Here is a 55,973-nt window from a genome sequence, read left to right on the forward strand (position 1 = left end):
TCGGTGGTCATAGCGTGAGGGAAACGCCCGGTAACATTCCGAACCCGGAAGCTAAGCCTTACAGCGCCGATGGTACTGCAGGGGGGACCCTGTGGGAGAGTAGGACACCGCCGAACAAATTTTAGAGAAAGCCCCCGCACTTCGGTGCGGGGGCTTTCTTGCGTTTAGGGTCGCGTTATGCGCTACGACCTCGTGATCTTCGACAATGACGGCGTCCTCGTGGACAGTGAGCCGATCTCCAACACCCTCCTGGCCGCATATCTCACCGAGCTCGGGCACCCGACCTCGTACGAGGACTCCCTGCGCGACTACATGGGCGCCGCCATGCACCGCGTGCACGACCTGGTCGAGGAGCGGACCGGGCAGCGTCTGCCGGTGGACTTCGACGATGTCTTTCACATGCGCGTATTCGCTGCCTTCGAGCGGGAGTTGGAGCCCGTGGGCGGAGCCGTCGACGTCCTGGAGAAGCTGGCCGCGGACGGGGTTCCGTACTGCGTGGCGTCCTCCGGGAGTCATGAGCGGATCCGGGTCGGGCATCTGAAGACCGGGCTCGACCGGTGGTTCGACGAGGAACGGATCTTCAGTTCGCAGGATGTGGGGCGAGGGAAGCCGGCGCCCGATCTGTTCCTGTATGCCGCCGGACGGATGGGCGTACCGCCGGAGAAGTGCCTCGTCGTCGAGGACAGTCCGCTCGGGGTGCGGGCGGCTGTCGCGGCCGGGATGGACGTGTACGGCTTCACGGCGATGACACCCGCGGACCGGCTGGCGGGGGCCGACCAGCTCTTCAGCGACATGAGTGAGCTGCTCGGGCTTCTGCAGTGCTGATCAGCTGGCCGACGGGGGCTGAGGGGCTGGAGCAACTGAAGGGCTGGGAGTCTCATCAAGTCGTCAGTTGATCTTGGTGTCTCAGGAGATGAATAAAATTCATCTCCTGAATTGTCTACCCACGAGTAAGCCGGAGCTCTACGCTCAGCCGCCATGACAGATGTGCTGCGGCGTGGCCGGGCCTCGTTGGCGTTCAGCTTCTTTGCTCAAGGTGTCGCCTTTGCGCTGCTGGTGACGCGCATCCCTGCGATCCAGGACCGGTACGGGATCTCGGACGGGCTGCTGCCCGCCTTCCTCGCGGCCGTGCCGATCCTCGCCGGGGTCGGCAGCGTCTGCACCGAGCAGCTGGTGAAGCGGGTGCCTCCCAGTCACGTACTGCGCTGGTCGCAGCCCGTCGTGCTGCTCGCGTTGCTCGGTGTCGGGGCCGGCGAGGGGCTGTGGGAGATCGGCTTCGCGCTCGGCGCCTTCGGGCTGGCCGTCGGGGCGCTCGACGCGTCCATGAACATGCTCGGGGTCAGCCTCCAGCACACGTACGGGCGCAGCATCATGCTCGGCTTCCATGCGGCGTACAGCCTGGGCGGGATTATTGGGGCCTCGCTCGCCTGGGTGGGGGCGCACTGGGACCTGGCGCTGTTCGTGTCGTATCTGCCAGTCATAGTCGTGTTGTTGCCTGCCGCGCTTGTGGGGAGTCGGTGGTACGTCGACGGTGGTGGCGACGGCGGTGACGGTGGTGTCTCCGGGGAGCAGAAGGGGCGGGGCGAGGCCGGGAGTGGGAGTGGCGGTGTCGGATTCAAGCTGCTTTTTCCGCTGTGCCTGGTCATGGCCGTCGCGTACATCGGGGATTCGACCGTCTCCAACTGGAGCGCCAAGTATCTGCAGGACGTGCTTGGCAGTTCGGAGCAGCTGGCGACCGTTCCGTACAACGTCTATATGGTCACCACGCTGATCGGGCGGGCCGTCGGGGACTTCGGGGTGCGGCGGTTCGGGGCGGTGGCTGTTGTGCGGGCGGGGGCGCTGGTCGCGGCGGTGGGGTTCGCGGTGGTGGCGGTGGCGCCGGGGGCGTGGGTCGGGATGCTCGGCTTTACGTTGCTCGGGTTCGGGTTGTGTGTGATCGTGCCGCAGACCTTCGCGGCGGCCGGGCGGCTCTTCCCTGGGGCTGCCGATGCGGCCATCGCGCGGCTCAATATCTTCAACTATGTGGGTTTCTTGATCGGTTCGCCCTTGGTGGGAGCTCTGGGTGATGCGTGGAGCTATCGGGGGGCGATGCTCGTGCCGATGGTGTTGGTGCTGGTGACTCTCGTGTATGCCCGGTCGTTCGCTCCCGGACCTTCCCGATACGGTGACGGGCATGAGCGGCCGCGCACAGCTGATGTGGGACGAGGCAGTAACGGGCTATGACTTCGGTCCGGAGCATCCGATGGATCCGGTCCGGTTGGCGTTGACCCGTCGGCTGGTCGATGCCTTCGGGCTCGACCGGGAGATGGATGTCGTCGCGGCCCAGGCCGCCGGAGAGTCGACGTTGCGGCTTGTGCACCGGGAGGACTACGTGGAGGCGGTCAAGGCCGCGTCCGTGGATCCCGGGGCGGCGGATGGGGCGTACGGGCTGGGGACCATGGACGATCCCGCCTTTGCCGGGATGCACGAGGCGTCCGCCTTGATCGCCGGGCAGTCGGTGGGGGCTGCCGAGGCTGTGTGGCGGGGGGAGGCGCTCCATGCGGTGAACTTCGCGGGTGGGCTGCATCATGCGATGCCGGGGGGCGCGTCCGGGTTCTGCATCTACAACGACGCCTCGCTGGCGATTGCCCGGTTGCTCGAGCTGGGGGCCGAGCGGGTCGCGTACGTGGATGTGGATGTGCATCACGGGGATGGGGTGCAAGCCGCGTTCTGGGAGGACCCGCGGGTTCTGACGGTCTCCTTGCATGAGCATCCGCGGACCTTGTTTCCGCAGACCGGGTGGCCTGAGGAGACCGGGGCCGACGGTGCGGAGGGGTCGGCCGTGAATGTGGCCCTGCCGGCCGGGACCGGGGATGCGGGGTGGCTGCGGGCCTTTCACTCCGTCGTGCCGGAGTTGGTCGCTGACTTTCGGCCGCAGGTGCTGGTGACTCAGCACGGGGCCGATACGCACTTCGAGGATCCGCTCGCACATCTTGCCGTTTCTCTGGATGCTCAGCGGGCCGTGCAGGTTGCCTGTCATGAGCTGGCGCATGAGTACGCCGAGGGGCGGTGGGTCGCTCTTGGTGGGGGTGGGTATGCCGTGGTGGACGTCGTGCCTCGGTCCTGGACGCATCTGGTCGCCATCGCGGCGGGGCGGGAGATTGCGCCGGAGACGGTGATTCCTGAGAGTTGGCGGCAGGAAGTCTTTGCTCGTACGCGTCAGTTGGCTCCTGCGCGGATGACTGATGGGCGTTGGCCTGTGGACTGGAAGGGCTGGGAGTCGGGGTACGACCCTGCCGATCGGTTGGACCAGGCGGTGTTGGCTGCGCGTAAGGCTGCGTTTCCGTTGCGGGGGTTGTTGGCGTAGGGGTGGGTGGGTGTGGGTTTTCTCGCCCCCGCCGCCCCTACCCGTCCCATCCTCTGGGGGCTGCGCCCCCAGACCCCCTTTCGGCCTGGACGGCCTCGTCCTCAAACGCCGGACGGGCTGTTGTGGCTGGACTGCGCTTAGAGGCTCAGCCGCCAGCCGCCAGCCGCCAGCCGCCGGGATCGCTGGCTAGCCTTATTACGCCAACTGTGGGGTGTTTTCCCTGTTTTGGGGTGACCCCCTAGGCGCGTGCGTCAGCATCGGGGCGTGTTGAGTACCGGAGCGTTGCGGGCGCATTTGCTGGCGGCGAGGTTGGCCGGGACCGTGGCCACCTCTCGGGAGGAGAGCCTCAGGAGTTACCGGCTGTTCGCGGCGCGGGATCCGCGGGTGATGATCGGGCTTGATCCTGAGTGGACGTGGGGACAGTCGGATTTGATCGCTTTGATGGCGGACAAGTGCGGGGTTTCTTCCGATCCGCGGCATACGTCGGGGCCTGACGTGATCGACCCCGAGCGGACGTTGGCGGCACTCGACGCCTTCGCGGAGCGGCTCGCGGAGGCCGTACGGAACCGTTCCCCGGTGCTTCTCGGCACGGGACATCCGCACCGACTGCTCGGTTTCTACGCCGCTCTCGCGGACGCTCTGTCGGCGGCGGGGTGTGCCGTTCTCACCCCTGCGCATGGTCACTCTGTCGACATAACGACCCGGTTCGGTCTACGCACCTACAACCTTGACTACGTACGAGGAGTCGCGTTGGCGCGGGAACCCGGGGTGCGGGCCGCCGGTCGTGAGACCGGTGCGCACACCCACTCGCCCCTCCCGGTTCGTACCGTTCTGGCGGCTGCGGCGGAGGCCGGCGGACCCCTCCCGGAGCTCGTGGTCGGGGACCACGGATGGGTCTGCGGGGCAGGTCAACTGGGGTTCGAGGTCATCGGGCTCGGTGACACCGACGATCCCGCGCTGTTCGTCGGAGAGGCAGAGGGGCGGGTGTCCGTCGTCGTTCCACTTGATGACGCTGTGCGGTCTGATTACTACCGACCGCTTACTCGCTATGTACTCAATCGAGCGTGTCTGTCACAGTAGGCCGCCGATGGCCCCTCCTCTTCCCCACTCGCATCACCCGCCCCTACTCTGGGGAGTGAGCACGCAACGACGAAGTGTCACCGGAAGGGGAAGCCGGTGACCGTCGAGTGCGGAAGGTTCAGGTGTGTCATGGCTGCTGGCGAGAGGCCTCTGAACGAGGTTCAGTTCCTTACCGTGGCGGAAGTCGCCTCGGTGATGCGAGTGTCGAAGATGACCGTGTACCGCTTGGTGCACAGCGGTCATCTGCCCGCGATCCGGGTGGGGAGGTCATTCCGCGTCCCGGAGCAAGCGGTTCACGAGTACCTTCGCGAGTCCTATGTGGGGGTGGAAACAGCCTGACGGTTGCCCCGGGTGAGGCCCGTGGCGGCCCTCGGGCCGTCACGGGAGTTCACCCGGGTCACCTCGATTACGAGCTCAGCGCTCGGGCGGGTAGGCTGGCCCCTCATAGGTCGTGTGGGCCCATGCAGCCCAGCACCGAGTTAAGAGAAGTGAGCGAGGGTAGTCGTGGGCTCTGTTATCAAGAAGCGGCGCAAGCGGATGGCGAAGAAGAAGCACCGCAAGCTGCTCAAGCGCACTCGCGTTCAGCGTCGCAACAAGAAGTAGTCGCGACAGCGGTAGACAGCGATAGTTGAGCTGTCGAGCAGTCGCGGTAAGCAGTGGGCGCGACGCTTCGACAGTGCGCTCTGTGGCCCCCCACCGAACCGGTGGGGGGCCACAGCTGTATGGCGTCGGGAGTGCTCGTTTCGTCCGGCGGGACGAACGCTGTGCGTATGTCTGTGCGTACGCCTGCGGGGCGAATGGCTTGGTCTGATCGTATGTCTGCGGGTGCCGTCACTTCGTGCATCGGGTGGTCATCACAGCGCAACATCGACCCGCTAACGTGGCGGTCACGGGGGACACGGCAGAGTACGAGCAAGATGACGTCGACGGCTGGAAGGAAGGCGCTGATCTTGGGGAATGTCGTGCTCGTGACCGGGGTGGCCCGACAGCTGGGGGGCCGGTTCGTACGACGGATCCAGCGTGACCCCGATGTGGACCGGGTGGTCGCAGTGGACGCGGTCCCGCCCGAACACCACTTGGGCGGAGCGGACTTCGTACGGGCGGACATAAGGCAGCCCACCATCGCCAGGGTGCTGGCCGAGCACTCCGTGGACACGGTCGTGCACATGGACGTGACGGGTACCCCGCTGGGCAGCGGCAGCCGGACGACGGTCAAGGAGACCAACGTCATCGGCACCATGCAGCTCCTTGGTGCCTGCCAGAAGTCCCCGACGGTCAAGCGGCTGGTCGTGAAGTCCAGTACGAACGTCTACGGGTCGGCGCCGCGCGATCCGGCTGTCTTCACCGAGACGACTCCGCCCAAGTCGCTGCCCAGCGGCGGCTTCGCGAAGGACACGGTGGAGGTCGAGGGATACGTACGCGGTTTCGCGCGGCGCAGGCCGGACGTCGCCGTGTGCGTGCTGCGGTTCGCGAACATCCTCGGGCCGAGCGCTGACTCGCCGCTCGCGTCGTACTTCTCGCTGCCGGTGCTGCCCACCGTGCTCGGCTACGATCCGCGGCTGCAGTTCGCGCACGAGGACGACGTGATCGAGGTTCTGCGGCTGGCCTCGCACGAGCCGAGCCGGGGCACGCTCAACAGCGGCACGTTCAACATCGCCGGCGACGGTGTCCTGCTGCTCTCGCAGTGCGCGCGGCGCCTGGGGCGGCCCACCGTCCCCGTGCTGATGCCCGCGGTGACCTGGTTGGGCTCGGCACTGCGTACGCTGGGTATGACGGACTTCTCGCCCGAGCAGCTGCGGCTGCTCACCCATGGGAGGGTTGTGGCGACGCACCAGATGCGCGAGACGCTGGGATACAAGCCGAAGTACACGACCGCGGAGACCTTCGCGGACTTCGCGCGCAGCCGCGGTCCCGGACTCCTGCCGCCGGAGGCCCTTGCGGGGGCCGTCGACCGGATCGCCGCACTGCCCGTCCTGGGCGGTGGCCACCCCCCGACGCAGAGCGCCAACTGAGGAGCGCATCAACGATGGCGGACGCCAAGGTCATTCCGTTCGACGACGACCGGTCTCGTGGGGGCGCCGTACAGCGGCAGCCGCGGCGCCGGGGTGTGGGGAGCAGGCGGAAGGGCGAGCCCGTTGTGGTTCGTGAGGTTCAGCCTCTGCCTGCGCGAACGATTCAGCAGGATGATGTTCCGGTGACGCATGAGGAGTCGGCATCCCCGTCCCAGCGGGAGCCGGAGCAGCAGGGCGGTGGCTTGGAGCGGCGTATCGCCGGCGGCCTGGCCTTTCTGCGGCGTCGGCTGACGGGGGAGTACGAGGTCGACGACTTCGGCTACGACGCCGACCTCACCGATCAGGTCCTGATGTCTCTGCTGCGGCCCTTCTACGAGAAGTACTTCCGTGTCGAGGTGAAGGGCATCGAGAACATTCCGTCCGAGGGCGGGGCGCTGATCGTCGCCAACCACTCCGGGACGCTGCCGCTGGACGGCCTGATGATGCAGGTCGCGGTGCACGACAACCACCCCGACGGCCGGCACCTCCGCCTCCTCGCGGCAGACCTGGTCTTCATGCTGCCGGTGGTCAACGAGCTGGCCCGCAAGGCTGGTCACACCCTCGCGTGCGCCGAGGACGCCGAGCGCCTCCTGGAGCGCGGCGAACTGGTCGGTGTGATGCCGGAGGGCTTCAAGGGCATCGGCAAGCCGTTCAGCGAGCGCTACAAGCTCCAGCGCTTCGGTCGCGGCGGCTTCGTCTCCACGGCCCTTCGCCAGGGCACCCCGATCATTCCCTGCTCGATCGTCGGAGCGGAGGAGATCTACCCGATGATCGGCAACGCCAAGACGCTCGCTCGTCTCCTGGGCATCCCGTACTTCCCGCTCACGCCCACCTTCCCGTGGCTGGGCCCGCTGGGCGCGGTCCCGCTCCCGACCAAGTGGACGATCCAGTTCGGCGAGCCGATCCCGACGGACGGCTATCCGCCGGAGGCGGCGGAGGACCCGATGCTGATGTTCAACCTGACGGACCAGGTGAGGGAGCAGATCCAGCACACGTTGTACAAATTGCTGGTGCAGCGGAGGTCGGTGTTCTTCTGACGCCCCGGGACGAGCATGACGGGTGCGCATGACGAGTGCTCATACGGCGATGGGGCGCCCCTTTCCAAAAGGGGCGCCCCATCGCCGTATGAGCAGAACCTAGTTCGCGTCCTCGCTGTCGATGCCCAGTTCCGGGAGCAGGCCCGGAAGGAGCGGCGGCAGGGTGACGTCCGGTTCGGTTGTCGGGATTTTCTTGTCGGAGCCGGGCGGTGTGGCGCTGGTGTCGTCCTTGGGTGGGTCCAGGAGGCCGCCTGTGCTGCCGCCGAGCAGGCCTTCGTCCTCGGTGTTCGAGGTGGACGGCTCGGGGTTGCCACTGCTGGAGCCGGTCCCGTCGGAGGAGCCGCCGGTGGAGCTGGGGGCGGCCGGGCGGTCCGTACCGGAGGAGCCGGTGGACTCGTCCGAGCCGGCGCCCCGGTGGCGGCCCGTGCCCTCCGGAGAGGGCGGCTGCGGCAGTAGCGACCGCAGCGGGTCGACCTCTTGGGCTATGGCGTCGAAGACCGAGTTGACCTGGCGGCTGACGTCGCCGAGCTGGACGGGCAACCGGTCGCGCAGGGCGCCCCAGGCACCGCGATGCGACTGGGAGAAGGAGGAGAGGGCCTGGATGGGGCCCAGGGAGTCGGGGTCCCGCTCGTACGCCTCGTGCAGCAAGCGGTGGCCCTCGGAGGCGTCGTGCTGCATACCCGACAGGGCACGTCGGATCTCGCCCAGGGACTCGTGGTCGAGGGGACCCGAGCGGCCGCGCTCCATCAGGCGGCGCGCCTCGCTCAGCCGGGTGGAGGCCTGGTCGAGGTAGAGCCGGCCTCGGTCGCTGCTGTCGTCGGCCAGGCCCAGCTTGAGGTCCTCCATGCCCCGCTTGAGCCCGTAGAGCGAGTCACCGGGCAGGGCGTCGGAGCTGGCAGCGGCGACGCCGCTGAAGGCTCCGGCGGCCACACCGACGGTGAGCCCGCCCGCGGCGAGCCCTTTCGACAGCCGGGACCGCGGGCGCAACTTCCCCAGCCCGGTCGCCCGGTGAGCGCCCCGGGCCCGGGAACTCTGCTCGGGCACCGAAGGGTTCGCCGCCTCGCCGCCCGCGGCCGTGCCCTCCAGCAGCATGGCCTCCATCGCGGCCACCAGCTGAGCCCGCTGGACGGCCTTGACCTCGGGGTCCAGCTTGGGTTTGGGCAGCTCACCGAGGCCGGTCGCCAGGGACAGCATCCGACCGTGCTCGGACTGGTCCGCGGCGGCCGGAGCGGGTCCTTCGGACTGCTCGGCCGCCGTACCCTGGTCGGACTGCTCCTCCAGGGCCTGGGCGAAGGCGTTCGCCCGCCGGTGCGCCGATACGTTCGCGATCACTGGCGGCACCTCCTCTCGTCATGACGGTCGACTCCCCAGGGGGTCCTGAGGGTTGCACTCCCTGATCAAATCCACACGATCGAGTGATCGGAGGCGGCCAGGGGGTGACCACAGGGAGCCTGTATCCCGCACAACGAGCGGCTCGGCACTTGGGTTACGGACGACGGATGATCGGACCGTGAAGTCAACGGTCTTTCACGGACGGTGAGTTGGGCATCGCTGAGAGTATGGGGTCATACGAAGCCGTACCGGGGTCGAGCGGTCGGGTACGGGGTCTCAGCGGGCGTCTTCCGGAAGGAGCCGGGCCAGGGTGCGCACCGCCCGGTACTGGAGGGTCTTGATCGCGCCCTCGTTCTTGCCCATGACGCGGGCGGTCTCGGCGACCGAGAGGCCCTGGAGGAAACGCAGGGTCACGCACTCCTGCTGCTGCGGGTTGAGGCGGCGTACGGCGTCCAGGAGCGCCGCGTTCGAGAGGGACTCCAGGACGGAGTCCTCGGGGGAGCGCTCGACCTCGTTGGCGTCGAGCATCTCGCCGGTGGTGACTTCTAGGCGGAAGCGGCTCGACTTGAAGTGGTCTGCCACGAGGTTGCGGGCGATCGTGACCAGCCAGGCGCCGAAGTCACGGCCCTGCCAGGTGAACGTGCCGATCCGTCGCAGGGCGCGCAGGAACGTCTCGCTTGTGAGGTCTTCCGCGGTCGCCTTTCCGCCGACGCGGTAGTAGATGTAGCGGTACACGGTGTCGCTGTACTGGTCGTAGAGCCGACCGAAGGCCTCGGCCTCACCGGCCTGTGCTCGCTCCACGAGGTCCATCATCCGGGCGCTGTCACTGTCTGCGGCCGGGCGGCGTGCGGTTGTGGTGGCCGACGCGCTCGAACGTCCTCGTCTGCCGACGTCCCGCCCGTCACCCGACCTCCGCCCCCCAACGACGGCGCTACGCGCCGGCCCCCGTTCAACGCCGTCCGCCAGTGCGTAGCACGGGCCGACGGGCGCGACGGAGACAGCGAGGGCGGGGACGGCGTACGCGGTGGGGACGAAGCCGCGCAAGCGGTCGAGGACCGTTGCGCGCAGCGTAGCCAGGCCCGAGGCGTCAACCCCGACGTGTGGGTACACGGGACTCCCAGAGGCAGAGCTTCCATCACGTGCAGTACCGGACCGTTCACCCGTCGTAGCGAAAGGTGGGGTCCGTCATGCGTCTGAGGAGAATAACGCTTCGTACAGGCAGTGCTACACCCAGTTGCTCAAATCATCGATTACGTCGCTTCTGTAACCGATTGACGCCTGATCAAGTGCCGGAGAGTGATCGGTTGTTGATCGGATTGGTCGCGTTCCGTCCGCGTCCGAGGCGTGTTGTGGCCGTGTGCCGTTAACGGGACTGGCGGGGGCGATGGGCGGGTAGGACAGCCCGATTGCCTAGCGGCGGCGGCGGTGCAGGGCGATCGCGGCGGCCGTGCCGCCCGCGACCGCGCCGACGCCGGCCGCCGCGGGGATGCCGACCTTCGCCGCCTTGCGGCCGGTGCGGTAGTCGCGCAGGCGCCAGTCGAGTGTGCGGGCGTGCTTGCGGAGCTTGGCGTCCGGGTTGATCGCGTACGGGTGCCCGACGAGCGAGAGCATCGGGATGTCGTTGTGGGAGTCGCTGTACGCGGCGCAGCGGCGGAGGTCCAGGCCCTCCGCCGCGGCCAGGGCACGTACCGCCTCCGCCTTGGCGGGACCGTGCAGGGGTTCGCCGACGAGCTTGCCGGTGTACACGCCGTCGACCGACTCGGCGACCGTGCCCAGTGCGCCGGTCAGGCCCAGGCGGCGGGCGATCACCGTGGCGATCTCGACGGGGGCGGCCGTGACGAGCCACACCTTCTGGCCGGCTTCGAGGTGGGCCTCGGCGAGCGCGCGCGTGCCGGGCCAGATGCGCTCGGCCATGTACTCGTCGTAGATCTCCTCGCCGATCGACATCAGCTCGGCGACGCGGTGGCCCTTGACGATGGACAGCGCGGAGTCGCGGGCGTCCTGCATGTGCTCGGGGTCCTCGAACCCGGCCAGCCGGAACCAGGCCTGCTGCCAGGCGAACCGGGCGAGGTCGCGTGTCTCGAAGAACTTCCGTTTGTAGAGGCCGCGGCCGAAGTGGAACAGCGCGGCGCCCTGCATGACGGTGTTGTCGAGGTCGAAGAACGCGGCGGCCTTGTCGTCGCCGACAACCGGGAACTCCGGCTCGGCGCCGACCTCGTCGGGGGCGCCTTCGTGGGCGAGTTCCTCCAGTTCCTGGGAGGACTTGCGAGCTGCCTCCGCCGAGGCCTCGCCTGCCAACACGCTCCGCGCGGTGGCGGAGCGCCTACGGGGGGTGAGCCATCCGAGAGCGGCCATGGCGTGAGCATAGCCAGTTTGTTCGGTGGTTCCGGAGTCGGGAGGTTTGGAGGCTGTGAACTCTCCGCGACCGTGTCGTTAAAGAACTCATCCCGGCGGCGTGTCGCGGGACCTGCGACGAGAGGTGGGGCGCGAAGGGCCGCGAGGGGTCCGCCGAGTCACCCGTGGGGCGAGAATGGCTGGTATGAGTTCCATCTTTCGGCGCACTGACCGCCGTACGGAGAACAGGGCGCCGCGGGAGCGGCTGGTCACGCTGATCGGCAAGCCCGACTGTCATCTGTGCGAAGAAGCGGAGGAGGTGGTGGAGAAAGTCTGCGCCGATCTCGGCGTGCCCTGGGAGAAGAAGGACATCACCCAGGACGAGGAACTGCACCGCGCGTACTGGGAGCAGATCCCGGTGGTGCTGGTGGACGGGGCGCAGCACACCTTCTGGCGCGTGAACGAGGAGCGGCTGCGCAGGGCGCTCGCCCCCTAGGGCCTGTGTGGGGTTGTGATCTGGGCTCGCGGGGCGTGGCACGCACGCTCGCCGCGTTGCCGAAATGCCCTGGTAGCTCCGCTGCGAGGGCCTTCCGGCGCCTTGCGATCGCACGCACCACGCCCCGCTCCCTGATCCAGATCACAACCCCACACAGGCCCTGGTCGAAGTGCTCTCGCCCCCTGGCCGAAGCGCTGAAGGGTCCGAGCAATCGGGGTGTGGCTCGACCGAGCAGTTCTGGGGGTCCGGAAAGTCACCTAGGATCGAGGGCGGTTGGGCCTCGGGGGGCGGGGATCGTAAAGGAGAGTGTGCGGCTTTGCCCCCAACAAGTGAGGGACGAAGGTGCCTGTGTGCCCGTTCCATACGCGTACGCGGGGAGTGCGTGACCCCGGTCACGTTGGCCGGGCAAATCGGACACCATCTTTGTGCACGCGTTCACAAAGACATAGCCTGCATTCGACGGGGCGGTCCAGGGACGTGTGACCGCCTGCAGCCCCGCGCTACCCGCAGGAGCACCGTGGCAACTGGCCGAACTCACCGACCGGCGACCCGCAGCCGAGGGATTCCCGAGGCCACCGTCGCCAGGCTTCCGCTGTACCTCCGAGCCCTCACCGCACTGTCGGAGCGCTCGGTACCCACGGTCTCCTCCGAGGAGCTCGCGGCCGCGGCGGGGGTCAACTCCGCGAAGCTGCGCAAGGACTTCTCCTACCTGGGCTCGTACGGCACGCGCGGTGTGGGCTACGACGTCGAGTACCTCGTCTACCAGATCTCCCGCGAGCTGGGGCTGACCCAGGACTGGCCGGTTGTGATCGTCGGTATCGGCAACCTCGGCGCGGCGCTGGCCAACTACGGCGGGTTCGCCTCGCGCGGGTTCCGGGTCGCGGCGCTGATAGACGCAGATCCCGCGATGGCCGGGAAGCCTGTCGCCGGGATCCCCGTGCAGCACACTGATGACCTGGAAAAGATCATCGACGACAACGGCGTGTCGATCGGCGTGATCGCGACCCCCGCGGGCGCCGCCCAGCAGGTCTGCGACCGGCTCGTCGCCGCCGGTGTCACCTCCATCCTGAACTTCGCGCCGACCGTGCTGACCGTCCCGGACGGCGTCGACGTACGCAAGGTAGATCTCTCCATCGAGCTGCAGATCCTCGCATTCCACGAGCAGCGCAAGGCCGGCGAGGAGGCCGCGAACGAGGCCGCGGCCGTCGTCGAGGCCGAGGCCGCGGCATCGAAGGAGACCCGGAAAGGGCCCGACGGGGATGTCCCCGCCGTGATGCCGGCATGAGTCTCCTCGTCGTCGGGCTGAGCCACCGCAGCGCTCCGGTCAGCGTCCTGGAGCGGGCCACGCTGTCCGCGGACGCCCAGATCAAGCTGCTCCAGGACACGGTCGCCGCCGAGCCGGCCGCCGAGGCCGCGGTGCTCGCCACCTGCAACCGGATCGAGCTCTACGCCGACGTGGACAAGTTCCACGCGGGTGTCGCCGAGCTCTCCACGCTGCTCGCGCAGCACAGCGGAGTCGGGCTCGACGAGCTCACTCCCTACCTGTACGTGCACTACGAGGACCGGGCCGTCCACCACCTCTTCTCCGTGGCCTGCGGGCTCGACTCGATGGTGATCGGCGAGGGCCAGATCCTCGGGCAGATCAAGGACGCCCTCGCCACCTCGCAGGAGCTGCACACCGCGGGCCGCCTGCTGAACGACCTGTTCCAGCAGGCGCTGCGGGTCGGCAAGCGCGCCCACTCCGAGACCGGCATCGACCGGGCCGGGCAGTCCCTCGTGACCTTCGGTCTGGAGCAGCTGTCGTCCGGTACCCCGGTCGACGCCTGGGCCCGCGGCAAGCGGGCGCTCGTGATCGGCGCGGGCTCGATGTCCTCCCTCGCCGCGGCGACGCTCGTGCGCGCCGGGGTGGCCGAAGTGGTCGTCGCCAACCGCACGTTGGACCGCGCGGAGCGCCTCGCCGCCCTGCTCGAAGAGCAGTACGGACAACGCCTCAACGCGCGGAACGAACCGAACGCACAGGGCGACACGGACGTGCTGGCCCGCGCGGTACCGATCGATGCGGTGTCGAGCGAGCTGACACGTGCCGATGTCGTCGTGTCGTGCACCGGTGCGACGGGGCTGGTCCTGACCGCGGAGTCGGTGGCCTCGGCGGTCGAGGGGCGGACGGCCACGCCGTTGGTTCCGGGCAGCGGGACCGTTCGTACGACGCCGGGCGGCTCCGGTCGTACGGCCGCGGCCGCCCCCGTACGCGACGACCTGCCGCCCACCAGCGTCGGCACCGACGAGAACTGCCCCCTCGACCTCTCCGCCGTGCAGCGCACCGCCGGGTTCTCCGTGCAGGGCGAGGCGGCCGTGGCCGGGATGGCCGCTTCCGAGCTGGAGCAGCACGCGGCCTGGGTCGACAAGGGCGTGGTGGCCACGGGCTCCGGATCCGGCACGGCGACCGAGACGCCCGCCGGTTACACCGCGGTGCTCGACCCGGCCGCCGACGCCGACGCCATCGTCGCCCTCGCCGCCGCGGCCGCGGCCGTCGGGCGTGTCCCCGAGCGGCGCAGGCCCGAGCCCGTCGTCGAGGCGCCCCGCCCCGCCCCCGCGCTCTCGCTGCTCGACCTCGCCATGCCCCGCGACATCGACGCGGCCGCGCACCGGCTGCTCGGAGTGCGGCTGGTGGACATCGAGTCCCTCGCCGAGGCTTCCGCGGACGCGCCCATGGCCTCCGACGTGGACCAGGTGCGGCGGATCGTTTCGGACGAGGTCGCCGCCTTCGGAGCCGCTCAGCGGGCCGCGCACATCACGCCGACCGTTGTGGCGCTGCGGACGATGGCCGCCGATGTCGTCGCGACCGAGATCGCCCGGCTCGACGGACGGCTCCCCGGGCTGGACGACAAGCAGCGCGGCGAGATCACCCAGACCGTGCGGCGCGTGGTGGACAAGCTCCTGCACGCGCCGACCGTACGGGTCAAGCAGCTGGCCGCGGAGCCCGGTGGCGCCGGGTACGCGGACGCGCTGCGGACCCTCTTCGACCTGGACCCCGAGACGGTCGCCTCCGTCCTGCGGGCCGATGACGACCAGCACACCGAGTCCACCGAGAACACCGAGAACGCCGAGAACCGAGGGCGAGCATGAGTGAGCCGCGTGAGCCGAAGGGGCACGCGCCCCCGGGGCGACCCAAGGAAAGAGGGCCACTGCGGCTCGGGACCAGGCGGAGCAGGCTTGCCAAGGCCCAGTCCGGGCAGGTGGCGGACGCCGTGCGCCGGGTGACCGGGCGGCCCGTCGAGCTCGTGGAGATCACGACCTACGGGGACACGTCCCGCGAGCACCTCGCGCAGATCGGCGGTACCGGCGTCTTCGTGACCGCCCTGCGCGACGCGGTGCTGAGCGGCGAGGTCGACTTCGCCGTGCACTCCCTCAAGGACCTGCCGACCGCCCAGCCCGACAACCTCACGCTGGCCGCCGTGCCGGTGCGCGAGGACCCGCGCGACGTGCTCGTCGCCCGCGACGGGCTCACCTTCGCGCAGCTGCCCCACGGGACGCGCGTGGGCACCGGTTCGCCGCGTCGCATGGCCCAGCTGAACGCGTACGCGCGCGACCACGGGCTGCTGATCGAGACGGTTCCGATCCGGGGCAACGTCGACACCCGGATCGGGTACGTGCGCAAGGGCGAACTCGACGCCGTCGTGCTCGCCGCCGCCGGACTCAACCGGATCGGCCGTAGTGACGAAGTGACGGACTTCCTGTCCGTCGACACCGTTTTGCCCGCCCCCGGCCAGGGGGCACTGGCGATCGAGTGTGCCGCGGACAACGCGGACCTCGCCGTCGCGCTCGCCGAGCTCGACGACCCGTACACCCGGGCCGCCGTGACCGCCGAGCGGTCCCTGCTCGCCGCCCTGGAGGCCGGCTGCAGCGCACCTGTGGGTGCGTTGGCCGACCTGCTGGCCGACGGGCAGATTGTCAAGGAAATGCGCCTGCGCGGCGTCGTCGGCACGATCGACGGCTCGACGCTGGTGCAGCTGTCCACCACCGGTCCCGTGCCCGAGACACATGACCAAGCAATGGCGCTCGGCCGTGAACTCGCTGCCGAGATGCTTGCCAAGGGCGCGGCCGGTCTGATGGGGGAGCGAGCACATTGAGCCCCACCAACCTTCCCGCCGGCCTCGAACACGGGCACGTCACCTTCCTTGGTGCCGGACCCGGGGATCCGGGACTACTGACTCTGCGCGCCGTGGAGGCGCTGTCCAACGCGGATGTCCTGGTCGCCGAACCCGAAGTGCTCGACGTCGTCCGCACGCACGCCAGACGAAACGTCACCGTGCTCGACACCGATACGGGCCCGAGCCCGGACACGCCTCAGCTAACGGTAGTTGACGGCTCGTCAACTCCTGTTGGCGTCCCCGCGTCGAAGGACGCGGCCAATATTGTCATGGAGGCCGCACGGGGCGGCAGGCGGGTCGTCCGTGCCGTCTCGGGTGACCCCGGGCTCGACGCGTACGCCGCCGAGGAGATGCTCGCCTGCGCCGCCGCGGGTGTGCCCTTCGAGGTGGTGCCCGGCGTCGCCGCGGCCGTCGGTGTGCCCGCGTACGCCGGTGTGCCGTTGCGTGACGCGCAGGGTGCCGACGTGCGGTTCGTGGACGCCCGTACGGCTTCCGGGCGCCTCTGGAACGAGGTCGGGGCGTCCGACGGGACCGTGGTCGTCTCGGCGACCCTGGAGTCCGTGGGGGCGGCCGCGGGGGAGCTCGTCGCCGCCGGTCGTAAGCCCGATACGCCGATGACGGTCACCGTCGCCGGTACGACGACGCGTCAGCGGACCTGGTGCGCGACGCTCGGCACCATCGCGCAGACGCTGAAGCAGGCCAAGGTGCTGCCCTCGCCCGATGGCGGGCGGCCGGTGATAGCCGTGGTCGGTGAGCGTTCCGCCGCCGCCCAGCGCGACCAGTTGTCGTGGTTCGAGTCCAAGCCGCTGTTCGGCTGGCGGGTTCTCGTACCGCGTACGAAGGAGCAGGCGGCTTCGCTCTCCGACCAGCTGCGGTCGTACGGGGCCGTGCCGCACGAGGTGCCGACGATCGCCGTCGAGCCGCCGCGGACACCCCAGCAGATGGAACGGGCCGTCAAGGGGCTCGTGACCGGCCGGTACGAGTGGATCGCCTTCACCTCGGTGAACGCGGTCAAGGCCGTACGGGAGAAGTTCGAGGAGTACGGGCTCGATGCCCGGGCCTTCGCCGGGATCAAGGTCGCGGCCGTGGGCGAGCAGACCGCCAAGGCGCTGATCGCCTTCGGCGTGAAGCCGGACCTGGTGCCCAGCGGTGAGCAGTCGGCTGCCGGGTTGCTGGAGGACTGGCCGCCGTACGATCCGGTCTTCGATCCGATCGACCGGGTTTTCCTGCCGCGTGCCGACATCGCCACGGAGACGCTGGTCGCCGGGCTGATCGAGCTCGGTTGGGAGGTCGACGACGTCACGGCCTATCGGACCGTGCGGGCGTCACCGCCGCCGGCGGAGACGCGTGAGGCGATCAAGGGGGGCGGTTTTGACGCTGTCCTGTTCACGTCGTCCTCCACCGTGCGGAACCTGGTGGGTATCGCGGGGAAGCCGCACAACGTGACGGTGATCGCGTGTATCGGTCCGGCGACGGCGAAGACCGCCGAGGAGCACGGCCTTCGGGTCGACGTCATGGCTCCGGAGCCGTCCGTGCACAAGCTGGCGGAGGCGCTCGCGGAGTTCGGGCTGCGACGGCGGGCTGCCGCGCTCGATGCCGGGGATCCGGTGACCCGGCCGAGCGAGCGGCGGCCGGGGGCCCGGCGGAGGCGCACGACGACGTAGTCGCCTGCCATGACCTCCTGTGACTCCCGTGGCTACGTGGCCGCGGGAGTCACGGCGTGACCGAAGCGCAGGAGGTCCGCCGGGTCGTAGGTGGACTTGGCGTGCTGGAGGCGGGTGTAGACCTCGGGGGTCCAGGCTCGGGCGCGGTCTGCCTCATCGCCCGGGCGGCCGTGGATGTTGACCATGGTCAGGCCGGTGCCGTACGGCGCCATCGCGGCGTGCAGCGCTGCCGTTGCCCGCTCGACCGGCTCGGCGTCCTGTGGGCCGGTCAGGACGGCGACCGTCTCCAGGAAGTACTCCGCGTCGCGGGCGCAGACCGCGTCCTCGACGGCGGCGGGCCGCGCCAGCGCGCCGCCCATGTGACGGAGTCCGGCGATCAGGAGCGGGCAGTCGGGGGCCGCCGGGCCGACCTGGTCCAGGAAAGTCCGTATGGCGTCGGGAGTCAGGTCACGCAGCAGGGCGCACGACTCTCGCCCGGCGAGCGGGTCCTCCGGCTCCGCGTAGATCGTGTCCACGGCGCTGTAGTCCATCTCCGCCACCGTGTCGACGACCACCGGCACCGCCGAGCGGATGGGCGCGATCAGGGCCTCGCCCTCCGCCGGGTCGCCGGTCCAGGCGAACGCCACCCGGGACCAGAAGCCGCCGCGCAGCGGTTCGGGGATCTGCGGGAGCGGTGGCAGGCGCAGGAGTGTGAACGCGGTGCACATCTGCGGTGGCACCGTGTGTGTCCAGTCGGCGTAGGCGCTCAGCAGGGGCTCCGCGTCCTCGCCCGCGCAGTAGATCGCGCCGCCGAGGACGCGGGACAGCGGCAGCAGCTCGCAGACCAGTGAGGTCACGACACCTACGTTGCCCTTGCCGCCGCGCAGCGCCCGGAACAACTCGGGTTCCTGGTTCGCGTCCGTCTCGCGCAGAGTGCCGTCGGAGGTGACGACCTGGAAGGAGCGGACGAGGTCGGATGCGTAGCCGTAGGCCCGGCCCAGGAGCGGAAGTCCGCCGCCCAGCGTGTAGCCGACCACGCCCGTGTCCGTCGACGTGCCGTTGAGCCCGGCGAGCCCGTGCGGTGCGGCCGCCTCCAGGACGTGCCGCCACTTCGCTCCGGCGGCCACCGTCGCGGTGCGCTCGTCCGGATCGATCCGTACGTCGGTCATGCGGGCGGTGCTGATCAGCAGGCCACTGTCGATGGGGAAGTTCGCGCCATGGCCGGTGGCCTGGACGGAGACGGGCGTGCCGGTGGCGGCCGCCCAGCGCATCGCGGTCACGACGTCGTCGGTGCCGGTCGCCCCGATGACCAGGTCGGGGGTGTGCGGCCAGGCCAGGTTGAAGCCGGTCACTTCCTCTGCGTAGCCGTCGTCGCCGGGGCGCAGGACCGGGCCGCGGATCTCGGAAAGGGCGAAGAGGTCGGGGAGGTGGTGGGTGGTGGTCATCGCATCCTCCTGGAGCGCGAGCGGGTTGCGCGACGGAGGGACGGCGGCGGTTCTGTTCGAAGAAAGGCCGTCGAGGTCCTTGTTCGGGGGTTGTTCCACCAGCTTGGACCCGTGGTCCTCGGGTCGCATGCGGGAGCCCCTCCGCGCCGACGCGGCGTCGGCAAAGGGGGGCCTGGGGCGGGCGTAGCGTAGGTGTCATGACGAAGTACGGATCCTTCCCCGGCACCCGGCCGCGGCGGTTGCGGACCACCCCCGCCATGCGGCGCATGGTCGCCGAGACCCGGTTGCACCCCGCGGACTTCATCCTCCCGGCCTTCGTACGCGAGGGCGTCAGTGAACCCGTGCCGATCGCGGCCATGCCGGGCGTCGTCCAGCACACCCGCGACAGCCTGAAGAAGGCGGCCGCGGAGGCGGTCGAGGCCGGGATCTCCGGGATCATGCTCTTCGGTGTGCCGGAGGACTCGAAGAAGGACGCGGTCGGTACGCCCGGGACGGATCCTGAGGGGATCCTGCAGGTCGCCATCCGTGATGTACGGGCCGAAGTCGGCGACGAGCTGCTCGTGATGTCCGATCTGTGTCTCGACGAGACCACCGATCACGGGCACTGCGGAGTCCTCGACGAACAGGGGCGCGTCGACAACGACGCGACGCTCGAGCGGTACGCCGAGATGGCTCAGGTGCAGGCCGATGCCGGGGCTCATGTGCTCGGGCCCAGCGGGATGATGGACGGTCAGATCGGGGTCGTTCGCGACGCGCTCGATCAGATCGGGCGGGAGGACGTCGCCGTCCTCGCGTACACCGCGAAGTACTCGTCCGCTTTCTACGGGCCGTTCCGGGAGGCCGTCGCCTCGTCGCTGAAGGGCGATCGGAAGACCTATCAGCAGGATCCGGCGAACTTCCGGGACGCCATGCGGGAGCTGGCTCTCGACCTGGAGGAAGGGGCCGACATGGTGATGGTCAAGCCCGCCGGACCCTACCTGGACGTCCTGGCCAGGGTCGCCGACACCGTTGACATCCCCGTGGCCGCCTACCAGATCTCCGGTGAGTACTCGATGGTCGAGGCGGCCGCCGAGAAGGGCTGGATCGATCGGGACAAGGCGATCCTGGAGACGCTGACCGGGATCAAGCGGGCCGGGGCACGGAACATCCTCACGTACTGGGCGACCGAGGTGGCGCGGAAGCTGCGCTGAGCGCTCCGCTGGAAGCGCGGTGATGCGGTGTCGATATGCGGCTCCGCCGCGGGCGCGGGCCGGTGGGGGCTGGTCGCGCAGTTCCCCGCGCCCCTTACGGGGCGCTGTACCGCACCGAACTCAGCCGAGGCCGCGTGGAAGCTGCGTCAGTTCGTCGGCGTCAGGCCCTGAGCAGCTCCACCAGGCGGGAGAGGCCGTCCGCCGAGTGGCCCTCGGCGATCGCCCGGTCCAGCAACTGTCGCATCGGGTCGAAGAGTTCGCCGCGTACGCCCTGGTCGGCGAAGGTGGCCAGGAGGTTCGGGAACGCCGCCTGGTTGACGGCCAGACTGGACACGTCGGTCAGGTGGCGGCCCGTGTCGACGGCCTCGGCCGTGCCGGGGACCAGGCCGCTCGTCATGGCCGTCAGCCAGTCGGAGAGCAGCGGGGCGAATTCCTGGGCGCTGATGTCCTGGGAACGGATCAGGGCGAACGACTGGGCCACCCCCATCACCATTCCGTACATGCCCGTCAGCAGGGACAGGTCGTACAGCGCCGCCAGGCCCGGGTCCGTGCCCGTCCAGCGGGTGCCGCCCAGGGCGGCGAGGGTCGGGCGATGCGTCTCGTACGCCTGCTGGTCGCCGCTGTAGAGGATGAAGGCGGCCGGGGTCGCGATCATCTGCGGTACGGCCATGATGCCGCCGTCGATGTAGGCGATGCCGTGTTCCTCCGCCCAGGCCGCGAACTTCCTTGCCTGGACCGGCGTTCCGTTGGTGACGTTCACCAGGGTGCGGCCCGCGAGGGCGGTGGTGTGCGGGTGGAGGAGTTCCGTCACGTCGTCGTATGTCGTGAGGCAGACGAGGGTGAGGGGGCTTGCTGCGATGGCTTCGGCCGGGGTGTCGGCGGGGGCCGCGCCTTGGGCCGCCAGCGGGCCCGTTTTCGACGTGGTGCGGTTCCAGATGGTGGTGGGGTGACCCGCCTTCAGGAGGGCGGTGGCCAGGGCCGTGCCCATGAGGCCCAGGCCGAGGACGGTTGCGGGCGCCTTCTCAGAGGTCGCTGTCAGGTCGTGTGCTGCCATGTCGACCATGCTTGTCGGGCGCCCAACTCGCCACAAGTACCGACTAATTGTTCAGCTGCTCACCTTTTGGTGAGTGAGCAGGTGGAGCAGTCGGCAGGTCATCAGGTGGATCACCAGGTGGGTCAGTAGGCGAGGGCGTCGGCCATGGACGCCTGCCAGTACGAGACGCTGACGCTGCTGTCGACGTACACGCCCTTCGCGGGGAGCGACGGGTGGGAGTTCGCGCCCTTGTCGAAGACGACCGCGAGGGACTTGGCCGTGTAGCCGTGGATACCGCTGCCGTCCGCCGAGGCCAGGAGCACGCTCGCGTAGCCGGACTCGCCCGGCGCCAGCGTGACCACCGCCTGCGGCTTGGAGTCCTCGAAGGCCGGCGGGACCGACTGGGCCTCGCCGAAGCGGACGGCGGGGTAGCCGGTGAGGTCGCAGTTCTTCGAGCCGGTGTTGGTGACGGTGAGGAGGAGGTGGTTCAGGGGACGGGTGACCTCTGTGGCGGTCGTTCGGGTGTTGGAGCCGGAGCAGGGGACGCGGGTGGCGGATGCGTTGTCCCCGGCCGTCGAGCCGGTCGAGCCGCCGGAGCCGGTCGATCCGGTCGAACCGCCCGAGCCGCCGGTGCCGCCGGTGCCGCCCGATCCTGTCGAGCCGTTCGAGGAGGAGCCCGCGGAGTCGGTCTGTCCGCCCGCGGCCGACCCTTCCCTCGGCTTGCCCGTGGGCGTCGTGGAATCGGCGGGGGAGGACGAGGCGGGGGAGGACGCGCCCTCGTCCCGGACGCCTTCTCCGCTGTTGCACGCCGACAGTGTCAGCGTGGCGATCGTGATCGCGGCGGCGGCGAGCACACGGGTGCGGGCGGTGCGAGTGGTACGTGCGGACATGGGTCATCCCCCTGGCTTGGAACGGGCGTTGAGGCAGACCGCTCGACCGGGTGCCGGGAGCGGCGTGCTTGGATGGCCCAAGCTTGTGCGGTGATCCGTCCCGACCGCCACAACTGCCGGGGCATCCGGGACGCTGGAATGCCCGCAACGGCTCTGACCTGGGGGAATGACCTCCCTCTGGAATGCGGGTCTGGGACGTGAGGAGAGGAGGAACGGTGGCGGCGGACGAGTTCCCGGAGCTGTTGGGGGAGTTGAAGCAGCGGTCCGGGCTCAGCTACGGGGTGCTGGGGAAGCGGCTCCACATGAGTGCGTCGACGCTTCACCGGTACGTCAACGGGGATGCCGTACCGACGGATTACGCCCCCGTGGAGCGGTTCGCCCGGGTGTGCAGGGCGACGCCCGAGGAGCTGGTGGAGCTGCATCGGCGGTGGGTGCTGGCGGACGCCCGGCGGGGGCAGAAGCCGGTTGAGGGCGAGGGCTCTGCTGGTGGGGCCCCTGCCGGGGAGGAGCCGGCGTCGACGGGCGGGAGTGAGCCGGATTCCGGGCCCCGGCCCGAGTCCGGGACTGCGTCCGGAGCCGTTCCCGAAGGCGGGCGTGGGTCCTCCCTGCCGAGGGCTCCGGCGGTGTCGGACGCTCCGGTGGCGCGGCGTCGGCGTACCGCCGTCCTCGCCGGTGTCGCCGTGGCCGCCGCTGTCGTGTCGGCCGCGCTCCTCGTGAACCTCGTGCCCGGCGGCGGCGAGGACGATCAGGGCAAGAAGCAGTCGGTGGGGGCCGCCGCCGAGTCCGCCGACAGCGGTTCCGGGGACGGTGATTCCGCCGACGGGGAGGGCGCGAAGGGGAAGAAGTCGGCTTCGCCCTCCGCCTCGCGCCGTGACAGTCCCGCGGCTTCCGCCTCCGCCTCCGCCTCGCGGAGTGGCGGGGCCGGGGCCGGGGCGGCTCAGGACGGCGGGGGCGGGGCCGAGAACGGTGCCGGTGCGCCCAGGGTCGCCGTCAATCCGTACGACTGGGAAGGGCCCTGCAGCCAGCACTACCTGGTCGACCGGGAGGCCGAGCAGGTGGTTCCGCCGCCGAGTGAGGCCGACGCGCGTGGGTGGGTGACCGCGCTCGGTGCGGTGGCCGGTGGGCAGCAGATGCTCGCGTTGACCGTGCAGGGCACGGGGAAGGCCACCGTCGTACTGGACGAGCTGCATGTGCGGGTGGTGGAGAAGAGCGCGCCGCTCGCCTGGAACGACTTCGCGATGGGCGTCGGGTGCGGAGGCGGCGTGGAGACGGCGTCGTTCGGCGTGAACCTCGATGCCGGGCGGCCCGAGACCTCGCCCAAGGCCGGGCAGCGGGACTTCCCCTACAAGGTGAGCGAGTCCGATCCCGAGGTCTTCTACATCTTCGCGGACGCGCGGGCGCACTACGTGAGCTGGTACCTGGAGCTGGACTGGTCCAGCGGCAGCGAGAGCGGCACGGTACGAGTCGACGACAGGGGCAAGCCCTTCCGGACGAGCGGGAACGTGGGGCGGCCCGCGTACCACTATCCGCTCGGTGACTCCGAATGGAGCCGGAACGAGCACGAGCCCGACATTCCCGGCTGATGCCGGGATGGCCGGATCTCTGGATCTCACCCTGAGGGCACCAACAAGTCGCCCTGAGAGTTAGGTTGTTGCCCGTTGAATCACGCGACTCTCCAGGGAGAGGCCTTATGCCCGGTGATGCTCTCAGCCAGGACCCCGCCGAGCTGAGAAGGAGGATCGACACCACCAAGGCGCACCCGGCCCGCGTCTACGACGTCTTCCTCGGGGGCAAGGACAACTACCCGACGGACCGCGCCGCGGCCGCCGCGGCGCTCGCGGCCAACCCGCGCGGCTACCTCGACGTCCGGCACAACCGTGACTTCATGCGCCGGGCCGTGACCCGGCTGGCGACGGAGCACGGCATCCGGCAGTTCCTCGACATCGGCACCGGGCTGCCGACCGCGGACAACGTCCACCAGATCGCCCAGCGGATCATCCCCGAGTCGCGGGTCGTGTACGTCGATCACGACCCGGTGGTGCTCGCGCACGCGCGCGCCCTGCTGACCAGCGGTCCCGAGGGCCGTACCGACTACATCGACGCCGACCTGCGCAACCCCGACCAGATCCTCGAACAGGCCAGGAAGACCCTCGACTTCGACGAGCCGATGGCGCTCGTCCTCGTGGCCCTCCTGCACTTCGTCGAGGACGAGGACGCCTACCCGATCGTGCGCGACCTGATGGACGCGCTGCCGTCCGGCAGCCACCTCGTGATCAGCCACATCACCGAGGACCTCAACGCCGAGAACATCCGCGCGGTCCAGCGGACGTACACCGAGCGCGGGTTCACCTTCGTACTGCGGTCCAAGGAGGAGGTGGAGCGGTTCTTCACGGAGACCCCCGGCACCGAGCTGGAGGAGCCCGGTGTCGTCCCCGTCCACCACTGGTTCCCGAGTCCGGCGCCCGCCCCCGAGGCCGTCGACGCGGCCTACTTCGAGACCCTCGACGACATCGAGAAGATTCGCTACCGGGACATCAACGACGTCACGGACGCCGACATCAACGTGTACGGGGCGGTCGGGCGCAAGGCCTGAGGACCGTGGCCCGAACCCCTGACTCAGTCCTACCGGATGACTCGCAGCCCGACCGGACGACTCAGTCCCACCGGAACGACCAGGTGCGTGCGCCGAGTACCTCGTGCTCGGCGTACGCCCGCAGGGAGTCGTGGCTGCCCTGGTCGATGTTGTCCGGGCAGAACGCGTAGTGCTCGGCGGCGATCGCCTCGGCCTCGGCCAGGGTCTCCGGCGGGGCGGCCGCCACGGAGACGACCAGCCGGTCGAAGGTGAGCGCCACGACCCGTATGCCGAAGCGGTCCTCCCATGAACGCAGGACCGCGCACAGGGCCGCCACGTCGTTCGCGTAGGTGACCGGACCGCACCAGCCGATGGCGGCCGGGATGTCCGCGCTGCGGCGGGCCGGGACGAGGGCGAGACGCGGCTCCTTCAGCCAACCCGAGCCGTCGACAAGGGAGTCGGCCGTCTCCGCCGCCCGCGCGTCCGGGTCGGCTTCGAGGGGGCCCGCCGTGGCGAGGCCGGGCCAGTCGGCGTCCTCCGCCTCCGCCGCGTACTCCTCCCAGAACTCCGCGAGTACCTCCTCGGCGTCGTGGTCGCCCGGATACGACGCGAGGTCCGGGTCCAACTCCCACTTGTCCGGGTGGGATTCGCCGCCCTCGCCCCCGCCCAGCAGGACCGGGTGCAGACCGGCCGCGCGGCGGGCCGACGCCAGGCGCAGCCAGTCGCCCGGGGCCGCCGGGGCGTCGGCACGCCACAGCAGCGGTTCGGGCCACGGGCCGTCGACCGTCGTGTAGAGCAGGGTCCCGGGCGGGAGATGGAGACCGAGCGAGCGGCCGGTCGGATCGGCCGCCAGCGTCGGCAGCTGGTTCGGAAGAGTCGCCATGCCCGTGACTTTAGGGCCCGCCACTGACAACGGCCCCGGAGGCCACCGGCGACGGCCGCAGCGCCACGCTCGACCGAACCGCGGCCAACGGCTCGCGTCAGTCCGGGCGGCGGCCCGCCAACTCGTACGGCGGCCCCTCAGCCCATGCCGAACCACGTCTCCGCGAGCGCGTCCAGCGTCGGCTCCGGCGGCTTGGGCATCGCCCGCATGTACCCGGGCAGGTTGCTGTAGACGTGCAGCAGCGTGTACGCCATGAGCTTGTGCGGGTCGAACGGCGGGCGCCCGTACGCCTCGTAGAACCGCTTCAGCAGCTGGGGCTGCCCGCAGGAGACGTACAGGCCCACGCCCACGAAGTCGTACGCCGGGTCGCCGATCATCGCCGGCTCGAAGTCGAACAGGCCCGTCAGACGCCAGCCGTCCGGGTCCACGGTCAGATGCTGGCGATGGAACTCGGTGTGCAGCAGAACGCGCCGCGGCGGCGCGGCCAGCGGCACCGACCCCAGGAACCACGGAATCTGCTCCAGCCACGGCTCCGGCAGCCCCGCCTCACGCTGCAGCGCCACCGCGTTCGCGCGCTGCATGTCGACGAACATGCCCCAGTCGGACGGGCCGAGCGAGGTCGCGAGCGGCGCCGGGTCCAACGAGTGCAGCTCCGCGAGGAGCTCGCCGGCCTCCGTGACGATACGGTCCTGCTCCGCGGCCGGAATCCGCGGCCACGCGCCCGCGAGGCTCTCGCCGGGCAGTCGGGACATGTGGACGAAGTACCAGCCGTTCTTGTACGCGCCCGCCGAGTACAACTGCGGTGTTGGAACCGGCAGTTTGCCGTACAGGTGGCTCAGCACCCGCTCCTCGCGCATGGCTTGCACCTTCTCGAAGGCGGGGAACAGCTTCACCACGTTCGAGGCGCCGACGGAGTACACCGGCAGTGAGCCTTCGTAGAAGCGCACCAACGGCTTCGGGTGCAGTCCGAGGCGCTCGCACAGGTCCGCGACGGCGGGCCTCAGCAAGGCCTCGTCGTGGACGACCTCCTCCAGCTCTTCGCCGGTCTCAACGAGTGGCAGCATGACTGGTCAACACCGTCCGGGTGACTGAGGTGACGGAGAAGGGCAGTGCGGTGCTCATTGCGCTCCCAGCGTGCGGTCCAACAGGGCTCTGATTTCCCTGGAGTTGGGGTGTGCGCCCCGCAGCATCGCACACTTCGGGGTGACGTCGGACACCTCGGCCCACGGCTCTCACGCTCGGTGTCCGCGCCTCCGGCGGGTCCGGCGGAAGAGGTGGCTCCGCCGGTCCCTGGGTGAGGTGCCGGACGTCGCGGGCGAGGAGGGGCAGGCGTATGCGACGGGCCCGGGTGCGGTGCCCGCCCCGCGGAATCCCAGGTCGGACGAGGGACCCATCACCTGTATCCCGAGAGCACCGCTGACGTGTACGCCTTCAACGCGGTTCACCCGAACGGTATAAAGGGGCGCTGGTTGTCATACCGGCGAACGGAACGGTCCTGGAACTCACCTGGGAACGAACGCGGAGATCAGAGGCGCTCGGGCGTCCTGATCCCCAGCAATGCCATGCCCTGGTGGAGCGTGCGGGCCGTGATGTCGCAGAGGAAGAGGCGGTTCTCGACCTGGGCCGGGGTGTCCGCCTTCAGGACCGGGCACTCGGCGTAGAACGTCGTGTAGAGCGAGGCCAGTTGGTAGAGGTACGCGGTCAGCTTGTGCGGCGCGTACTCCTCGGCCGCCTCCGCCACCGTCTCCGCGAACCGGTCCGCATGCAGGCCCAACTGCCGCTCAGCGGGGGCCAGTTCCAGCTCCGGGTGCGCGACCGGGCGTACGTCCCCGGCCTTGCGCAGGATCGACTGGATACGGGCGTACGCGTACTGGAGGTACACCGACGTGTCGCCGTTGAGCGACACCATCTGGTCCAGGTCGAACTTGTAGTCGCGGTTCGCCGACGTCGACAGGTCCGCGTACTTCACCGCGCCGATGCCGACCTGGGCACCCCGCTCGGCGATCTCCTCCTCCGAGAGGTCCTGCGCCTTCTCCCGCACGACGGCGGAGGCGCGGTCGACCGCCTCGTCGAGAAGGTCGACCAGCCGGACCGTCTCGCCCTCACGGGTCTTGAACGGCTTGCCGTCCTTGCCCAGCACGGTGCCGAAGGCCAACTGCTCCGCCTTCGTGTCGCCATTCAGCCAGCCCGCCCTGCGCGCCGTCTCGAAGACCATCTTGAAGTGCAGGGACTGGCGGGCGTCGACCACGTAAACGATCTTGCTCGCCTTCAGGTTGAAGACGCGGTCCCTGATCGCCGAGAGGTCCGTCGCCGCGTAGCCGTAGCCGCCGTCCGACTTCTTCACGATCAGCGGGACCAGGTTGCCGTCCGGACCCTTGATGTCGTCGAAGAACACGCAGAGGGCGCCCTCGGAGCGCACCGCGACCCCTGACTCCTCCAGGAGCCGGCACGTCTCGTCCAGCATGTCGTTGTAACCCGACTCGCCGACGATGTCCGGGTCCCGGATCTCCATGTCCAGCTTCTCGAAGACCGAGAAGAAGTAGATCTTCGACTCGTCCACGAACTTCTGCCACGCGGCGAGGGTCTTCGGGTCGCCCGCCTGAAGGTCGACCACCCGGCGCCGCGCCCGCGTCTTGAACTCCTCGTCGGAGTCGAAGTGCGCGCGTGCCGCCTTGTAGAGGCGGTCGAGGTTCGACATCGCCTCCTCGCCCGTCACCTGGGCGTCCTCGTGGTCCAGCTCGTGCGGGTGCTCGTCCAGATACTGGATGAGCATGCCGAACTGGGTGCCCCAGTCGCCGATGTGATGCCGCCTGACGACGGTTTCGCCGACGAACTCCAGCATCTGGACCACCGCGTCGCCGATCACCGCGGAGCGGAGGTGGCCTACGTGCATCTCCTTCGCCACGTTCGGCTGCGCGTAGTCGACGACCGTCGTGCCCGGCTGATCGGTGAACGGCACGCCCAGGCGGCCCGCCGGATCCGTGGCGCGGGACGCCAGGTTCTCCGTGATCGCCTTGTCCGTGATCGTGATGTTCAGGAACCCGGGTCCTGAGACCTCGATGTCCTTGATCACGTCACCCGTGACGATCCCGCCGACGACCTGCGTCGCCAGATCACGGGGGTTGGCCTTCGCCTTCTTCGCCAGGGCGAGGATCCCGTTGGCCTGGAAGTCCGCCCGGTCGCTGCGTCGCAGCAGCGGGTCCGCGTCCGCGGTCTCCGGCAGAGCTGCCGTGAGCGCGGCCGCTAGGCGCTGGTGGACGGTGGCGGTGAGGGACGTGACCGAGGCCATGGGGTGGGTGCCGTTCTCCTCGTGGGTACGGGTGAATGGCCAGTATCCCACGGTGGGTAAAGGGGTTTTTCGCCCCCGCCGCCCCTGCCCTTCCCATCTCTGGGAGCTACGCCCCAGAGACCCCTTCGGCCTGGACGGCCTCGCCCCCAAGCGCCGGACGGGCTGATTGGCGACGGCCCGGCCTCGAAAATCCAGCCCCGCCGGCGTTTGAAGAGCCAGATCCCGAGGGCGTTGAAAAGCCGTTTTCGTGGATGCGGGCGGAGCTGGGAGAATGGGGCGGTCAGCCGTGCGAACCGTACCGCCGGCTCATGACGAATCATTGAGAAAGAAGGACGTGCCGATCGTGGCTCAGAGCACCGAGACCACCGACTGGGTCTCCCGTTTCGCGGATGAGGTCATCGAGGAGTCGGAGCGCCGAGCCCCGGGCAAACCTGTCGTCGTCGCGTCCGGGCTGTCGCCCTCCGGGCCGATCCACCTCGGGAACCTGCGCGAGGTCATGACACCGCACCTCGTCGCCGACGAGATCCGGCGCCGTGGCCACCAGGTCAGGCACCTCATCTCCTGGGACGACTACGACAGGTACCGCAAGGTGCCGAACGGCGTCGCCGGAGTCGACGAGTCCTGGGCCGAGCACATCGGCAGGCCCCTGACCTCCGTCCCGGCCCCGAAGGGCTCCCCGCACCCGAACTGGGCCGAGCACTTCAAGGCCGCCATGATCGACGCGCTCGCCGAGCTGGGCGTCGAGTTCGACGGCATCAGCCAGACCGAGCAGTACACGAGCGGTGTGTACCGCGAGCAGGTCCTGCACGCCATGAAGCACCGCGGGGACATCGACGCGATCCTCGAGCAGTACCGGACCAAGAAGGCCCCGCCCAAGAAGCAGCAGGGGCAGAAGCCCGTCGACGAGGCCGAGCTGGAGGCCGCAGAAGGCTCGGGCGCGGCCGCCGAGGACGACGGCACCGGCACCGCCGGGTACTTCCCGTACAAGCCCTACTGCGGCGGCTGCGGCAAGGACCTCACCACCGTCACCGCGTACGACGACGACACCACCGAGCTCACGTACACCTGCGCCGCGTGCGGCTTCTCGGAGACCGTCCGGCTCAGCGAGTTCAACCGCGGCAAGCTGGTGTGGAAGGTCGACTGGCCGATGCGGTGGGCGTACGAGGGTGTCGTCTTCGAGCCGAGTGGGGTCGACCACTCGTCTCCCGGCTCCAGCTTCCAGGTCGGCGGACAGATCGTCGGGAGCGTCTTCGACGGCAAGCAGCCCATCGGTCCCATGTACGCCTTCGTGGGGATCTCCGGGATGGCGAAGATGTCGTCCTCCAGGGGTGGGGTGCCGACTCCGGGCGACGCGCTGAAGATCATGGAGCCGCAGCTCCTGCGTTGGCTCTACGCCCGCCGCCGGCCCAACCAGTCATTCAAGATCGCCTTCGACCAGGAGATCCAGCGGCTCTACGACGAGTGGGACAAGCTGGCCGCGAAGGTCACCGACGGGTCCGCCCTCCCCGGGGACGTCGCCGCCTACTCGCGCGCCGTCGGCACCGCCGCCGGTGAGCTGCCGAAGACCCCCCGCCCGATGGCGTACCGCACGCTCGCATCCGTCGCCGACATCACCGCCGGCGCCCAGGACCAGACCCTGCGCATCCTCAGCGAGCTCGACCCCGCCAACCCGCTCCCCTCGCTCGACGAGGTCCGCCCGCGGCTCGACAAGGCCGAGGCCTGGATCAACACCCAGGTCCCGGCCGACCAGCGCACCGTCGTCCGCGAGGAGGCCGACGTCGAGCTGCTCAAGTCCCTCGACGACCAGGGGCGCGAGTCGTTGCGGCTGCTGCTGGACGGGCTCGACTCGCACTGGTCCCTGGACGGGCTCACCCACCTCGTCTACGGCGTTCCCAAGGTCCAGGCCGGCTTCCCCGCCGACGCCACGCCCAAGGAACTGCCGGCGGAGATCAAGGTCGCCCAGCGCACGTTCTTCGCGCTGCTCTACCACCTGCTCGTCGGGCGCGACACCGGGCCCCGGCTGCCCACGCTGCTCCTCGCGGTGGGACAGGAGCGGGTGAGGAAACTCCTCGCCGTGTGAGTACGGCTCGTTGTACGAGGATGGGGCGCCCGGTGAGATCCGGGCGCCCCATCCTCGTACCGCATCCTCGTACCGCCGGGTGTTCCCGGGCCCTACGCGATGTGGTCCTCTTGCAGTTCCACGGTGTGGCGGTTGGTGAACCGGGTCACCAGGCGCTTGGTCTCCGGCTCCGGGAGGCTGATGCGGAACTCGGCCTCGACGTTGTCACCGAACTCACGCGGGGTCGGGTAATTGCCGTTTATCGACTGCTTGAAGACCTTGTAGTACGACTCCTCGTCCGGCTCCGGAGACGGGGCGCTCCCGCCCTCACCGAGCGGACGGGTGCGGTTGGGGCCGGACGGGATGGGGAACGTGCCCGTCTCCTCCGGGGACGGTTCCGGCTCCTCGTACGCCGGTGACGGTGCCTGAGCCGCGTAGACCTGCTGCTCCTCGTACACCTGCGGCTGCTCGGCCTCGTACACCTGCCGCTGCTCGGTCTCGTACTGGGCCTGCTGTGCCTCGTACTGGGCCCACATCTGGTCCGGAACGTACGAAGGGTCGTAGCCGCCCTCGTAGACGATCTCCTGCGGCGACTGCGGAGGCGCGAACCAGGGGCTCGAGTCGGGCTCCGGCTCCTGCGCGTACTCCAACTGCTCCGGGATCTCCTGGCTGGGGTCGCGGTCGGGCTCCTGGCGGCGCTGCTCGACGGGAGATGCTCCCGGGCCGACCTGTGCCGGGGCGGCCGCCGGTGCGTCGGCCCGCTCCAGCTCCGTCTGCTGCCGGGGCGCCGGAGGCAGCAGCGCCGGCTCGATGCCCGCCGCCGCCAGGCCCGAGGGGGCCGTCTCCGCCAGCGGCACCCCGTAGCGGGCCAGCCTCAGCGGCATCAGGGACTCCACCGGGGCCTTGCGGCGCCAGGCGCGGCCGAAGCGGGAGCGCAGGCGGGCCTGGTAGACGAGACGTTCCTGCTCCAGCTTGATGACCTGCTCGTAGGAGCGGAGCTCCCACAGCTTCATCCGGCGCCAGAGGAGGAACGTCGGCAGCGGAGAGAGCAGCCAGCGCGTGAGGCGTACGCCCTCCATGTGCTTGTCGGCCGTGATGTCCGCGATCCGGCCGATCGCGTGCCGGGCCGCTTCGACCGAGACGACGAACAGGATCGGGATGACGGCGTGCATGCCCACGCCCAGCGGATCCGGCCACGCGGCCGCGCCGTTGAACGCGATCGTCGCCGCCGTCAGCAGCCACGCCGTCTGGCGCAGGAGGGGGAAGGGGATCCTGATCCAGGTCAGGAGCAGGTCGAGCGCGAGCAGGACACAGATGCCCATGTCGATGCCGATCGGGAAGACGTAGCTGAACTTCCCGAAGCCCTTCTGCAGGGCGAGCTCGCGTACCGCCGCGTACGAACCGGCGAAGCCGATACCGGCGATGACGACAGCTCCGAAGACGACCACCCCGATGAGCATCCGGTGCGTCTTTGTGAGCTGCATTGGCGCGGTCACCCGTACTCCCCTCCCATAAAAGCCTGTTGCGCGCAACAGGGTGGCACATGTGTACGGGGTACGGGTGCGCAGTACGGCAGGAGCCCGGTCTCCGAGGGGGCCGGGCTCCCGCAAACGTCCTGGTCCGACTGCGAGTTCGGTGGCATCCGGATTGGACGCCTCAGTCCTGCCTCAGTCCGGTCTCAGCCCGGTTTCAGCTCTTCGTCGAGGACTTGCTCGGGCTCGCGGAGGGCTTGGCGGACTTGGCCGGGCCCTCGCTCGCGCCCTTGCCCGGGCTGCTGCTGGGGCTGTTGCTGGGGCTCTTGCTCGGGGAGGCGCCGGAGTCGGCCGCTCCGCCCGCCCCGTTCGCCGTCACCACCGCCTGTACGGCCTCCTTGGCGGCCTTCTGAGCCGCCTTCGACAGGTCCTCCACCTTCGGGGCCCTGTCGCCCGCCAGGCCCGCGCCGTTGTAGTCGAGCGTCACAACGACGTTCTCGACCCGGGTCACGACCGTCTGCTGCTTGAAGGCGCCTTCCTTCTTCTTCAGGTCGTACGTCACCAGCGTCGCCTCCTCGCCCGTACCGGTCACCGGCTGCGACTTGACGCTCTTCGCGCCGGTCACCGACCGCGCGTCCTCGACCTGCTCCGCGTAGTACTCCGCGGCGAGCTTGTCGCCCGCGCCGCGGGTCTCGCTCGACTCGAAACGCAGCAGGGACACATTCAGCCAGCGGAACTGCGAGCCCTTCACGCCGTTGTTGTCCAGACTGTTCCAGGAGCAGCTGCCACGCGTCCCCGTATCATCCGACTTGCCCTCCTTGTCGGACTTGGTGCCCTGCGGTACCAACTCCTTCAGAGTCTTCGACGAGAACACGTCGCAAGGCTGCGGAAGCTTCGCGTACGCCGCCTCCTTCACCACCGAACCCGCCGCCGTGGCGGACGAGCCGGAAGCGGACGCCTCGGCGCCGGAGTCCTTCTTCGCGTCACCGGAGTCGGAGCCGGAGTCCGAAGAACAACCGGAGACGACAAGCATCGCCGGGACGGCGGCCGCGCAGACAAGGATGCGGGTGAGTCGCTGACGCTGTCGCTGTGCGGGTCGGTGCATGGTTCCTTCACTCAAGACGCTCGGGTGTGCGTGCGAACGGCCGCGTCCTCGGCCGGCCGCACTCGGTCGGGTCCGAGGGGCCACGGTACGCCGTACGAGACAGGTGTGACTCTGGTTCCGCCGACCCCGAAACCCCCGACAACCGCCCCTACTCGTCGAACGTCTCCGCGAGCTGACCCGCCAGCTTCCGTGCCCTGTCCTGCATTTCCTCGCTGCTCGGGACGTCGGTCGTGGTCGCCGGCTGCTCGTCGTACTGGATCGTCACGATCACGTTGGACGTGCGGAACACCACAGTCACCGTGCGCTGCTGGGAACTGCCCAACGCGTCGTCCAGGAACGCCTGGTCGCCCAGATCGTCGAGAACGCGGGGCTGAAAGGCGGCGGGCGTGGACCCCGATGCCGAAGTGCCGTCCGCGCTGTCCGAGGGGCTCGTCGAAGGGGTGGCGGAAGCGCTGTCGTCGCTGTTCTCACCCGACGGCGTGCCGGACTCGCCCGAGGACGGGGTCGAGCCGGCCTCGCCTGACACCTCGTCCGAACCAGCCTCGTCCGAACCGGCCTCGTTCGAGGGGGACTCGTCGGAAGAGGACCCGGAGGGCTCCGGGAGGTCCGCCGCCGCCTCCTTCGTCGCGAAGATCTCCGTCGCGCGGTCGTCGTCGCTGACGGCGTTCTTGTACGACACCACACGCTCGAAGTCCACCCACAGGTGATCCGTGGCGTTCCTCGACTCCACCTTCCAGCGGCAGCCGACCGTCCGGTCCGTGTCGTACGTCTGCGTCGCCGTGCCCTCGTACGCCTTCTCGCGCTGCTCCTCGTCCGTGACCTGCTTGATGCCCGGCAGAAGAGAGTCCAGCGTGCCCTGGGACACGGCGGCGCACGGCTCCGGAAGCGTGCGGTACTTGCCGGGCTGCGCCTCGGCGGTCGTGGTGGCCGTGTCGCCCGGCTTCTGGTCCGTCGTCTCTTCGCCGTCCTCCGATCCACCGGTGCAGCCGACCAGCAGCACCGCGAGGAGCGCGGCGACGCCGGATACGTACGCCTTCCGCTGCACGGTGGGGCTCCTCTCGACGTTCCCGACGGGTCGTGACCCCGGGTGTCCTGTGGTTATTCGGTTGCCGCGCGGGGGCGGCCCCTGGAGACAATGTGTATCGCACGCACTGCCGTGAACGCCGGTCCGTTGTCCCATACGTTGACCTTGGCGCTGGTTTTGCGGTTTATGACTTCTGCTTGGCTTCGGGGGAATGAGGACGATATGTCGTACGTGGAAGTACCGGGCGCGAAGGTTCCGATCCGGATGTGGGCGGACCCGGGGGCGGTTGAGGACGTCGCGATGCAGCAGCTGCGCAACGTCTCGACGCTGCCCTGGATCAAGGGGCTGGCCGTGATGCCGGATGTGCATTACGGGAAGGGTGCGACGGTTGGGTCCGTCATCGCGATGCAGGGGGCGGTGTGTCCTGCGGCGGTGGGGGTGGACATCGGGTGCGGGATGTCCGCGGTCAAGACGTCTCTGACGGCCAATGATCTGCCGGGGGATCTTTCTCGGCTTCGGTCGAAGGTTGAGGAGGCTATTCCGGTGGGGCGGGGGATGCATGACGATGCCGTCCATCCCGGCCGACTGCACGGCTTCGCCACGGCCGGCTGGGACGACTTCTGGGGGCGGTTCGACGGGATCGCCGAAGCGGTCAAATTCCGTGAGGAACGTGCCACGAAGCAGATGGGTACGCTCGGATCGGGGAATCATATGATCGAATTGTGCACGGATTCGATCGGTTCGGTCTGGCTCATGCTTCACTCCGGGTCTCGGAACATCGGTAAGGAGCTGGCCGAATACCACATCGGTGTGGCCCAGAAACTTCCGCACAACCAGGGTCTGGTCGATCGGGACCTTGCGGTGTTCGTTTCGGACACCCCGCAGATGGCGGCCTACCGAAACGATCTGTACTGGGCTCAGGAGTACGCCAAATACAACCGCGCGATCATGATGGGACTTCTCAAGGACGTGGTCCGCAGGGAGTTCAAGAAGGCGAAGCCGACCTTCGAGCAGGAGATTTCCTGCCACCACAACTACGTCGCGGAGGAGCGGTACGAGGGAATGGATCTGCTGGTAACCCGCAAGGGCGCGATCCGCGCGGGCTCCGGCGAGTACGGGATCATCCCGGGCTCCATGGGTACCAGCTCGTACATCGTGAAGGGGCTCGGTAACGAGAAGGCCTTCAACTCGGCGTCGCACGGCGCGGGTCGGCGCATGAGCCGCAACGCGGCGAAGCGCCGTTTCACGATGAAGGATCTGGAAGAGCAGACGCGGGGTGTGGAGTGCCGTAAGGACTCCGGTGTGCTTGACGAGATTCCGGGGGCGTACAAGAACATCGACCAGGTGATGGAGCAGCAGCGCGATCTCGTCGAGGTCGTGGCGAAGCTGAAGCAGTTCGTGTGCGTGAAGGGCTGAACTGGCAGAGGGGCCCGAGCCGTTGCTGGCTCGGGCCCCTCTGTTCAGTCGATCGTTAATTGCCGCTGGGCATTGGCACTAGGCCGGTGCGCAGGCGCCAGAGGCGGATGTAGCAGCTCTTCTCGGTTCGGCCCAGTTCTTTGGCCGCTGCCGAATCGTTGTTCAGCCTCAGCAGTACTCGGTCCGGCGCCGACCGCTACTTCGCGTGTGTCACCGCGTAGATCATGACGAACGCCACGATGTGGATGCCGAAGAGGAAGTACGCGAGGTACCACCAGACGTAGCGTTCGTCCTTCTTCTCCTGGACCAGGCGGCGTTGCTCCTGTTCCCGGACGGACTGGTCGTGGACGGACTGGTCCTGGACGTGCTGGTCCCGGATGGGCTGGTCCTGCACGGCCTGCTGTTGGGTGGGCTCGTCCTGGGCCTGGGGCGGCTGCTTCTGGGCGGGTTCGGTGTCCGGCATTACAGCTCCCTGTGGACCTTCGTGTTGGAGGCCTGGGCCCGGGGGCGGACGACCAGGAGGTCGATGTTGACGTGGGAGGGGCGGGTGACCGCCCAGGTGATCGTGTCGGCGACGTCGTCCGCGGTCAGGGGGTTCGCGACGCCCGCGTAGACCTGCGCCGCCTTTTCCTCGTCGCCGCTGAAGCGGGTCAGGGCGAACTCGTCCGTCTTCACCATGCCGGGGGCGACCTCGATCACGCGGACCGGAGTGCCGACGATCTCCAGGCGGAGGGTCTCGGCGAGGACGTGTTCGGCGTGCTTGGCGGCCACGTAGCCCGCGCCGCCCTCGTACGTGCCGTGCCCCGCGGTCGAGGAGAGGACGACCACCGTGCCGTCGCCGCTCTCGGTCAGCGCGGGGAGCAGGGCCTGGGTGACGTTGAGGGTGCCGATGACGTTCGTCTCGTACATCTGGCGCCACTCCGCCGGGTCGCCGGTCGCCACCGGGTCCGCGCCCAGCGCGCCGCCCGCGTTGTTCACGAGCACGCCGATCGTCTTGAAAGCGGTGGCGAACTCGTCCACCGCGGCGCGGTCGGTGATGTCCAGTGCGTACGCCGTCGCCTGGCCGCCCGTCGCGTTGATCTCCTCCGCGAGCGCCTCGATACGGTCCTTGCGGCGGGCCGTGAGGACGACGCGGTAACCCTCGGCCGCCAGCTGCCGGGCCGTCGCGGCGCCGATTCCGCTGCTCGCGCCGGTGACGACGGCGATGCGGGAGGGGGCGGCGGGCGCGGTCATGGGCTGCTCCTCGGCGAGGGGTGCGGGCGGCGGCCCGGGGGCCGCTGCTCGCTCGTACGGGTGAGTGCTCGGGCGAATGCTCGGGCGGTTGGTTCGCCAGCCAGGATATGCGGGCAGGGCGTACGGCCGGTCGGTGACCTGATGCACGGGGTCGGGGACGGTGGGAAAATCGAGGTGGGTGATCCCCCGTGCAAGGAGGTGGATCATGGGACAGGCACGTGAGGTCATGGATCGGCTCACCGAGGCGGTCACCAACATTCCGGATCTCAAGGCACTCAGCGAGCTGTTCGCGACGGACGCGGTCGCCGTCACTCCCGACGGCGGGGAGATCCACGGGCGCGACCACATCGTCGAGTACTGGCGACAGATGACGGACGCGATCCCGGAGGGTACGTACGAGCCGGTGCACTCGTACGAGATCGGCAACACGGCCATCGACGAGGGCTTCTTCAGCGGCAAGAACACCGGGCCGATCCCGCTGCCCTCCGGTGAGTCACTGCCCGCGACCCAGAAGGAGATCAGGATCCGCGGGGTCGACTTCGCCACCATCGACGGGGAGGGTCGGATCGCCAGCTACCGGCTCTACTTCGATCAGCTGGACTTCCTGGTACAGCTGGGGCTGCTGCCGGAGAACCTGCCGGCCTGAGGCGTTCCTGCCTGCTTCACAGTCTCGCGGGTTCAGTCTCCCGGGTTTCAGTCTCCCGGGTTCAGCTTCGCGGCGCGTACATGATCACAGCCATGCCCGCGAGGCAGATCAGCGCGCCCGTCACGTCCCAGCGGTCGGGGCGGAAGCCGTCCGCGACCATGCCCCAGGCGAGGGAGCCGGCGACGAAGACCCCGCCGTACGCGGCGAGGATGCGGCCGAAGTTCGCGTCGGGCTGGAGCGTGGCGACGAAGCCGTACGCGCCGAGGGCCATGACGCCCCGCGCCGATCCACAGCCGGCCGCGGTGTTCGCGTACGCCCTGCCACACCAGCCACGCGCCGCCGATCTCGAAGAGCGCGGCGAGGACGAACAGGGTGACGGAGCGGAGGACGAGCATGCGGTCACCCTCGCATGCCCGCGTTCGGGGGTTCGTGGCGGCGGTTGGCGCCGGTTTCCTGCGTCTGACCCGCGCCTGACCTGAGCCTCACCCAGGCGGCCTTATCTCTGTCTCACCTGATGGGCGGCGCCTGCCGCACGGCCGAGGTGGCATACATCCGGTGACGTATGGACTGACACATGGGCTGGCATACGGACTGAGATCCGGGCCGACGCGGAGGACATGACACATGCGGATTCTTTGTGCGCTGGGTGCGGCCGTCGTGGTGGGTGGGGCCGCACCGGCAGTGACGGCGGCTCCGGCTGTGGCTTCGGCGGCGGCTCCCGAGGCAGATCTCGCCTATCACGGGTACGCGTCCATGGCGGGCGGGCGCGTGGCGTTGCGGATGACTCCGCGGAGCCACGGGCCGTCCGGCATCGCGGACGCGACGGTGCGGCTGCGGTGGTCGGTGCCGCTCGCGGACAGGCAGCGGCTGCCGGGCGGGTGCGCGCGTTCGGAGGCGCGGGCGGTGCTGTGCCGGACGGGTGCGTTGCCGGCGGACGGAGTGGGGAAGACGATCACCATGGCGGTAGGGCTGCGAGGGGCGCCGTCGGAGGTGAAGCTGGAAATCCACACGGTGTGGGGCGGAGGTGCTGTGGACCGCAATCACCGCAACGACCGGCAGAAGGTGCTGGTGCTGGACACCGGGGACACGTACGTCTTCTAGCCCGTCCTGGGCCCGTTCCGGTACGGCGACTTCTGCTGGTGCGGTTTCCGCGCGGCACAGGAGAAGAAGGGTGGACAGGTTCATGTCCGGGACAGCGCGTGAGCGGCTCCTTGACGAGCTGTCGGCGGTCTCGCGCCGCTACATGGCTTCGTACGCGCTCTTCAACCAGGCCGTCGCCGATCACCTGAAGCTGCATCCGACCGATCTGCAGTGCCTGAATCTGCTCAGCCTGGAGGACGGGCCCGTGACGACGGGGCGGATCGCCGAGCTGACGGGGCTGACGACCGGGTCGGCGACGCGTCTGGTGGACCGGCTGGAGAAGGCGGGTTACGTCGTGCGGGAGCGGGACGCGGCCGACCGGCGGCGGGTGCTCGTGGCGACGGTGCCGGAGCGGATCGCCGAGTTCGGCCGGTTGTGGGGTCGGCTGAGCGGCCGCTGGTACGAGCTGTTCGAGGGGCTGGAGGACCACGAGCTGGCTCTGCTCATCGGCCACATGGGTCGTACGGTCGAGTTCACGGCGGGCCAGATCACCCGCTTGAGGGAGGGCGCGCTCGACTCTCAGGCCGACGGCTCCTGAAGGCAACGGTTCTCAGGGACGGCGGTTTTCAGGGCAACGGTTCTCAGGGCAACGGTTCTCCGGGCAACAGCTCAGGATGATGACCCGTCGTAGTGCTCGCGCGCCTCGTTGACCTCCACGATGTGGACCTCCGCCCAGTCCTTCACGGCGGTGAGCAGACCGCTCAGGCCGGCGCCGAACGGAGTGCGCTCGTAGTCGACGCGCACCGGCACTGACGGGGTCACGGTCCGCGTCACGATGCCGTCGCGCTCCAGTGAACGCAGCGTCTGCGTCAGCATCTTGGGGCTGACGCCCGCGATCTTGCGGCCGAGGTCGCTGTAGCGCATCGGGCCGGCGGCGAGCGCGGAGACGATGAGGCTGACCCACTTGTCGCTGATCCGGTCGAGGAGTTGGTTGGTCGGGCAGCTCTTGAGGAACGCGTCGTACTCGACCCGTGCCTGCTCACACCGCTGAGCCGCGGTCCTGGTCGCCATCGTCCGCTCACCTCCGAGTGACGTACGCACCCGGTCGGCTGCTGTCTCCCGCGCGTGGCTGTCGCGTGGCTGTCGCGTGGTTATTACGAGGGATGCACCCCGCCCGCGTACGCCGTCGGCGGCACGCCCACCGTCGCCGTGAAGTCCCGTATCAGGTGGGCCTGGTCCGCGTAGCCGAGGTCGGCGGCGAGGGTGGCCCAGTCGACGGTCGGCGTGGACTTGGCGCGCTCGAGGGCCTCGTGGATGCGGTAGCGGAGGATGATCCACTTGGGGCCCACGCCGACGTACGCCGAGAAGAGGCGCTGCATCGCTCGCACCGTCATGCCCTCCGCGCGAGCGAAGTCGCCGACACGGCGGATCGTGCGGTCGGTGCGGATGCGGTCGACGAGGCCCATTGCCAGGTCGGCCTCGGGGTCGGGGGCCGGCGCGAGGCCGAGGAGGAACGCGTCGAGTGCGGCGACGCGGGCGTTCTCGTCGGCCGGGGTGAGGACTGCCGTGTCATTCCCTTGGCCGGCGGGGAGGACGTCGGCCAGGGGGAGGCGCTTGCCCGTCCAGTCCGACACCGGGTGCCCCGGCGCGAAGGGGCGGAAGCTGCCGGGCCGGAACTTGATGCCGCACACCCGTCCCCGCCCCTCCAGCTTCTGCGTGAAGAGGCCGAGCTGGATGCCCGCGACCTCGACGAAGGGGGCCTGGCCCTCGAACTGCTGGAAGACGATGTGGACGGCGGGGTGCGGGACCACGTGGGAGACGTACGGCTCGGGAAGGTCCCAGTCGATCAGCCAGTAGTGCTCTACGTGGCGGCGGAGGGGTTCGGCGGGCTCGGGGCGGCGGAAGTCCACGCGCGCGAAGAGCTCCGCGGCGCCGACGATGCCTCGGGTGTCGCGGCGTGGGGCGGCCATGTGGGGATCGTAGGGCGAGGCACTGACATTGATGCTGATACGCGGATTTCGGTGGTCAACGTTGGTGTGCCCACACCTGTGGGCCCACGCGCATGTGCCGACACCCGGAGGCCCGCACGCGTCTGCCAACGCCGGTGGGCCAACGTTCGTGGGCCAACGCCCGTAGGTCAACGCCTGAAGGTCAACCCCCGTATGCCCACACCCATAGCTCAACGCTGGGAAGCCAACACTCCCGGCCGGCGCCCCCACTGCCGCACCCGCTGCCATGTCCTACGCCTCCGCTCGCGGGCCCAGACCGTCGCACGGACGCGGGCTCGGGTCCATGCTCGGCGGCCCCGGGTCGCCTTGAGTTCCGCGAACAACGCCTCGTAGCGGTTCATGATCGGCTCGGGGTCGTAGCGGTGGGAGCTCTTCAGCGCCGCCTCGCCCATCGCGCGGCGCAGGGGCTCGTCCACGATCAGGTCGAGCATCGCCTCGGCGAGGGCGCGGGCGTCGCCCACGGGGACCAGGAGGCCGTCGACGCCCTCCGTGATGATCTCGGCGGGGCCCAGCGGGCAGTTCGTGCTGATGACCGGGACTCCGCAGCGCATCGCCTCGACCAGCGTCATCCCGAACGACTCCGCGTCCGAGGCCGAGACGACCAGCGCCGACTTCGCGAACTCGCGCTCGATGGGCGTCTGCGGTCCCATGAGGCGTATGTGTCCGGCCAGGCCCAGGCCGTCGATCAGGTACTGGAGTTGTTCCCGTTCGGGGCCGCCGCCGTAGATCCGCAGGCTCCAGTCCGGTTCCTTCGAGGCGACCGCCGAGAAGGCTTCGATCAGCAGGTCGAAGCGTTTGCCGGGGACCAACCGCCCGGCCGCGGCCACCACCTTCCCGTTCCCGTTCCCGTTCCCGCTCCCGCTCGCGTCGCGGGTCGCGTCGCCTGTTGGATCCCCCGGCGCCGGCACGATGTTCGGCACCGCCGCGACCCGTACCCCCGGCAACGGCATCCGTCGCCGGTACACCCGCGCGTCCGCCTCCGTCGTCGTCACCACCGCGTCGAGCACGCGGTAGTGGTGGGCCAGTGCACTCCGCAGCCGTTTGCTGTGGGCGTCGTGGCGCAGGTGTTCCTGGGCGATGCGCAGGGCCCGGCGCGGTGCGAAGCGGGAGATGTAGACGTTGATGCCGGGCCGTGTGCCGATCACCACGTCGGCGTCGCAGTGGGAGAGGTAGTCACGTACGCGTACATCGGTGAGCCGGGTGTACTGCCCGAACCGCTTGTCGGAGGCGGGGAAGTCGACGGCCGGCAGCGCGTGCGCGGGGTCCGCGAGGTCAGGGCTGCCGTCCCGTACGTCCACCAGCGGGACCACCGTGATCCGCGGATCGATGTCGAAGCGCGGCACGTCGCGGTGCCGCCTCATCGACACGATCTCCACCTCGTGCCGCTCGGCGAGCGCCGTCGCGAGGTTGAGCGTGGTGCGGACGGTGCCCCCGATGGCGTACGCGTTGTGGAGCAGAAACACGATCTTCGTGCGGTCCGAATCGCTTCTGCGACTCACGCGGCGCGTACCGCTCATGCGACTCATGCGACTTGTGCGGGTCAAGCGGGTCAAGGGGGTCAAGCGGGTCATGCGCTTCGCGGTCTCCCTGCGTTCCGTATGTTCCGTTCGTTCCGTTCGTTTCATGCGGTGCGTGGCCTCCCCGTCGCGACGCTCGCCCCTCACATACGGGGAAACAGTGGCTGGGCGAGGTAAGCCACCGGTCCCGGCACGGTGAGAGCCGGGTAAGAGGGCCGGCCGTACTCCTTTCAGCAGGTAGTACGTAGAGAACGGCTTGGCAGACTGGTCCCGTGCCCCAGAATCTGCTGCTCGCCGAGGACGACCGTGCCATCCGCCATGCCCTGGAGCGGGCCCTGACCCTGGAGGGATACGAGGTCACGGCGGTCGCCGACGGCGTCGAGGCGCTCGCACAGGCCCACCGCACCCCGCCCGACGTGCTCGTTCTCGATGTGATGATGCCGGGCATCGACGGCCTCCAGGTCTGTCGCGTGCTGCGCGCCGAGGGCAACCGCACACCCATCCTGATGCTCACCGCGCTCGTCGAGACCGCCGACCGCATCGCCGGCCTGGACGCCGGCGCCGACGATTACGTGGTCAAGCCCTTCGACGTCGAGGAGGTCTTCGCCCGGCTACGGGCACTGCTCCGGCGTACGAGTGCCCCCGTCGACGTACCCAGGGCACAGCGGCGCATGCCCAACGCCTCGGATGTTTCTGATGCTCTGGATGTCCCCGGTGCTCGCGGTGTTCACGATGTTGGTGATGTTCGCGATGTTCATGAGGGGCAACTCGCCGCCGCGGGACTGCGTATCGAGCCGCAGGCCCGCCGTGTCTGGCGCGGGCCGCGCGAGATCGAGCTCACCCGTACCGAGTTCGACCTGCTGGAACTCCTCGTCCGCAACGCCGGCATCGTCCTGGACCACACCACCATCTACGACCGCATCTGGGGCTACGACTTCGGGCCCGGCTCCAAGAACCTCGCCGTGTACGTCGGTTATCTGCGGCGCAAGCTCGACGAGCCGGGCGCGCCCGCGCTGATCCACACGGTGCGGGGCGTGGGGTATGTCCTGAGGGAGGACTGAGTGCGCCCCCGTCCGCGACAACTGCTCGTGAGACCCCGGCTGTCCTCGCTGCGCACCACGTTCACGGTGTCCTTCGCGGCCGTGGCGGCCGCCGTCACCGTACTCGTCGGCCTTCTGTCGTACGACGCCGCCGCCCGGCTCGTCCGCGTGGACCAGCAGACCGTGTTCGAAGGAGTCGTCCAGGACCTGCTCGACCAGGTGCGCCAACGCCCCCTGACCCCAGCCGACTTCGCCACCTCCGACATCGACGGCGGCCCGCGCGACGAACTGATCCGGCCGAGCGGCACGGCCGTTCAGGTACTGGGCCCCGGGGGCGACGTCGTCGACCGGGGCCACCCGCCGCTGCCCGTCGACGCCGACGACCGGGACGCCGCGACCGCGGGGACCGCCGGGCGACTCGTCGAGCACGGGGACGTCGAGGTCGGCGGCGACGACGTGTACCGGGTGGGGACCGTCGCGCTCGGCGGCGGGCGGGGCGCGGTGCAGGTCGCGCAGGAGTTCAGCGACACGGAGGACCTGCTGCGTGAGCTGCAGCAGCGGACCGTACTGCTGGTCGCTGCCGTAGTGATCGCCGCGGGTCTCTTCGGCTGGTGGCTGGCCCGGCGGATCACCTCGCGGCTGGTCCGGCTCACCGGGGCCGCCGAGGACGTGGCGCGTACCGGGCGGCTCGGCATCCAGGTGCCGGTCGCCGGGTACGACGAGGTCGCCCGGCTCGGGCGTTCCTTCGACCGCATGCTGGGCCGCCTCGCCCAGTCCGAGGAGGACCAGCGGCGCCTCGTCCAGGACGCGGGACACGAGCTGCGTACGCCGCTGACCTCCCTGCGTACGAACATCTCCATGCTCCGGCGCATCGACGAGCTGCCGCCCGCGGCTCGCGTGGAACTGGTCGCCGACCTAGCCCAGGAGTCACGCGAACTGACCGACCTGGTCAACGAGTTGGTCGACCTCGCGGCCGGCCAGGCGGACGCCGAACCGGTACAGCGGGTGGCTGTCGCCGACATCGCGGAGGACGTGGCGGTACTGACGCGGCGGCGGACGGGACGGGACGTCATGGTACGGGTGACCGGTGACACGGTCGTGGACGGACGGCCCGCCGCGTTGCAGCGGGCGCTGTCCAACCTGGTGGAGAACGCGGCGAAGTTCGACCGGAGCGGGAGTGCGGGGATCGAGATAGTGGTGACGGGGGTGAGGGACGCACGAGCTGGTGCTGGTGCTGGTGCTGGTGCTGGTGCCGGTGCCGGTGCCGGTGCCGGTGCAGGTGCCGGTGCAGGTGGCGGTGGCGGTCTTGGGGCCGATGGTGCGGGCGGGGCCGTCCGGATCGAGGTGCTCGACCGCGGCCCCGGCATCGCGGAGGAGGACCTCGTACGGGTCTTCGACCGCTTCTACCGCGCGCCCGACGCGCGCAGCCTGCCCGGCTCCGGGCTCGGCCTGTCGATCGTCCGTGAAGTGGCGACGGCCCACGGCGGAACGCCGTTCGCCCGGCGCCGGAAGGGCGGCGGATCGATGATCGGCTTCACGGTGGGCGACCTCAACGGGTGAGGCGGCCTGCCTCACGGCCGGTGAGGCTGTCCGGCCGGCAGGGGTGTCGCTGAGTACACCTCCACTTACGGGTTCTGCGCCCAATGTGCCCGGCCCGTCCTCTCCGTAGCGTCTTTCGCGAGGCACAGGGAGTGCCGACGGAGGGTGATGACGATGTTTCGCCGAACCGATCGAGGTACGACCGCTCGACGTATGCAGGGCCACAGCACGGGCTCCGCCGCCGAAGCCCTGCGGCTGGTCAAGGTCAGCAAGACCTACGGGACCGACGACAGCGCCGTGACCGCGCTGGACGGAGTAACGCTCAGTCTGGCGCGCGGCACGTTCACCGCGGTCATGGGGCCCTCGGGCTCCGGCAAGTCCACGCTGTTGCAGTGCGCGGCCGGACTCGACCGGCCCGACAGCGGCATCGTCCTCGTCGACGGTGCGGAGATGACCGGCGGCAGCGAGGCCGAGCTGACGAAGTTCCGGCGCAGCCGGATCGGCTTCGTCTTCCAGCAGTACAACCTGCTGGACACGCTCACCGTCGCCCAGAACACGATCCTGCCGCTCAAGCTCGCCCGGCGCCGCGTCAACCGTGCGCGGGTGGAGGAGATCCTCACCGCCGTCGGCCTCGGCGACCGCCTCGGCCACCGGCCCGACCAGCTCTCCGGCGGCCAGCGCCAGCGCGTCGCCATCGCCCGCGCCCTGGTCACCGAGCCGAGCGTGATCTTCGCCGACGAGCCGACCGGCGCCCTGGACACCCGCAGCGCGCGCGACGTCCTGCGGCTGCTCCAGGAGGCGGTACGGCTACACGGCCGTACGGTCGTCATGGTGACCCACGACCCGGTGGCGGCCTCGTACGCCGACTCGGTCGTCTTCCTGGCGGACGGGCGCCTCGCGGGCGAGATGCACCGGCCGACCGTGGACGCGGTGGCCGAGCGGCTCGCGCACCTCGGCGACTCGATCTCCGACGTTCCGGCGGGGGTGTGACCGTGATGCTCGCTCTGGCCATGCGTTCCATCCGACAGCGCCCCGGGCGCTTCGCCGCGACGCTGCTGTCCGCCTTCCTGGGCGCGGCGATCATCATGATCTTCAACTCGATGCACGACACGGCCGGCGCGAAGGGCGTCGACTCCGCCAGCGCCGAGACCCTGTCCACGGCGGCGGGGGTCGTCGGCAGCTACGGCACCCTGCTGGTGTTCTTCGCCGTCGCCTCCACCCTGACGGTGAACGTCCGCCAACGCGCCGCCGAGATCGACCTGTTGCGCTGCTCCGGTGCGACGCCCGCACAGATCAAGCGGATGGTGGTGGGGGAGTCGGTGGTCGTTGCCCTGGTGGGCGCCCTGCTCGCCATCGGTCCCGCGATCCTCGGCGGCCAGGCCCTGCTGAACCTCTTCCAGGACAGCGGACAGGTCGCCGAGTCCGTCGACCACTCCTTCGGCCCCATCGCCCTGTACTCCGGCATCGACATCACCGTGCTCGCCGCGGCGGGCGCCGCGTTCCTCGCCGTACGGCGGGCCACACGGGAACGTGCCGGCGCCGGTCAACCCCGCGGCAAGGCGCGGAAGTTCCTCTCGTACGGGGCCCTGGTTCTGGGCGGCCTGTCGGTCTGCTCCACCTTCGCCTTCTCCTCGACCGACGAGGCGCTGATGGCACCGGCCGCGTACGGCTCGATCCTGCTCGCGGTCGGCTTCGCGCTTCTCTCGACGAGGCTGCTGAAGGCCGTGCTCGGCCGGCTTCCCCTGTCGGGCCCGAGCGGTTACCTCGCCGTACGCACCCTGCGTGAGCGGGCCGCCCAACTCTCGGGTGTCCTCATGCCGTTGATCCTCTTCACCGGCATGGCGACGGCGACCCTCTACATGCAGGCCGTCGAGAACGACGCCATCGACGCGTCCGGCGTCCCGAAGTCCATCGATGCCAAGAACCTCGAGACCCTCAACCTCGTGGTCGTCGGCATCATCGTGGTCTTCTCCTGCATCATGCTGATCAACTCCCTCTACGCGGCGACCACTTACCGCCGCCGGGAGTTCGGCCAGCAGCGCCTGGCGGGCGCCACCCCGGGCCAGGTCCTCGGCATGGTCGGCATCGAGTCCCTCGTCCTCACGGTGACGGGCGTCTTCTTCGGCACGGCGGCCGGCCTCGCCGGGATGGTTCCGTTCACCATCGTCCGCACGGACTCGGTCCTGCCGGACCGGGGTCTGGGCATCTGGCTCGGGATCGTGGCGGTCGCGGCCGCGGCGACATTGGTGACGAGCCTCGTCACGGCCCGCCGTGCCCTGCGGACACCGGCGGTGGGGGCGGTGGAGCTGGTCGCGTGAGCCGTGGAGTACGGCGTCTGACGTACGCGTACGCGTACGGGAAGAGGTGTACGGCGTACGGGAAGAGACGTATGGGGTACGGGAAGACGGGTGGGCAGCCGCTGGAGCGGCTGCCCACCCTCGCGTGTCAGCCCTTGCCGAGAAGCTTGTTCATCTCGGTGATCTCGGCGTTCTGGGCGGTGACGATGTCGTCGGCCAGCGTCTTGGCTGGACCGTACTCACCCTTTTCCTTCTCGGTGGTGGCCATCTCCACCGCACCCTTGTGGTGCTCGACCATCATCGTCAGGAACATGGTGTCGAAGTCCTTGCCGGAGGCCTTCATCAGCTCGTCCATCTCCTTGCTGTCCATCATGCCGGGCATGTCGGAGCCCATTCCGGGCATGTCGTGGTCCATGCCGGGCATCGACTCCATCGGTGCGTCCTCGCCCCAGGCCTTCAGCCACCCGGTCATGGTCTTGATCTCCGGGTCCTGCGCCTTCTCGACGCGCGCGGCGAGGTCCTTGACCTTGGCGGACGATGCCTGATCGGCGGCCATCTCCGACATCGCCAGGGCCTGCTGGTGGTGCGGAATCATGCCCTGCGCGAAGGCGACGTCCTGGTCGTTGTGCGCACCGGCGCTCTCGCTCGCGGACGCGCCCGTGGACGCGCCGGCGGACGCCCCCGCCTCGGACGACGAACCGCTGCCGCTGTCGCTACCGCTGTCACTGTCGTTGCCGCACGCGGCGAGGACGAGCGCCGCGGTGACGGCCGTCGCGGCGAGAGCCGTCCGACGGGTCAGCGAACGGAGGGTCAGGGAACGGGTGTGAATCATGGTGTGACTCCTGCGGTTGCTCTGTTGTCGTGCACGGCTGTCGTGCACAGGTGTTGTGCACGGCTGTCGTGCACGGGTGTCGTGCTCTGGTTCCGGACATGACTGAGGCCCGCGCCACTCGAAGGGGGCGCGGTTCGGTCTTGTCCTAGATCCGCAGGAGTTGGAGTTCGGCCAGCGAGGGAGGCGCGCGTCCGCCATGGGGCGAGGCGACGGCGGACCGGTCGACGGTCTCGTCCGTGCGGGTGACGCCGACCGGATCGGCAACGGGAGCCGGCGGTACGTATCCCGCCGCGACGGCACCCGACGTGCAGGTCGAATCGGCGTGCTGAGTGCCGTGTCCGCCGCCATGCCCGTCGTCGCTCGGATGGCACACGGACTCATCGGGAGGGGCGACCGCGCTCACGCCCCGCCCGTGGGAGTCGCTCACGCCCCGCCCGTGGGAGTCGCTCATGCCCTGCTCGTGGCTGGAGGGATGAGCGGTGTGATGGGCGGCCATGACTCCCGCCCCACCTGGCCCGAGCCCATGCATGCCGAGCAGCCCGACCAGCAGCCCGAGCACCAGCAGCGCCCGCCACCGCCACGTGGGCGGCAGCGTACGGGCTTCCTGTGTGCGGGCTGTCACGGCACTCATGCTACGGAAGCCGCGGGGCACGCGCGTGTGCCGGGGCCCGGCGGACGCTCCGCCGTCAGGCCGCCGCGGCTCCCGCGCTCCACCGGCCGAGCACGGGCTCGCTCAGGGTGCGGGCGAGGAGGCACAGGGTCTGACCGTGGCGTTCGAAGAGCTCGTCGCGGGAGTCGAAGTGCCCCAGATCCACGAGCACCTGGGCCGACAGATCGCACGCCGTGCCCGGCGCCCCGCAGCTCGCGGCCCCGCCCCAGTCCACCGTCGTACGGGCCACCGCGTCGAAGAGGGTCTCACCACCTCGGTTGGTGAACGCGACGTCCTGGGCGGTGACATCGACATCCCGGTGAGTGAGATCGCCGACTCGGTCGGTGAGGCCGTCGCCGTCCCCACCTCCGGTCCTCGTCCCGAACAGCTCGCCGATCGGCACCCACTCCCGCTCAAGCAGGAACTCGGGCCAGGCCAGCAGCACTTGCTCCGGCACGAGCGGCCTCAGCCGAGGAAACCGCGGATACCAGAAGACCCCGTCGACGAGCAGTCCCCGCACCCGCGTAGGCACACCCACCGCCCGGGCGACCGCCTCCAGCACGGCCATCCGCTGACTGCACGACCCGCGCCCCAGCCGCAGCGTCCGCGAGACCCGGCGCCGGTCCTCGACGGAGTACACCGGCCGTACGTCCCGCGCGATGATCCCGTGCGCCACACGCAGCGTTCCGACGGTTCCGGGTGCTCCGGCCGCGGAGGCCTCGCCCCGTACCCGTTCCACCAGAGCGACGACGACCGGGTCGGCCAAGTCCAGGATCGCGGTGGCCCGAGCCGAACCCGGCGCTCCGAACGTTCCGTCCGCTCCGTTCTGCCCCTCCGGCCGTACGGCCGCTCCCGCCATCCCCGCACGCCGGTACGGCATCAGCAAACGACTGGTCACGCCCAACCCCGCCTCTCCCCGTCCCGCCCCGCCCCGTCCAGCCACCCCGCCATCCCGGAAGACGGCCGAGCCTCGTCATCATCACACGCACCCCCGCGAGCGAGGCCGGGGGTAGCGTTGCGAGGACTCGCGAGTGCTTACGAGGGCCGACGTCGGGGGACGAAGTGGCGTACGTATCTTGGGTGTTGGACCACAGACGTTGAAACTTGGACTTAACTTTGTGCGTGTCAGTACACGCCTTGGATGAGAAAACGGTGCCCATGACCGACCACGAGAGCTCGACCGGCCCGGCGGCCAGGCGGAAGATCGACACCACGGTTCCGCACTCGGCCCGGATCTGGAACTACTGGCTGGGCGGCAAGGACAACTACCCCGTGGACGAGGAGGCCGGCGACGCGTACACGGCCGTTTTCCCGGGCATTGTCACCATCGCCCGCAGCAGCCGGGCCTTCCTCGGCCGCAGCATCCGCTACCTGGTGGAGGAGGCGGGCATCCGGCAGTTCCTGGACGTCGGCACCGGCCTGCCCACCGTGGACAACACCCACCAGGTCGCCCAGGGGATCGCGCCGGAGGCCAAGGTCGTCTACGTCGACAACGACCCGCTGGTCCTCGCGCATGCCCGGGTCCTGCTCACCTCCTCCCCGGAGGGAGCCACCGACTACGTGGACGCCAGCCTCTTCGAACCCGACCGCATACTGGCGGCCGCCGCCGAGACCCTGGACCTCAGCCGCCCGACCGCGCTGATCCTCAGCGGCATCCTGGGCCACGTCGGGGACTACGACCAGGCCCGCTCCATCGTCCGCCACCTCATGGACGGCCTCCCGTCCGGCAGCTACCTCTCCGTCAACGACGGCTCCCGCGGCACGGACCCGGCCTACGAGGCGGCCCAGGACGGCTACAACGAGACCGGCGCGGTCCCGTACTTCCTCCGTCCCGTGCCACAGATCGAGGCGTTCTTCGAGGGACTGGAACTCGTCGAGCCCGGAGTCGTCTCGGTCCCCCTCTGGCGCCCGGAAAAGATGCCGGACTCGAGCGAGCCGACACCGATCGGCCAGCACGGCGGCCTGGCCCGCAAGCCCTGAAGCGCCCACGCCCTACGCCACACGACCCGGCCCCGGGTCCGCGCAGCATCACTGCCGCCCGACCCCGGCCCCTCGCCACCCAGAGCCAGAATCAGTGATTGGAAGGTTCGGGACAGCATGCCGAGGTCATGCGTGTCCCAAACCCGCCAATCACCCAATGATGGCGGGGTTTGGGGGCGGGGGGCTCGGGGGTCAGTGGGGCTTTGGTCGGCTGGGGGCGGGCTCTGGGCGGCATCAATGAGGGCGAGGCCCGAAAGCCTCGCCCAATCCGCACCCGCAACCCGCACCCGCAATCGCACCCGCACTCCGCAATCGCACCACTCTCCGCAAGGAGGCTCAGATCACGGCCGCACGCAAGGAGGCCCAGATCAAGGCCATACAAGGCAGTAAGGCTGATGCCCCGCCTCATGCAGTCGGTGGCTGAAGTCCTGCCACTCGTGCAGCAACTGGTACACGTTGAACGCGTCCCGCGGCCCTCCGCGATCCGGCACCGTCGACCAGATGAAGGCCGCCGCGCCGACCGCCTCCTCGCCGATGCCCCGCAGGGGATCGACGACCGTCATCGGAAGCTTCACGACGGCGTAGTCGGGGTGGAGGACGACGAGTTCGAGTGGGGGCACCTTGTGCAGCGGTATGCCCTCGATACCGGTGAGGACCATCGCGGCCATCGTCTCCGGCTTGATCTTCGTGAACATGCCGTTCATGCCGAGCTCGTCGCCGCCGAGTTCCTCGGGGCGCATGGAGATCGGGACGCGAGCGGCCGTCGCGCCGTCCGGGGCCCCGAAGTATTTGTAGGTCACCCCCACCCGGCCACCATTTCCGCTTCCTGCCCTGAGCTGGTCTGCCCCGCGGTCCGTGTAGTCCATACCGTCCATACGGGCCGAAGGGTCGATTCGCTCAGGCTCGCCCTGCGATCCCTGCGTCTGGCGTGCCTCGGCCGCTTCCGCCTCGCGCCGGTGCTTCCCCCGCCGGGCACGCCGAGGGCCGAGGTCATCGGTCCCCTCGCCCAGTCCGCCACCGCGATGCATATCTCCACCCGACTGCTTTTCTAGGGTGCGCGACCCCCGCCACGCAACCCGATCATCGTGACAGTGACCTCCCCCACGGCCGCCCGCCGAAACGTGCGTTGAAACACCTGTCCGCAGGATCTTCGCAGCCTCTGACACCATGGCCCGTGTGAGCTATCCGTACGAAGCCCCAGTTTCGCAGACTCTTTTCGACCGTGCGGCGGCCGTCACGCCCGGCGGCGTGAACTCTCCCGTCCGCGCCTTCCGCGCCGTGGGCGGTACGCCCCGGTTCATGGTGTCCGGTAACGGCCCATACCTGACAGATGCCGACGGGAGGGAGTACGTAGATCTCGTTTGTTCTTGGGGGCCGATGATCCTCGGCCACTCCCATCCCGAGGTGAACGCGGCGGTCGTGGCAGCCGTATCCCGCGGTACGTCCTTCGGTACGCCGGGAGAGGGCGAGGTCCTGCTCGCCGAGGAGATCGTCGCCCGCGTCGAGCCCGTCGAGCAGGTCCGTCTCGTGTCCAGCGGCACCGAGGCGACCATGTCCGCCATCCGTCTCGCGCGCGGGTTCACCGGGCGCGCCAAGGTGATCAAATTCGCCGGCTGCTACCACGGGCATGTCGATGCGCTGCTGGCTGCCGCCGGGAGTGGGGTCGCCACCTTCGCGCTGCCCGACACGCCCGGTGTCACCGGCGCCCAGGCCGGCGACACCATCGTCCTTCCGTACAACGATCTCGACGCCGTGCACGCCGCCTTCCTCGCCCACCCCGGCGAGATCGCCTGCGTGATCACGGAGGCCTCGCCCGGGAACATGGGCGTCGTGCCGCCGGGGCCCGGCTTCAACCAGGGGCTCAAGGACGCCTGCGCCGCGAACGGCGCACTGTTCATTTCCGACGAGGTCATGACCGGGTTCCGTACCAGCAAGGCCGGCTGGTACGGGGTCGACGGGGTCACGCCCGACCTCATGACCTTCGGCAAGGTCATGGGTGGGGGATTCCCCGCCGCCGCCTTCGGCGGGCGGGAGGACGTCATGGCGCACCTCGCGCCCGCCGGGCCCGTCTACCAGGCCGGAACGCTGTCCGGGAACCCGGTCGCGACCGCCGCGGGGCTCGCGCAGCTGCGGCTGCTCGACGACGCCGCGTACGAGCGGGTCGACGCGGTGTCCGAGCAGGTACGTACCCTCGTCGCAGACGCCCTCACCAAGGAAGGTGTGGCGCACCGGCTGCAGAACGCGTCCAACATGTTCTCCGTCTTCTTCACCGACAGGGACGTACGGGACTACGAGGACGCGAAGACGCAGGAGTCGTACCGCTTCACCGCGTTCTTCCACTCCATGCTGGCGCAGGGCGTCTACCTGCCGCCGTCCTCGTTCGAGTCCTGGTTCGTGTCGACGGCGCACGACGACCGGGCGGTACAGCGGATCGCCGACGCCCTTCCGGCGGCGGCGCGGGCAGCAGCGGAGGCCACGGCAGCATGAGTGACATCACAGTCGTACACGTGGTGCGGCACGGAGAGGTCGCCAACCCGGACGGGGTTCTGTACGGGCGGCTGCCCGGCTACCACCTGTCCGAGCTGGGGGAGCGGATGGCCGAGCGGGTCGCCGAGCACCTCGCCTCCCGGGACATCACGTACGTCGTCTCCTCGCCGCTGGAGCGGGCGCGGGAGACGGCCACCCCGATCGCCGGGGCGCACGGGCTCGACCTCGCGACCGACGCGCGGCTGATCGAGGCCGAGAACGTGTTCCAGGGCAAGACCTTCGGGGTCGGTGACGGCGCGCTGCGCAGGCCCGAGAACTGGAAGCATCTGGTCAACCCCTTCAAGCCGTCCTGGGGCGAGCCGTACCTGGAGCAGGTCGTACGGATGATGGGGGCGCTCGATGCCGCGAAGGACGCCGCGCGTGGGCATGAGGCCGTGTGTGTCAGCCATCAGCTGCCGATCTGGACGCTTCGTTCCTTCGTGGAGCGGCGGCGGTTGTGGCACGACCCGCGTAAGCGGCAGTGCACGCTCGCCTCTCTGACGACGTTCACGTATCAGGGCGACAAGGTCGTGTCCGTTGGCTACAGCGAGCCCGCTCGGGATCTCGTGCCGCCGCATCTTCTGGCGGGCGCCAAGCCGGTGAAGGGGAAGAGCAAGGCCTTCGGAGCGTAGGCGCTCCGCTTGGCGTGCCGGGTGTGCTTGGGGCTGTTTCTGTGTGCAGGTCGGTGGGGGCTGGTCGCGCAGTTCCCCGCGCCCTTACGAGGGGCGCACCGTTACACAGACGGAATTTCGGTTGGTTTGGTTCCGTTCTGTGTGTTGCGGGTTCATCTTCGTAAAGTCACTGAAATATACGCTAGTTGTATGGAACCCCCATCTTCGTCGCGCCCTCTAACCCGATGTGCACATGGCACGGGGGCAGGGCGCGACGATTGGGGTTGGAATGCGCGACATCAGCCGAAGGGGAATGCTGGGACTCGGAGTCGGCGCAGCCGCGGCCGTGGGACTCACGGGCTGCGGCACCGCGCTGGGGGACAGCCCCGGCGCCACGGGAAGCTCAGGAAAAGGCAGTCCCAAGCGTCCCTCCCGGCCCCTCGGTGACGGCTCCACCGCCTTCACCGGCAAGCAGCCCAACCAGCCCGCGAAGCCCGCGCCACTCGAACCCGGTGAGACTCCGCCGCAGTTCGTGGTCTTTTCCTGGGACGGTGCGGGAGATGTGGGGAACGGCCTCTTCGAGCGGTTCCTGAAACTCTCCCAAGAGCACGACGCGCGCATGACTTTCTTTCTCTCCGGGCTCTATCTGCTGCCCGAGTCGAAAAAGCGCATGTACCTTCCGCCGAACAACGCGCCGGGCGCCTCCGACATCGGATATCTGACGGACGCGCACATCAGGACGACGCTGAAGAACGTCCGACAGGCCTGGCTCGACGGGCACGAGATCGGCACGCACTTCAACGGCCATTTCTGCGGCGGCAGCGGTAGCGTCGGCAACTGGACGCCCGCCCAGTGGAAGAGCGAGATCGCCCAGGCGAAGTCCTTCGTCAAGGAGTGGCGTACGAATACGGGCTGGACCGACCTGCCCGCGCTGCCCTTCGACTACGACAAGGAACTCATAGGCGGCCGCACCCCGTGCCTGCTCGGCCAGTCCAGCCTGCTGCCCACCGCCCGCGAGCTCGGCTGGCGCTACGACGCCTCCTCGCCCGGCGGCCTCCAGCAGTGGCCCTCGAAGAAGGGGGGCCTCTGGGACCTGCCCCTCCAGGCGATCCCCTTCCCCGGTCACACCTTCGAGGTCCTCTCGATGGACTACAACATCCTCGCCAATCAGTCGATCAACTCGACCCAGGCGCCGCCCGCCAACTACCCGGCCTGGCGCAAGCAGGCGACCGACGCCTACATAGCGGGCTTCACGCGGGCATACGAGACGAATCGCGCACCCCTCTTCGTCGGCAACCACTTCGAGGAGTGGAACGGCGGCATCTACATGGACGCCGTCGAGGGCGCGCTGAAGCACATGGCCGGCAAGAAGGACGTACGCCTGGTGTCGTTCCGCCAGTTCGTGGACTGGTTGGACGCGCAGGACCCGGCCGTCCTGGAGAAGCTGCGGTCGCTGGGTGTGGGGCAGGAGCCGGCGGGTGGCTGGAAGGAGTTCCTCGGCGAGGTCGCCACGAACTCGGGGAGCGGTTCCGTGAAGGGCTCGGGACAGGCCGCCTGACGGTCCCTCGGAACGCGGTCCGAAACACCGCCTGAAATGCGGGTTTGCGCCCGCAAGGGGGGTGCGCAAGATCCTCGGAACGGACATGCGAAACTTTTCACATGAGTGCCGCCAGCCGCGCCCTCCAGCGCTCGAACCGGACCCCTCAGCTTGACCGCCGCATGCCTCAGCGCCTGAACCGCACCCGTGGCCGCGCCGCCCTGCTGACCAGCGGGGCCGCCGTCGCGGCACTGCTCCTGTCCGCGTGCGGATCCGGGGGGACCAAAGGGGGAGGCAACGGCGCCGGGTTCGTCACCGGCACCGACGGCATCGCCACGGTCGCGAAGGCCGACCGGATCCCGGCCCCCGACCTTTCCGGCGAGACCATCGACGGCAAGCAGCTCGACGTCGCCGACTACAAGGGCAAGATCGTCGTCCTGAACGTCTGGGGCTCCTGGTGCGGACCGTGCCGCCTGGAGGCGAAGAACTTCGTCAAGGTCGAGGCCGACGTCAAGGACCAGGGCGTGCAGTTCGTCGGCATCAACACCCGCGACACCGACACCGGTCCGGCGGTGGCCTTCGAGAAGTCGTACGGGGTCACGTACCCGAGTCTGTACGACCCGACGGGC

At 69.5% G+C, this 55,973-nt stretch carries 51 protein-coding genes, 1 rRNA gene and 1 pseudogene (1 of these 53 running past the window's edge); 31 read left to right on the plus strand and 22 right to left on the minus strand.

Annotated elements, in window-relative coordinates; all coding sequences use genetic code 11:
• The 9 genes from rrf (at nt 1) to ACTWQR_RS10530 (ending at nt 7,514) form a co-directional block, all read left to right on the plus strand.
• Nucleotides 1-116: ribosomal RNA gene (rrf, locus tag ACTWQR_RS10490) — 5S ribosomal RNA — on the plus strand.
• Nucleotides 117-177: 61 nt separating this feature from the next.
• The gene (locus ACTWQR_RS10495; protein ID WP_443226691.1) at nt 178-825 is read left to right on the plus strand and encodes an HAD family hydrolase; all 648 of its coding nucleotides are present in this window, start codon (nt 178-180) and stop codon (nt 823-825) included.
• 153 nt (nt 826-978) lie between these two features.
• A complete protein-coding gene (locus tag ACTWQR_RS10500) occupies nt 979-2,223 on the plus strand; it encodes an MFS transporter (protein WP_443226692.1) in 1,245 nt (414 codons plus the stop codon).
• The gene (locus tag ACTWQR_RS10505; RefSeq protein ID WP_443226693.1) at nt 2,174-3,346 is read left to right on the plus strand and encodes an acetoin utilization protein AcuC; all 1,173 of its coding nucleotides are present in this window, start codon (nt 2,174-2,176) and stop codon (nt 3,344-3,346) included. The genes ACTWQR_RS10500 and ACTWQR_RS10505 overlap by 50 nt, the downstream gene beginning before the upstream one ends.
• Nucleotides 3,347-3,610: 264 nt before the next feature.
• The gene (locus ACTWQR_RS10510; protein ID WP_443226694.1) at nt 3,611-4,426 is read left to right on the plus strand and encodes a phosphatase; all 816 of its coding nucleotides are present in this window, start codon (nt 3,611-3,613) and stop codon (nt 4,424-4,426) included.
• A 129-nt stretch (nt 4,427-4,555) separates the two neighbouring features.
• Nucleotides 4,556-4,765, plus strand: coding sequence for a helix-turn-helix domain-containing protein (locus tag ACTWQR_RS10515; protein ID WP_093781815.1), 210 nt, complete (start codon nt 4,556-4,558; stop codon nt 4,763-4,765).
• A gap of 165 nt (nt 4,766-4,930) precedes the next feature.
• Entirely contained in the window at nt 4,931-5,029 is a 99-nt protein-coding gene (locus tag ACTWQR_RS10520) for a 30S ribosomal protein bS22 (protein WP_003948845.1), read from the plus strand.
• Between the two features lie 347 nt (nt 5,030-5,376).
• Entirely contained in the window at nt 5,377-6,438 is a 1,062-nt protein-coding gene (locus tag ACTWQR_RS10525) for an NAD-dependent epimerase/dehydratase family protein (protein ID WP_443226695.1), read from the plus strand.
• A 14-nt stretch (nt 6,439-6,452) separates the two neighbouring features.
• Nucleotides 6,453-7,514, plus strand: a complete 1,062-nt coding sequence (locus ACTWQR_RS10530; RefSeq protein WP_443226696.1) for a lysophospholipid acyltransferase family protein — start codon at nt 6,453-6,455, stop codon at nt 7,512-7,514.
• 99 nt (nt 7,515-7,613) lie between these two features.
• Here ACTWQR_RS10530 and ACTWQR_RS10535 read toward each other — a convergent pair whose 3' ends face one another.
• The 3 genes from ACTWQR_RS10535 to ACTWQR_RS10545 all read right to left on the minus strand — a co-directional run bounded on the left by ACTWQR_RS10535 (nt 7,614) and on the right by ACTWQR_RS10545 (nt 11,201).
• Entirely contained in the window at nt 7,614-8,846 is a 1,233-nt protein-coding gene (locus tag ACTWQR_RS10535) for a DUF5667 domain-containing protein (RefSeq protein ID WP_443226697.1), read from the minus strand.
• A gap of 276 nt (nt 8,847-9,122) precedes the next feature.
• Nucleotides 9,123-9,956, minus strand: coding sequence for an ECF subfamily RNA polymerase sigma factor, BldN family (locus tag ACTWQR_RS10540; protein ID WP_443226698.1), 834 nt, complete (start codon nt 9,954-9,956; stop codon nt 9,123-9,125).
• Nucleotides 9,957-10,256: 300 nt separating this feature from the next.
• Nucleotides 10,257-11,201, minus strand: coding sequence for an HAD family hydrolase (locus tag ACTWQR_RS10545; RefSeq protein WP_443226699.1), 945 nt, complete (start codon nt 11,199-11,201; stop codon nt 10,257-10,259).
• A 175-nt stretch (nt 11,202-11,376) separates the two neighbouring features.
• Between ACTWQR_RS10545 and ACTWQR_RS10550 the strand changes: the two genes are divergently transcribed.
• The 5 genes from ACTWQR_RS10550 (at nt 11,377) to ACTWQR_RS10570 (ending at nt 17,491) form a co-directional block, all read left to right on the plus strand.
• Nucleotides 11,377-11,676: a glutaredoxin family protein gene (locus ACTWQR_RS10550; RefSeq protein WP_443226700.1), complete on the plus strand. Its 300-nt coding sequence runs from the start codon at nt 11,377-11,379 to the stop codon at nt 11,674-11,676.
• Between the two features lie 517 nt (nt 11,677-12,193).
• Entirely contained in the window at nt 12,194-12,961 is a 768-nt protein-coding gene (locus ACTWQR_RS10555) for a redox-sensing transcriptional repressor Rex (RefSeq protein WP_443226701.1), read from the plus strand.
• Nucleotides 12,958-14,802, plus strand: a complete 1,845-nt coding sequence (locus ACTWQR_RS10560; protein WP_443226702.1) for a glutamyl-tRNA reductase — start codon at nt 12,958-12,960, stop codon at nt 14,800-14,802. The genes ACTWQR_RS10555 and ACTWQR_RS10560 overlap by 4 nt, the downstream gene beginning before the upstream one ends.
• Nucleotides 14,799-15,806, plus strand: coding sequence for a hydroxymethylbilane synthase (gene hemC / locus ACTWQR_RS10565; RefSeq protein ID WP_443226703.1), 1,008 nt, complete (start codon nt 14,799-14,801; stop codon nt 15,804-15,806). Before ACTWQR_RS10560 ends, hemC begins: the two co-directional genes overlap by 4 nt.
• On the plus strand, nt 15,803-17,491 hold the full coding sequence (locus ACTWQR_RS10570; protein WP_443226704.1) for a uroporphyrinogen-III synthase: 1,689 nt from the start codon (nt 15,803-15,805) through the stop codon (nt 17,489-17,491). The genes hemC and ACTWQR_RS10570 overlap by 4 nt, the downstream gene beginning before the upstream one ends.
• 32 nt (nt 17,492-17,523) lie before the next feature.
• Here ACTWQR_RS10570 and ACTWQR_RS10575 read toward each other — a convergent pair whose 3' ends face one another.
• Nucleotides 17,524-19,044 carry an FAD-binding oxidoreductase gene (locus ACTWQR_RS10575; RefSeq protein WP_443226705.1) on the minus strand — a complete coding sequence of 507 codons (1,521 nt, stop codon included), beginning with the start codon at nt 19,042-19,044 and terminating at the stop codon, nt 17,524-17,526.
• A gap of 68 nt (nt 19,045-19,112) precedes the next feature.
• Here ACTWQR_RS10575 and hemB point away from each other — a divergent pair, with 68 nt between their 5' ends.
• Nucleotides 19,113-20,105 carry a porphobilinogen synthase gene (gene hemB, locus ACTWQR_RS10580; RefSeq protein ID WP_443226706.1) on the plus strand — a complete coding sequence of 331 codons (993 nt, stop codon included), beginning with the start codon at nt 19,113-19,115 and terminating at the stop codon, nt 20,103-20,105.
• Nucleotides 20,106-20,265: 160 nt separating this feature from the next.
• Here the strand turns inward: hemB and ACTWQR_RS10585 are convergent, their stop codons facing one another.
• Both ACTWQR_RS10585 and ACTWQR_RS10590 read right to left on the minus strand, forming a co-directional pair.
• Nucleotides 20,266-21,159 carry an NAD(P)-dependent oxidoreductase gene (locus ACTWQR_RS10585; protein ID WP_443226707.1) on the minus strand — a complete coding sequence of 298 codons (894 nt, stop codon included), beginning with the start codon at nt 21,157-21,159 and terminating at the stop codon, nt 20,266-20,268.
• Between the two features lie 122 nt (nt 21,160-21,281).
• Entirely contained in the window at nt 21,282-22,028 is a 747-nt protein-coding gene (locus tag ACTWQR_RS10590) for a DUF4232 domain-containing protein (protein ID WP_443226708.1), read from the minus strand.
• A 215-nt stretch (nt 22,029-22,243) separates the two neighbouring features.
• Here ACTWQR_RS10590 and ACTWQR_RS10595 point away from each other — a divergent pair, with 215 nt between their 5' ends.
• Both ACTWQR_RS10595 and ACTWQR_RS10600 read left to right on the plus strand, forming a co-directional pair.
• A complete protein-coding gene (locus ACTWQR_RS10595; RefSeq protein WP_443226709.1) occupies nt 22,244-23,611 on the plus strand; it encodes a helix-turn-helix domain-containing protein in 1,368 nt (455 codons plus the stop codon).
• Between the two features lie 107 nt (nt 23,612-23,718).
• Nucleotides 23,719-24,621 (plus strand): SAM-dependent methyltransferase, encoded by a 903-nt coding sequence (locus ACTWQR_RS10600; protein WP_443226710.1) that lies wholly within the window; start codon nt 23,719-23,721, stop codon nt 24,619-24,621.
• 61 nt (nt 24,622-24,682) lie between these two features.
• Here the strand turns inward: ACTWQR_RS10600 and ACTWQR_RS10605 are convergent, their stop codons facing one another.
• From ACTWQR_RS10605 to argS, 3 genes are all read right to left on the minus strand, one after another.
• The gene (locus ACTWQR_RS10605) at nt 24,683-25,483 is read right to left on the minus strand and encodes a DUF4253 domain-containing protein (RefSeq protein ID WP_443226711.1); all 801 of its coding nucleotides are present in this window, start codon (nt 25,481-25,483) and stop codon (nt 24,683-24,685) included.
• A gap of 137 nt (nt 25,484-25,620) precedes the next feature.
• The gene (locus ACTWQR_RS10610; RefSeq protein ID WP_443226712.1) at nt 25,621-26,547 is read right to left on the minus strand and encodes a phosphotransferase family protein; all 927 of its coding nucleotides are present in this window, start codon (nt 26,545-26,547) and stop codon (nt 25,621-25,623) included.
• A 461-nt stretch (nt 26,548-27,008) separates the two neighbouring features.
• The gene (gene argS, locus ACTWQR_RS10615; protein ID WP_443226858.1) at nt 27,009-28,772 is read right to left on the minus strand and encodes an arginine--tRNA ligase; all 1,764 of its coding nucleotides are present in this window, start codon (nt 28,770-28,772) and stop codon (nt 27,009-27,011) included.
• A 334-nt stretch (nt 28,773-29,106) separates the two neighbouring features.
• Between argS and lysS the strand changes: the two genes are divergently transcribed.
• Nucleotides 29,107-30,852, plus strand: coding sequence for a lysine--tRNA ligase (gene lysS / locus ACTWQR_RS10620; protein WP_443226713.1), 1,746 nt, complete (start codon nt 29,107-29,109; stop codon nt 30,850-30,852).
• A gap of 92 nt (nt 30,853-30,944) precedes the next feature.
• On the opposite strand, the gene ACTWQR_RS10625 is transcribed toward lysS, so the two are convergent.
• From ACTWQR_RS10625 to ACTWQR_RS10635, 3 genes are all read right to left on the minus strand, one after another.
• Nucleotides 30,945-32,315 carry a DUF2637 domain-containing protein gene (locus ACTWQR_RS10625; protein ID WP_443226714.1) on the minus strand — a complete coding sequence of 457 codons (1,371 nt, stop codon included), beginning with the start codon at nt 32,313-32,315 and terminating at the stop codon, nt 30,945-30,947.
• Nucleotides 32,316-32,520: 205 nt separating this feature from the next.
• Nucleotides 32,521-33,408, minus strand: coding sequence for a DUF3558 family protein (locus tag ACTWQR_RS10630; RefSeq protein ID WP_443226715.1), 888 nt, complete (start codon nt 33,406-33,408; stop codon nt 32,521-32,523).
• 148 nt (nt 33,409-33,556) lie between these two features.
• Nucleotides 33,557-34,453, minus strand: a complete 897-nt coding sequence (locus ACTWQR_RS10635; protein ID WP_443226716.1) for a DUF3558 domain-containing protein — start codon at nt 34,451-34,453, stop codon at nt 33,557-33,559.
• Nucleotides 34,454-34,654: 201 nt separating this feature from the next.
• On the opposite strand from ACTWQR_RS10635, the gene ACTWQR_RS10640 reads away from it, so the two are divergent.
• A complete protein-coding gene (locus tag ACTWQR_RS10640; protein ID WP_443226717.1) occupies nt 34,655-35,848 on the plus strand; it encodes an RtcB family protein in 1,194 nt (397 codons plus the stop codon).
• Nucleotides 35,849-36,044: 196 nt separating this feature from the next.
• Here ACTWQR_RS10640 and ACTWQR_RS10645 read toward each other — a convergent pair whose 3' ends face one another.
• Nucleotides 36,045-36,227 carry a hypothetical protein gene (locus ACTWQR_RS10645; protein ID WP_443226859.1) on the minus strand — a complete coding sequence of 61 codons (183 nt, stop codon included), beginning with the start codon at nt 36,225-36,227 and terminating at the stop codon, nt 36,045-36,047.
• An 83-nt stretch (nt 36,228-36,310) separates the two neighbouring features.
• Nucleotides 36,311-37,081, minus strand: a complete 771-nt coding sequence (locus ACTWQR_RS10650) for an SDR family NAD(P)-dependent oxidoreductase (RefSeq protein ID WP_443226718.1) — start codon at nt 37,079-37,081, stop codon at nt 36,311-36,313.
• A 205-nt stretch (nt 37,082-37,286) separates the two neighbouring features.
• Here ACTWQR_RS10650 and ACTWQR_RS10655 point away from each other — a divergent pair, with 205 nt between their 5' ends.
• The gene (locus ACTWQR_RS10655) at nt 37,287-37,727 is read left to right on the plus strand and encodes an ester cyclase (protein ID WP_443226719.1); all 441 of its coding nucleotides are present in this window, start codon (nt 37,287-37,289) and stop codon (nt 37,725-37,727) included.
• 61 nt (nt 37,728-37,788) lie between these two features.
• Here the strand turns inward: ACTWQR_RS10655 and ACTWQR_RS10660 are convergent.
• A pseudogene (locus ACTWQR_RS10660) lies at nt 37,789-38,122 on the minus strand (YnfA family protein).
• A gap of 229 nt (nt 38,123-38,351) precedes the next feature.
• On the opposite strand from ACTWQR_RS10660, the gene ACTWQR_RS10665 reads away from it, so the two are divergent.
• Both ACTWQR_RS10665 and ACTWQR_RS10670 read left to right on the plus strand, forming a co-directional pair.
• Entirely contained in the window at nt 38,352-38,828 is a 477-nt protein-coding gene (locus tag ACTWQR_RS10665) for a hypothetical protein (protein ID WP_443226720.1), read from the plus strand.
• Between the two features lie 82 nt (nt 38,829-38,910).
• Nucleotides 38,911-39,405: a MarR family winged helix-turn-helix transcriptional regulator gene (locus tag ACTWQR_RS10670; protein ID WP_443226721.1), complete on the plus strand. Its 495-nt coding sequence runs from the start codon at nt 38,911-38,913 to the stop codon at nt 39,403-39,405.
• A gap of 71 nt (nt 39,406-39,476) precedes the next feature.
• On the opposite strand, the gene ACTWQR_RS10675 is transcribed toward ACTWQR_RS10670, so the two are convergent.
• From ACTWQR_RS10675 to ACTWQR_RS10685, 3 genes are all read right to left on the minus strand, one after another.
• Nucleotides 39,477-39,878: a winged helix-turn-helix transcriptional regulator gene (locus tag ACTWQR_RS10675; RefSeq protein WP_443226722.1), complete on the minus strand. Its 402-nt coding sequence runs from the start codon at nt 39,876-39,878 to the stop codon at nt 39,477-39,479.
• Nucleotides 39,879-39,961: 83 nt separating this feature from the next.
• Nucleotides 39,962-40,777, minus strand: coding sequence for an AraC family transcriptional regulator (locus ACTWQR_RS10680; RefSeq protein ID WP_443226723.1), 816 nt, complete (start codon nt 40,775-40,777; stop codon nt 39,962-39,964).
• A 209-nt stretch (nt 40,778-40,986) separates the two neighbouring features.
• Nucleotides 40,987-42,342, minus strand: coding sequence for a glycosyltransferase family 4 protein (locus ACTWQR_RS10685; protein ID WP_443226724.1), 1,356 nt, complete (start codon nt 42,340-42,342; stop codon nt 40,987-40,989).
• 263 nt (nt 42,343-42,605) lie between these two features.
• On the opposite strand from ACTWQR_RS10685, the gene ACTWQR_RS10690 reads away from it, so the two are divergent.
• The 4 genes from ACTWQR_RS10690 to ACTWQR_RS10705 all read left to right on the plus strand — a co-directional run bounded on the left by ACTWQR_RS10690 (nt 42,606) and on the right by ACTWQR_RS10705 (nt 47,230).
• Nucleotides 42,606-43,394: a response regulator transcription factor gene (locus ACTWQR_RS10690; RefSeq protein ID WP_443226725.1), complete on the plus strand. Its 789-nt coding sequence runs from the start codon at nt 42,606-42,608 to the stop codon at nt 43,392-43,394.
• Nucleotides 43,395-44,933 (plus strand): HAMP domain-containing sensor histidine kinase, encoded by a 1,539-nt coding sequence (locus ACTWQR_RS10695; protein WP_443226726.1) that lies wholly within the window; start codon nt 43,395-43,397, stop codon nt 44,931-44,933.
• A 147-nt stretch (nt 44,934-45,080) separates the two neighbouring features.
• Nucleotides 45,081-45,902, plus strand: a complete 822-nt coding sequence (locus tag ACTWQR_RS10700) for an ABC transporter ATP-binding protein (protein WP_443226727.1) — start codon at nt 45,081-45,083, stop codon at nt 45,900-45,902.
• A 5-nt stretch (nt 45,903-45,907) separates the two neighbouring features.
• Entirely contained in the window at nt 45,908-47,230 is a 1,323-nt protein-coding gene (locus tag ACTWQR_RS10705) for an FtsX-like permease family protein (protein ID WP_443226860.1), read from the plus strand.
• A gap of 127 nt (nt 47,231-47,357) precedes the next feature.
• On the opposite strand, the gene ACTWQR_RS10710 is transcribed toward ACTWQR_RS10705, so the two are convergent.
• The 3 genes from ACTWQR_RS10710 to ACTWQR_RS10720 form a co-directional block, all read right to left on the minus strand.
• On the minus strand, nt 47,358-48,041 hold the full coding sequence (locus ACTWQR_RS10710) for a DUF305 domain-containing protein (RefSeq protein WP_443226728.1): 684 nt from the start codon (nt 48,039-48,041) through the stop codon (nt 47,358-47,360).
• A gap of 145 nt (nt 48,042-48,186) precedes the next feature.
• A complete protein-coding gene (locus tag ACTWQR_RS10715; protein ID WP_443226729.1) occupies nt 48,187-48,663 on the minus strand; it encodes a DUF6153 family protein in 477 nt (158 codons plus the stop codon).
• A 64-nt stretch (nt 48,664-48,727) separates the two neighbouring features.
• Nucleotides 48,728-49,588, minus strand: coding sequence for a transglutaminase domain-containing protein (locus tag ACTWQR_RS10720; RefSeq protein WP_443226730.1), 861 nt, complete (start codon nt 49,586-49,588; stop codon nt 48,728-48,730).
• A 260-nt stretch (nt 49,589-49,848) separates the two neighbouring features.
• Here ACTWQR_RS10720 and ACTWQR_RS10725 point away from each other — a divergent pair, with 260 nt between their 5' ends.
• The gene (locus ACTWQR_RS10725) at nt 49,849-50,670 is read left to right on the plus strand and encodes an SAM-dependent methyltransferase (protein ID WP_443226731.1); all 822 of its coding nucleotides are present in this window, start codon (nt 49,849-49,851) and stop codon (nt 50,668-50,670) included.
• Between the two features lie 368 nt (nt 50,671-51,038).
• On the opposite strand, the gene ACTWQR_RS10730 is transcribed toward ACTWQR_RS10725, so the two are convergent.
• Entirely contained in the window at nt 51,039-51,698 is a 660-nt protein-coding gene (locus ACTWQR_RS10730; RefSeq protein WP_443226732.1) for a hypothetical protein, read from the minus strand.
• 139 nt (nt 51,699-51,837) lie between these two features.
• On the opposite strand from ACTWQR_RS10730, the gene hemL reads away from it, so the two are divergent.
• The 4 genes from hemL to ACTWQR_RS10750 all read left to right on the plus strand — a co-directional run.
• Nucleotides 51,838-53,157: a glutamate-1-semialdehyde 2,1-aminomutase gene (hemL, locus tag ACTWQR_RS10735; RefSeq protein ID WP_443226733.1), complete on the plus strand. Its 1,320-nt coding sequence runs from the start codon at nt 51,838-51,840 to the stop codon at nt 53,155-53,157.
• Nucleotides 53,154-53,828, plus strand: a complete 675-nt coding sequence (locus ACTWQR_RS10740; protein WP_443226734.1) for a histidine phosphatase family protein — start codon at nt 53,154-53,156, stop codon at nt 53,826-53,828. Before hemL ends, ACTWQR_RS10740 begins: the two co-directional genes overlap by 4 nt.
• Before the next feature lie 268 nt (nt 53,829-54,096).
• Nucleotides 54,097-55,365 carry a hypothetical protein gene (locus ACTWQR_RS10745; RefSeq protein WP_443226735.1) on the plus strand — a complete coding sequence of 423 codons (1,269 nt, stop codon included), beginning with the start codon at nt 54,097-54,099 and terminating at the stop codon, nt 55,363-55,365.
• A 101-nt stretch (nt 55,366-55,466) separates the two neighbouring features.
• Nucleotides 55,467-55,973 carry the 5' portion of a TlpA family protein disulfide reductase gene (locus tag ACTWQR_RS10750; protein ID WP_443226736.1) on the plus strand. 159 nt of this gene lie beyond the right edge of the window, so 507 of the gene's 666 nt are visible here — the first part of the coding sequence; it begins with the start codon at nt 55,467-55,469; its stop codon lies beyond the right edge, outside the window.

This window comes from Streptomyces sp. 2A115, assembly GCF_052245575.1.
In the GTDB taxonomy this organism is placed as follows: Bacteria; Actinomycetota; Actinomycetes; order Streptomycetales; family Streptomycetaceae; genus Streptomyces.

Bases quoted from the DNA above. Each gene is read 5' to 3' on its own strand.
- ACTWQR_RS10495 (WP_443226691.1), top strand. From the start codon at position 178: ATGCGCTACGACCTCGTGATCTTCGACAATGACGGCGTCCTCGTGGAC.
- ACTWQR_RS10500 (WP_443226692.1), top strand. From the start codon at position 979: ATGACAGATGTGCTGCGGCGTGGCCGGGCCTCGTTGGCGTTCAGCTTC.
- ACTWQR_RS10505 (WP_443226693.1), top strand. From the start codon at position 2,174: ATGAGCGGCCGCGCACAGCTGATGTGGGACGAGGCAGTAACGGGCTAT.
- ACTWQR_RS10515 (WP_093781815.1), top strand. From the start codon at position 4,556: ATGGCTGCTGGCGAGAGGCCTCTGAACGAGGTTCAGTTCCTTACCGTG.
- ACTWQR_RS10530 (WP_443226696.1), top strand. From the start codon at position 6,453: ATGGCGGACGCCAAGGTCATTCCGTTCGACGACGACCGGTCTCGTGGG.
- ACTWQR_RS10545 (WP_443226699.1), bottom strand. From the start codon at position 11,201: ATGGCCGCTCTCGGATGGCTCACCCCCCGTAGGCGCTCCGCCACCGCG.
- ACTWQR_RS10550 (WP_443226700.1), top strand. From the start codon at position 11,377: ATGGCTGGTATGAGTTCCATCTTTCGGCGCACTGACCGCCGTACGGAG.
- ACTWQR_RS10560 (WP_443226702.1), top strand. From the start codon at position 12,958: ATGAGTCTCCTCGTCGTCGGGCTGAGCCACCGCAGCGCTCCGGTCAGC.
- hemC (WP_443226703.1), top strand. From the start codon at position 14,799: ATGAGTGAGCCGCGTGAGCCGAAGGGGCACGCGCCCCCGGGGCGACCC.
- ACTWQR_RS10575 (WP_443226705.1), bottom strand. From the start codon at position 19,044: ATGCGACCCGAGGACCACGGGTCCAAGCTGGTGGAACAACCCCCGAAC.
- hemB (WP_443226706.1), top strand. From the start codon at position 19,113: ATGACGAAGTACGGATCCTTCCCCGGCACCCGGCCGCGGCGGTTGCGG.
- ACTWQR_RS10585 (WP_443226707.1), bottom strand. From the start codon at position 21,159: ATGGCAGCACACGACCTGACAGCGACCTCTGAGAAGGCGCCCGCAACC.
- ACTWQR_RS10590 (WP_443226708.1), bottom strand. From the start codon at position 22,028: ATGTCCGCACGTACCACTCGCACCGCCCGCACCCGTGTGCTCGCCGCC.
- ACTWQR_RS10600 (WP_443226710.1), top strand. From the start codon at position 23,719: ATGCCCGGTGATGCTCTCAGCCAGGACCCCGCCGAGCTGAGAAGGAGG.
- ACTWQR_RS10605 (WP_443226711.1), bottom strand. From the start codon at position 25,483: ATGGCGACTCTTCCGAACCAGCTGCCGACGCTGGCGGCCGATCCGACC.
- ACTWQR_RS10610 (WP_443226712.1), bottom strand. From the start codon at position 26,547: ATGCTGCCACTCGTTGAGACCGGCGAAGAGCTGGAGGAGGTCGTCCAC.
- argS (WP_443226858.1), bottom strand. From the start codon at position 28,772: ATGGCCTCGGTCACGTCCCTCACCGCCACCGTCCACCAGCGCCTAGCG.
- ACTWQR_RS10625 (WP_443226714.1), bottom strand. From the start codon at position 32,315: ATGCAGCTCACAAAGACGCACCGGATGCTCATCGGGGTGGTCGTCTTC.
- ACTWQR_RS10630 (WP_443226715.1), bottom strand. From the start codon at position 33,408: ATGCACCGACCCGCACAGCGACAGCGTCAGCGACTCACCCGCATCCTT.
- ACTWQR_RS10640 (WP_443226717.1), top strand. From the start codon at position 34,655: ATGTCGTACGTGGAAGTACCGGGCGCGAAGGTTCCGATCCGGATGTGG.
- ACTWQR_RS10650 (WP_443226718.1), bottom strand. From the start codon at position 37,081: ATGACCGCGCCCGCCGCCCCCTCCCGCATCGCCGTCGTCACCGGCGCG.
- ACTWQR_RS10655 (WP_443226719.1), top strand. From the start codon at position 37,287: ATGGGACAGGCACGTGAGGTCATGGATCGGCTCACCGAGGCGGTCACC.
- ACTWQR_RS10665 (WP_443226720.1), top strand. From the start codon at position 38,352: ATGCGGATTCTTTGTGCGCTGGGTGCGGCCGTCGTGGTGGGTGGGGCC.
- ACTWQR_RS10670 (WP_443226721.1), top strand. From the start codon at position 38,911: ATGTCCGGGACAGCGCGTGAGCGGCTCCTTGACGAGCTGTCGGCGGTC.
- ACTWQR_RS10675 (WP_443226722.1), bottom strand. From the start codon at position 39,878: ATGGCGACCAGGACCGCGGCTCAGCGGTGTGAGCAGGCACGGGTCGAG.
- ACTWQR_RS10680 (WP_443226723.1), bottom strand. From the start codon at position 40,777: ATGGCCGCCCCACGCCGCGACACCCGAGGCATCGTCGGCGCCGCGGAG.
- ACTWQR_RS10685 (WP_443226724.1), bottom strand. From the start codon at position 42,342: ATGAGTCGCATGAGCGGTACGCGCCGCGTGAGTCGCAGAAGCGATTCG.
- ACTWQR_RS10700 (WP_443226727.1), top strand. From the start codon at position 45,081: ATGACGATGTTTCGCCGAACCGATCGAGGTACGACCGCTCGACGTATG.
- ACTWQR_RS10705 (WP_443226860.1), top strand. From the start codon at position 45,908: ATGCTCGCTCTGGCCATGCGTTCCATCCGACAGCGCCCCGGGCGCTTC.
- ACTWQR_RS10710 (WP_443226728.1), bottom strand. From the start codon at position 48,041: ATGATTCACACCCGTTCCCTGACCCTCCGTTCGCTGACCCGTCGGACG.
- ACTWQR_RS10725 (WP_443226731.1), top strand. From the start codon at position 49,849: ATGACCGACCACGAGAGCTCGACCGGCCCGGCGGCCAGGCGGAAGATC.
- ACTWQR_RS10730 (WP_443226732.1), bottom strand. From the start codon at position 51,698: ATGCATCGCGGTGGCGGACTGGGCGAGGGGACCGATGACCTCGGCCCT.
- hemL (WP_443226733.1), top strand. From the start codon at position 51,838: ATGGCCCGTGTGAGCTATCCGTACGAAGCCCCAGTTTCGCAGACTCTT.
- ACTWQR_RS10740 (WP_443226734.1), top strand. From the start codon at position 53,154: ATGAGTGACATCACAGTCGTACACGTGGTGCGGCACGGAGAGGTCGCC.
- ACTWQR_RS10745 (WP_443226735.1), top strand. From the start codon at position 54,097: ATGCGCGACATCAGCCGAAGGGGAATGCTGGGACTCGGAGTCGGCGCA.